A 49900-nucleotide genomic window follows, 5' to 3' on the forward strand; every position below is an offset into this window, starting at 1 on the left:
TTTTTTTGGTTTAAACCTAATTATAATTCTTTGAGAATATATTCTTTTAACTTTTATATTGATTTTATCTAACCTCTTATCTAAAGACTAATTAATAAGCTTTATTATTAGGCAGGATTTACTTGACGCCTTTCAGTAACTAATAATTGGAGTTCATTTAACATTTCATTAGCTCTATTATAATCACCAGTAGGGAACTCAATAAAATCAATATTATAAGCTTCTCTATATGCCTCTTTTATAGACTTGTTTATACCTTCAGAAACAAGAGCATAATGAGGGTGTGAATTTTCATAAGCAATATTAGAGTTTTCCAACAATAATTGAATATCTGGATCAGAAAGACTATAACCAACAAAAAATAATGTATTTGTTAAAAATAGAGCATCAAGTACTTTATAGAAATTTGGATGATTTTGACGTTCTTTAAAATACTGAGATCTTGTAAGTACCATTTTTGACGGATCGCTAATACAACCATGCGCTTTTACAATTTGTCTAACAGGTGACCTTAAGTCTGAAACTAAATGACTTTCATAGTATTTACAGACATTATATAAGCCACTTTCTTGCCCACTTCTACAATAATTGTCATATATATCATCATAATTTGTTGTAACGACAATTTTGGGATCAATAGTTAAGATGCTTTCATGTATAGAAGATTGTTGATATCTGGGTACCGCCATAATATCTCTTATATAGGCAGAAAAGTCAGCGCGATTAGTGCTTCCAAATAAAATTTCTGCAGCATCAAGGTATTTTTCTTTAGCGATTAAATCATCAACTATTTCTAAAGAATCTTTATCTCTCGCAATACTTTTCAAGCCTTCTAATAATTGTATCCAATTTGGAGGACTCTTGGGATCTGTACCGACAGTTTTACAACCAGCGGATGCCCCTGCACCTAAAAATATTACACAACGTCTTGCTGCAAGTTCTTCAATCAAAGCTTTAGGCCACATATTCATCGTCCCAGAGTAATATTTTCAATAAGGTTAGCGCATATACCGCCAATAATTACTTCATATTGCTCTTTTTGCTTTCCCTGACTCCCGACAATTCCATCACTACTTTTTAATTCGAAAAGAGGTGCTGAAACAGATTGTGCTAGTGGAATTAGACTATATAAATGAGGAACATCACCTAATTGAAGGTTAGTGTGATTCATACCCAATGATAAGTATTCTGATAATGAGTTCTCTACCTCTGTTGGAACGTTCTTAATTATTTCCTCATATGCACGAGTAGGTCTTCTAACACCACCTTTAGACTTAGTTATATATTGTTGGATTGTATAACCGACATATCCTTTCGTTATTGGAAGGCTATCGTTACTATCAATATTAAAACGACTTAAGCTTCCCGGCGAATTTCTTTCAGATAGTTCTAGCCCAACTTGATACCGGTCAACCCATGATTTCAACCATGTTGAGATATTACGAATCCCTAATATACTAAAAATATCTGTTCCCATAGGAGTCATAAACTTATCGCAACCGATAAGTACGCTTCTATTAATAGAGCCCAAACTAGGTCCTAAATCATAAAGAACATAGTCATAGTTATTCTTAATTTCCTTTTTGAGAAAAGTATTCCAGTTAGTCTTTCTTATTCCACCAATGTCCCCACCTGTCAAATCATGCCAAGCAGCTCCAAGTCGATCTTCAATTATTGAAAAGGATGGGTGACCTGGAATTAAATCTACCCCAAAGCGATTATCTGAACTTTTAATAGGAATGATACTGTCGGAGATAGTCGAGTCACCATCTTCAATAGGTCTTAAAATATCACTAATTGTCGTTGTCACACCTGCAGCTGAATCAGCAAAGTACAATTCAGCTGCATAACTTTCACCCATAATCAACTGAGTCGCATTACATTGAGGATCGCAATCAATTACTAAGACTCTTTTACCTCCTCTTTTTGCTAGATAAGAAGCAATATTGCACGTAAGTGTGGTTTTACCAACGCCACCTTTATTATTGAACATAGCTATAGCTATCATATTTTTCCTTTATATATAAAGAGTGATTATTAATATATTTATATCGTAGCTGTTTATTTATTAGGGTTTGAACTTCACAAAACATTAAACCCAAACTTACCCAGCGCTTCTCTCAGCATCGCAATATTATAATAAGCGTGTGCATTGACGGTGTTTTGAAAGAAAATATAGAGCGTATCAAAATGCTGACGCTGATTAGCAATCGCTTGTGCCCAGTACTGCATCTCAGCTTCGCTATAGAGATAATCATGGCGATCAGCTGCGCTCATCGCATCCCACCAGTTTAGGTTATTGCCATGCATGCGCAGATAGCCAGTGCGTTCGGTAAATATCAATCGTGACGGTGGTAATCCGCTGACCTTTGGGTAATCAATGCTACACCAAATGAGACTTTGCTGTACAAAACTATCGACCACTTGCGGCGTGTGCCAAGCGTTATGACGAAACTCAATGGTGAGTGGGTAGTCTTGAAACCAACTGACAAGCTCTGCTAGATATAGTCGATGCTCGCGAGTACGATCAAAGCCATGTGGGAACTGAAGTAGTAAAGGCGCTAAAGCATTTGCTTCGATAAGTGGAGATAAGGCGTTTAGAAATGCTTGTGCGTGCTCGGCAGTGCCTTTGCGAGCGTGGGTAAAGTCTTGATGCAGTTTGACAGCGAACTTCAACTCGCTTTCAGCTTGTACATAAGCTTTATCAACCATACCAGCAAAGGCTTTTTGCCCGATGGGCGCATAGAATGTGCTGTTGATTTCGACTGCGCCATATTGCTTGGCATATTCACGTAAGAAATCGGTTTTTCTGGTGCCGGTGGGATACAGCGTACCGAGCAAGTCGGTGTCGCTATAGCCGCCAGTGCCGAGGTAAACGCGCGGGGTAGGGGAACTGTCCATGTTGACCACTCACTGCCGTTTTGAATAATAAAATTTACTAAGATATCTACTTTCGACTGCTATTTGACAAGCTACTTTTTACGCGACCAGAGCCATTCAATCAGTGCCAGTAGTGCATCATTATCTGTGCCAACGGTATCTTCATTGTCGCTAAGCTCACGACTATGTAGTTCATGAGAAATGGCTGCACGCCCGTCATTAAACAATGATTGCGCATAGCTGGTCGCGTCATCGACACCCATTAGTTTTACATAGGTAGATTTGTCTAGTTTTTCATCACTACCCGCAGGCTTACCAAGTGTATCTGTCGTCATGGTGACGTCTAGCACATCGTCTTGGACTTGAAAGGCGAGACCGATATATTGCGCGCATTCTTGCAATGCCATGCGCTGTGGGGCCGTTGCACCAGCACAGACGCCGCCCATGAGCATCGCCGCTTCAATCAATGCCCCTGTCTTATCACGGTGAATGGCTTCTAAATCATCCTGTGCAATATTGGCACTGGCTTCGGCATTGAGGTCTAGCATTTGACCTGACACCATGCGTCTGGCGCGCGGCGCAAATATTGCCATAAGCTGACTTGCGATATTTGCATCGAATGGCGCAAAGGTTGGCATCTCCGCGGTTAGTACTTCAAAGGCTAGTGTCTGCAATACATCTCCTGCCAGCAGAGCCGTCGCTTCATCAAAGGCGATATGAGCCGTCGGCTGACCACGGCGCAGCTCATCATCATCCATACAGGGCAAATCATCATGCACTAACGAATAAGTATGCAATAGCTCTACCGCCAATGCAGCACGGCGCGACATATCATAGTCTGAGTCGTTTTCTAGTAGCGTGTCCAGATCAGCATCGAGAGTATCGATATCATCATTAGGTTCGTCTGTACGTTCATTATTACTGTTATTAATACTGGCAAAAGCGCTGGCAACCATCAGTGGGCGTACCAGTTTGCCTTGACCCGTCATGACATAGTGGCAAGCATCTACTAGCGGGCTAGGGAGCTTGGCATAAGCAAACAAGACCTCGATATCTTGCGCCAATTGCTCGCGCACAGCACCATGAAACTGCTCAGTGCTTTGAAAAGAGACAAAGTCAAAAGGAATAACACCAGTAGAGGTAGTGCTAGAAGTAAGGGAAACAGTCATAATCCAACCATTTATCAGGGATACAGTAAAACTTATTAAGGATAAGGAAAAAACGCTATTAGTGTAGCATGATAGGTCATATTGCTTATGTGACACACAGTATCAATTGATTGTTTTTTGCATTTTTTTACCAAAGTCTATTCAAAAACAGTGCAATCTTATCTGCAATATAACGACAAGATTTCGTTACCGATGGATGATGTCACTCTCTTGTTGAATATGTTCTGATAAAAGAGCAAGCTAGGCTGGCACGTTAATCTTATTACCGTAGAAAAGTGGTACTGAATGTTTACACTGAATAGCTAGCACTGACCAAGTAGCATTTATTAAGTAGCGCTAACGGACTGTCGTTCCAAAGACGGCATGCATGAAGTCAACAACACGAAATAAATCTAAATTAACAATTCAGTATACATTTATTCACTAAAACACTTTTAGCGTAAGGTAAATGCCTGCAAGTGATTTAAGAGTGACTTGCGAGTATGGTATTAGCTTGTGACAGTTAGGGGCATAATCCCCTACACTAATTGACGTGAAAATGGTCTGATGGTGGCCCTACTGGGTTTTTTCTCAGGATGTTCAATCGTCGATACCGAGTGTTAGACCAAGTCTCAGTCAATATTTTGAACATCAGTACCTGCAACAGCAGTATATAAATGAAGCGTCATATGATGTCATGCAAGAGACGCAAAATGCGTGCATCATGATGAACGCTGGATAATAAAGACATCTTCACTTGTGAGCTGGTTATATGTTTGTCTTTATAACATGACAAGCGCACAGTGCTATTACCCATTTTACTAACAGTAACTGGCTATTTATTTTAATTCAAAACGTAGCTTTCGTTATATAGAAAGGAGTTTCAAATGGTATACCAAGGAAATCGCATCACGGTGACAATGCTAGAGGATGGCATCGCCAACATGCAGTACAACGCCGAAAATGAGAGCGTGAACAAATTTGATGCCGAAACTAACAAACAGTTTGGTGAAGCAGTTAGTGCGTTAGAAAAAGCCGACAACGTAAAAGGTCTTATCGTTACTTCAGCCAAAGGCGTGTTTATCGCTGGTGCTGATATCACAGAATTCGTCGGTTCTTTCAAAAAATCAGAAAGCGAGATCAAAGATTGGGTCGTTCATGTTAATGACGCTTTCAATCGTTTTGAAGACCTACCATTCCCTAAAGTTGCGGCTATCAATGGCGCGGCAATGGGCGGCGGTTGTGAAATGACTTTGGTTTGTGAATACCGTGTCATGAGTGACAAAGCGATCATCGGTTTGCCAGAAACTCAGCTAGGTATCTTCCCAGGTTTTGGCGGTACAGTTCGTAGTACGCGTATCATCGGTATCGATAACGCACTTGAGCTGATCGCGACTGGTAGCCCAAAGAAAGCATTGGCAGCATTGAAGCTAGGCTTGGTTGATGCGACTGTACCTGCTGATGATTTGCAAGATGCAGCAATTGACCTAGTCAAAAAATGTATCTCAGGTGAGCTTGATTGGAAAGCAAAACGTGAAGAGAAACTGGCTCCAGTTAAGCTAAACCAACTTGAGCAAGCAATGGCGTTCAACAGTGCCAAAGGTGCTATTTTTGCTAAAGCCAATCCTAAGCAATACCCAGCACCAGCGCTAGCAATCGAAGCTATTGAAAAACACGTTAACCTACCACGTGACAAAGCAATCGAAGTAGAAGCGGCTGGTTTTGCGAAAGCGGCTAAAACCCCACAAGCAGAAAGCTTAGTTGGTTTGTTCTTAAACGATCAATTAGTTAAAAAGTTAGCAAAACAGCATAGCAAACAAGCACATGACATCAACGAAGCCGCTGTACTAGGCGCTGGTATCATGGGTGGCGGTATTGCTTATCAAGCAGCCAGCAAAGGCTTGCCAATCATCATGAAAGATATCAAGTCTGAGCAATTAGACCTTGGTATGGGCGAAGCGAGCAAACTGCTTGGCAAAATGGTAGAACGCGGCAAGATGACCCCAGCAAAAATGGGTGAAACGTTAAGCCGTATCCGTCCTACTTTGAACTACGGTGATTTTGCTGAGACTGATATCGTTATCGAAGCCGTCGTAGAAAATCCAAACGTGAAGCGTGCGGTACTAAAAGAAGTAGAAGGTCTAGTAAAAGACGACTGTATCCTAGCGTCAAATACCTCGACTATCTCTATTACGTTCCTAGCAGAAGCGCTTGAGCGTCCAGAAAACTTCGTCGGTATGCATTTCTTCAACCCAGTACACCGTATGCCATTGGTAGAAGTTATCCGCGGTGAGAAATCATCTGAAGAAGCTATCGCGACTACCGTTGCACTTGCTTCTAAAATGGGTAAAGTGCCAGTAGTTGTGAATGACTGCCCAGGTTTCTTGGTAAACCGTGTATTGTTCCCATACTTTGGTGCGTTTGACTTGCTACTGAAGCAAGGTGCTGACTTTGCTCATGTCGATAAAGTTATGGAAAAATTCGGCTGGCCAATGGGCCCTGCATACCTAATCGACGTGGTCGGTCTAGATACAGGTGTACATGGCGCAGCAGTGATGGCTGATGGTTTCCCTGATCGTATGAAGCCTGATTATAAAGGTGCTATCCAGCATCTATATGACAATGAGCGTCTAGGTCAGAAAAACGGTATCGGTTTCTATAAGTACGAAATGGACAAGCGCGGCAAGCCAAAGAAAGTTGCTGATGAAGCCACTTACGAGCTGCTAAAAGCCACGACTGACAGCGAAAAGCAAACGTTTGACGATCAAGCGATCATCGACCGCACTATGTTAGCCTTCTGTAATGAAACAGTACGCTGCTTAGAAGATAACATCGTGAGTACGCCATCTGAAGCTGATATGGCTATGATTATGGGCGTTGGTTTCCCTCCATTCCGTGGTGGTCCTTGCCGTTATATTGATCAAATGGGTCTTGATAACTATTTGGCACTGTGTGAAAAATACGCACATCTTGGCAAAGCTTATGAAGCGCCACAAAAGATTCGCGACATGGCAGCTGCAGGCGAGACTTTTTACGCAACAGCGTAATAGTCAGTCATTACTAGGATGAAGTGCAGTACGTTTGCTATTTTGCATGAAAGCAATTGAGACATGAATCGTCTCCAATAGCGAACGTACGATTATAGTTGGTTCAGTTTAATGCTAGTACGAGTAAATCAAGCGCAAATGTACCTATTGTACTTTGAGCGGGGTTAACAAGGTAATAGTCGTAAATTGGGTTGACTACACTGACAATAAAAATTGAAAAGGAATATGGTATGACAACTTTAAGTCCAAAAGATGTGGTCATCGTAGATGGCGTACGCTCGGCAATGGGCAAAACCAAAAACGGTATGTTCCGTCATGTACGTGCTGACAGCATGTCAGCGGAACTAGTACGTGCGCTAGTAGAACGTAATGACTTTGATACCAATGATATCGAAGACATTATCTGGGGTTGTGTCAACCAGACGCTAGAGCAAGGATTGAACATCGGTCGTAACATCGGTTTGCTAGCTGGTATCCCAAAGACTGCTGGTGGCCAAACGGTTAACCGTCTATGTGGTTCTTCTATGCAGGCGCTACATACTGCTGCTGCACAAATCATGACCAACCAAGGTGATGTATTCATCATCGGTGGTGTTGAGCACATGGGTCACGTAGGCATGATGCACGGTGTTGATTTGAACCCTGCTGCTTCTAAGCATTATGCAAAAGCGTCAAACATGATGGGCTTGACTGCTGAAATGCTAGGCCGTATGAACAACATCACGCGCGAAGAGCAAGACGCGTTTGGTCTTGAGTCACATCGCCGTGCATGGGCTGCAACTACTGAAGGTCGTTTTGACAATGAAATCATCGGTATCGAAGGTCATGATGCTGCTGGTCGTCTGCAACTATGTACGGTTGATGAAGTCATTCGTCCAGATGCAACGATGGAGCAAATGCAAAAGCTACGTCCAGCGTTTGATCCAAAAGGCGGTACAGTAACAGCGGCAACCTCATCTGCATTATCTGACGGTGCGTCAGCGATGCTAGTAATGAGCGCACAAAAAGCCAAAGATCTAGGTCTAAAGCCACGTGCCCGTATCCGTAGTATGGCTGTGGCTGGTTGTGATGCAGCTATCATGGGTTATGGTCCTGTACCTGCTACCCAAAAAGCATTGAAGCGTGCTGGCATGAGCATTGATGACATGCAAACCATCGAGCTAAACGAAGCATTTGCTGCTCAAGGTCTATCAGTATTGAAAGGTCTGAACCTATCTGACAAGCAAGACATCGTTAACATCAACGGTGGTGCCATTGCTCTAGGTCATCCACTAGGATGTTCAGGCGCTCGTATCACAGTGACATTGCTAAACGCAATGGAGCAGTCAGATACTGAAATCGGTCTAGCGACAATGTGTATTGGTCTTGGCCAAGGTATCGCTACTATTATTGAGCGTGTTTAATCTTATTTATATAAACAAGATTATTTGAACACTCAATAAGTAGCTACTCGCTAACGAAAAACCTCTAGTCATAACGGCTGGAGGTTTTTTTATGGGTAAAACTGATGTTTGGTAAGCTAGTAAATCACAGAGTCGAAAAGCACAGTATTACGGCGATTAAAAATTATCTCCATTGACGCATTCATGAAACTATGACTAAATAAGAGGAAGATGAACCATGGCACTGTTTATGATAATTCTAAAATAGTTTTTAGTTGCAACTGTCAGCCGTACAAGGAGTGTACTATGTCTACTATGATTAATGATCGCACCTATCGAATCGCTCGTGAGAATACCCAAGCAATGATTGTTGATGTGCAAGAGCGCTTAACGCCGCATATCTATGATCACGAAAACATTGTCAAAAAAACCGTTACCTTGATTAAAGGGCTGCAAGCGCTCAATATTCCAATCATGCTCAATGAACAATATAAAAAAGGCTTGGGCGATACCTTGCCAGAGCTGCGCAACATACTCGAAGGAGACAATGCCAAGAGCTTTGAAAAGGTCACGTTTAGTGCCTGTGATAACAACGATTCATGGCACCATCTAGCCCAACAGAATCGTAGTACCGTGTTGCTTTTTGGTGCTGAAGCTCATGTTTGTATTATGCAGACGGCACTGGATTTATTGGATAATGGTATGCAGCCTGTCATTATTGGTGACGCGGTGGGTTCTCGTTTTCCTTATGACAAAAAGCAAGCAATTCGTCGTATTCGCCGTGCAGGTGGGGTGATTAGTACTGTCGAATCAATCTTATTTGAGCTGTGCCGTAGCAGCGAAGATCCTGCGTTTAAAACCATCATTAATTTGATTAAGTAGGTGGTTTAAGCCTTAGGTGCTTAAAAACTTGGATAAATAGGGATTTAATTTAACCATTTATTTTCTAACTTAGAATAGATAGCGCTTGGTAAGATAAGCGCTATTTTTTTGATAGCGATAATAGTCTTTTAATCATTACTAGATATCAAACTAATTATAATACCTTTAGCAATGAAACTTAAAATCGCTAGAACTTATAACCGTTAAAACCAATAATTAGAGAAAACCAGAGAAAAAATAATGTCGCAAGTCAGTTCTATATCACTCACTCATTCCGAAGCTACTTCACATATCCAAATCGATGATGTCACTCATTTCTTATTAGAGTTAGATGCGCTCAAACGAGTGAATCGCCGCAGCTATGTGACACAGACTACTCGCAAAGAAAACTCTGCCGAACACTCTTGGCATCTAGCGATGGCATGTTGGTCGATTGCTGAATTATTTGCGCTAGACGTCAATCATGAAAAGTTGCTGAAGATGGCGTTGGTTCATGATTTGGGTGAGATTGATGCGGGGGATACTTTTTTATATGCTGATACGCGTACTGATGCACACGTCGAAGAGCGTGCAGGCATTGCCAGATTGCAACGTGAGCGAGGCAATGGCATTAGTGATTTGAGTGAGGTTTGGGAAGCGCAGGAAACAGGAAGTGGCAAAGAAAGTCAGTTGCTCAGAGTGGTTGATCGCTTATTGCCGTTTTTACTCAATCTAAATACCGATGGTAAAACGTGGATTGAGCTTGGTGTTACGCGCTCGCAAGTGGTGGGTGCGCATGCATTTATCAAAGACAGTTTCCCTCCTATCCATGACTGGCTATCACATAATATTGCATACGCAACTCAGCAAGGTTGGCTGATTGACGCATAAATCTGCATAAGTAACAGACATAAAAAAAGACCAATAAAGCATTATGATTTACGCTTAACTGGGCTGATATTTTCAGTACTCTTATACAGGCGTGTTATTGAGCATTTGCCATTCCTAGCAATTGACCCATTTGCACGACGCTATTGGCTTGCATACTATCTAGCCAGTCAGCCTTTGCCGCTTTTGGTAATACCACGATAGCCGTTGAGCCTAAATAGAAGCGTCCAAGCTCTTCGCCTGCTGCAAACTGCATATCGTGATCCGCTTCCTGTATATCATCCGTGCGGGTAATCTTGCCTGTCGCGACGGTTTCGATACCAGCGACAATCATAGCACCAACCATCACAACAGCTGCTTTGCCATACTTTGTATCAAACATACAGACCAGACGCTCATTACGCGCAAACAAGTCTGGCACGTTAGCCGCCGTAGTATTGTTGACCGAAAACAGGGTGCCAGGCACATAGCGAGTCTTAGTCAATGTGCCAGTAAACGGCATATGCACACGGTGATAATTGCTAGGTGCTAAGTAGATAGTTGCAAAACTACCATCAGCGAAATAACTGCCATCTTCACTATCAGCAAGTAGTTGGCCGACATCATAGTGACGACCTTTTGCCTGTAGTAGTTTATGGTCTTCGATTTGTCCTAGCTGAGAGATAATACCGTCCGCAGGACTTACGATACCGTTTGCCGTGGCGTCGATAGTACGAGCATCTTCTTTTAACTCACGGGTAAAAAAGTCATTAAAACTTTCATAAGCGTTGAGGCTTTGGCGTTCGTACTCGTCTAAGCTGATATTATAAGCTTTGGCAAAGCTACGGATAAAGGTGCGTTTGACATAAGGGTGGCGACTGGCGGCCAAACGTCCAGCGACTTTACTGAGCTTTTGCTGCGGCACAAGCTGTTGTAAGGTGGTAAATACATTCATAATAAGGCTACCAAAATAAGGTGTAATGTAATAGGGGCGCGTTGGAAATTCGACCATGGCACTGACAGCGGCTAAAATTGCGCCATACTACGTTGTAAATCTAGATAAGGCGCGAGCATTATCGTCGTTTTACGTCTTGTCTGGAACAGTTTTAGCGATCTGCAGTACCTATTTCTGAATATCAAACACGCCCTAATAATAGTTAAGTTAATGACGGTATTTTATCATGGACAGCATATTATTGTATGGCCATAATCTGTTAAGGAATTAGTAAATGAAAGCACTCATACAACGGGTGAAGCACGCTAGTGTGGTCGTCGATCAACAGTGTATCGGTGAGATTGGGCATGGGGTATTGGCATATATTGGCTTAGGGCATGAAGATGATTTTGCCGCTGCCCAGCGTATGATTGACAAAATATTGACCTATCGCATTTTTGAAAATGACGAAGATCCTGCCAAATTTGGTAAACTGGATAAAAACGTTCAGCAGGTCGGTGGTGGGCTATTATTAGTTTCACAATTCACCTTGATGGCAAAAACAGACAAAGGTCGCCGACCAGACTTTGGTGGTGCGATGGCACCTGCTGCGGCGCAAGCGTTATTTGAACAACTGGTCGATTATGCCAAAACTAAGCATCCAAATGTGGCAACTGGTCAGTTTGGTGCGGATATGCAAGTGTCGAGCGTCAATGATGGGCCGCTTAATTTTTTACTAGAAATCTGATTTTAGAGTGTCATCAAGCTGTCATAATTAATCCGTTTAATAGGTAGAGACTGGTGAGTATATATCGCCTTTTTACATGCTAGATTTTGTCCGCTAACACCGAGAATGTCCTATGTATAATGAGCAAATTTTGATTGTTGAAGATGAGCCTGCGATTCGTGAAATGGTTGTCATGACGCTAGAGATGGCTGGGTTTGATAGCTTGCAAGCAGCTGACGTGTCAGAGGCGCATCAGCAAGTGGTCGATCATAGACCGTCACTGATACTGTTAGATTGGATGTTGCCGGGTGACAAGAGCGGTGTGGATTTTTGTCGCATGCTCAAAAACGACGAGCTACTCTCTGAAATACCAGTCATTATGCTAACGGCAAAAAGCGAAGAAGATAGTAAGGTGCACGGTCTTGATGCAGGCGCAGATGATTATATGACCAAACCTTTTTCGACTCGTGAGCTGATTTCTAGAATCAAAGCCGTACTACGCCGCAGTAGCGCGATGAGCAGCGATAAACCTATCGAAATTGGACAGTTAAGTTTAGATACCAAGAGTCAGCGCGTGACAGCTGCAGGTAAAATCGTTGATGTTGGGCCTACAGAGTATCGCCTATTAGCATTTTTTATGAGTCACCCTGAGCGCGCCTATACACGAACGCAGCTGCTCGATCAGGTATGGGGCGGCAATGTATATATCGAAGACCGAACCATTGATGTGCATATCAAACGTCTACGTAAATTACTACGACCTTATGACTGTGATACATTGATACAGACGGTACGTGGAACAGGCTACCGATTTTCTAGCCTGATTGAGCCAAGTTAATCTTGTACAAATAATGCCGCAGCAATATAAAGGCCGCGGATAGTGGTAAGGATAAAAAATGGACAAGATAGCGCCAGCACAGAGTGAGCAATCAGCTCTATTAGAGCAAATATCTACTCAAAGTACAGCTGAGCAACTCAAAAAAATCGGCAGTGCACTACGAGCCTTGCGCGATGCAGTGATTTTGCTCAACAATCATGATGGACTAGAATGGTGGAATCAGGCGGCACAAGACTTATTGCTGCTACAGCCAGAAGATAAAGGTCAAAATATTTTTGACTTTATTACTGTACCTGAGTTCCGCCAGTATTATGAAGGTACAACGATACCTAACGACGGCGTCCATATAGAATCATGGCGAGATCCTAGTCGCTACTTAAAGTGCGAACTAACGCCTTTCGGTGATGAAAAATTGCTGTTTGTATATGACGTGACCCGCCTGCGGCACTTAGAGCAAATGCGTCAGGATTTTGTGGCGAATGTCTCGCATGAGCTTAGGACACCATTGACGGTAATGATGGGCTACCTAGAAAATTTCTCCGATCAGCCAGATATGCCGCCGCAATGGCGGCGCGGTTTTGAGCTGATGACACAGCAAACAGCCCGTATGAATAGAATCGTGAACGACTTGCTGCTACTGTCTAAGATTGAAATCGAAGAATCACACGAGCTGCATTACATAGATATGACTAAGCTACTAACCAATATCTACGACGATGCACAAGCGTACAACCAAGCGTACAAACACATCATTCATTTGCATATAGATACGTACGATGGGCTGTACGGATCAGAGATGTACTTGAATAGTGCGCTATCCAATCTAGTAATCAATGCCATCAAATATACACCAAAAGGTGGCAATATCACTATCAGCTGGACAAGGACGTCTGATGGCTGCCGTTTCGCGGTCGAAGATGATGGGATCGGTATTGCGTCAGAGCATATCGCCCGTTTGACAGAACGTTTCTATCGTATCGACAAAGGTCGCAGTCGTGCGACAGGTGGTACGGGGTTGGGATTAGCGATTGTAAAGCACGTATTACACCAGCACGAAGCACAATTGCAAATCGATTCAGTAGAAGGGGAAGGATCGACATTTAGTGTGGTATTTCCTTCAAACTACGTCAGATCCGTCACAGCCAATTAATATAATTTCTGGCTTATATTAGCGTTGGTTTTTCGGCTTCGATCTTTTGGTTAATACAAACTTAGCACTACTTCAAATTAGGTTAACGACATACCTTTCTGTATTCGCTAATCCTTTTGCAAAAGTGGATAAGGGTTGACCGCACTGCCATTAATATAGATACCATAGTGTACATGTGTCGGTGTTCCTTTTGCATTACCGCTATCACCCACATAACCTATCACGTCGCCCTGATTGACCCAGTCATTGGGGGAGATGTCAGCATAGTCCTCTAGATGAGCGTAGTAATGTCCTGCGCCACCAGGCCCTACCACCACGACTACGCGCCCACCTAATGTGTTCTCACCAACTTTGCTTACTACGCCTTGTGTGGTCGACTGCACAGGAGTGTTGCGCGGCGCAAAGATATCAATGCCTTCGTGGGAGCGGCCTTGGCTACGTGCCGCGCCCCAAGTGTCTGTCAGGTTTCGTTCTGGTAGTGGACTGGGCAAGCTGTTTTCTGTCGGCAGCTCTTGTTGCAATAGACTCAATTGTTGCCATTTGGCAACCACAAATGATTGCGTTTGTTGACTGATACTGGGTAGCAGTTTATCAAAGACAAATAACAGTGCTAGTAATACGATAGCCTTAATCAGTAGGCTTATTAAACGACTAAAAAAAGAAGGTCTGGGAGGCTGGTTGTTTCCATCTGCTAGCATTGATGTCTCATATATATTTTATGTCATTTGAGATTTTATTATAAAAGCTTCGTCTGATAACGTATGTATCGCATTGTTATCTATCGTTTTTACCCCCATAGATATTCTTATGGTTAAGGATATAGACAGCAAATACAGTTCTATCTACTTAACATTTCTGCTGAGCATGACAGTTGCTACTGATGGTTAATACTTTATGAATGATGCTTTTAAGCCTGCTGACATTTCTGCCACGCGCGAAACAGCGCTGGTTATCGATACTGAAACAGATCAGGGTAGTGATCCCAGACCTATCCAAGTTGCTACTATCAATGTAGCAACTGGCTTTGAGTGGATGAAATACTTTAACAGTGGTCGATCTATTTCGCCTGTTGTCATAAAGGTGCATGGTATTACCGATGATGATGTGGCTGGACTAGAACGTTTTGAGCTAGAACAGTTTGAATTACCAGAGTACTTGATTGGTCACAACGTACGTTTTGATTGGCGAGTGATTGGCAGTCCTTCTGCTAAGCTTATTTGTACGGTGAGGCTTGCGCGGGCAGCCTTTCCAGAATGGCGTGCTTACAGTCAGTCTAAGTGTATCGAGCAGCTATTGGGCAAGGGTGAGGCTAGTGCAATGACGATTGCCGCTCATGATGCGCTTGGCGATGCTCGAATGTGCTATTTGCTGTATCAAGCATGCTGCGAGCGTCTAGAGATTGCGCCGACAGATTTTGCAGCGGCACATGCTATCTCTAATAAAGCGACCCCTGTGAGCAAGATGCCGTTTGGTAAGCATAAAGGCAAACCTATCAAAGATGTGCCTATCAACTATGTTAAATGGATGATAGGCAATATTCATAATATGCAGCCATCGCTGTATTCGGCACTGACTAAACGCTTAAAACTGGAAGAAGCAGAAAACGCGAAAAAGTAATCTAAATTATCATGGGTCTGCTATGTAAGGTGCGACATGGTGCTAAGCTTATGGTTGGTCGTGCAACCATGTCACCGCCATCTGCCATAGCTGCGGCGCTTTGATATTGGTCTTACTGCTAAAATAGCGCATATGACCGATATGATTTAGTCCAAAATCCTCAGGGTTTAAGAATCGCTTTTCTACGGGCATTTTTGTAAACACCCTTATCATATCGTCCATGTTTTCACTATTGGCGATATCATCATCGCTAAAGCCAAGCCATAGTGCTGGCATGCTGAGCTCATCGTAGAAATGCGTGTGTATGCTTTTGCCAAATGCGGTTTTGATATAGCCTGCGCCATTGCACCATTCACGCCATTGACGAGCCACGCCGCGTGGTAGCGGCTCACCCATACCAATTTTGTCTGACGGTGTATAGCCCAGTGCTAAATTAGTAAATGGAATAAATGCATCCATAAAGCCCATGGCTTTGAGCTTATAGGGCATGCCCATATTTTTGATACGTCCTGAAGAGCAAGCGACATTGAACACTGAGCCAATCGCCTGATAGTTAGGCATCAAGCCAATGAGCTGACCACCCGCACTATGACCGATGAGATGATAAGAAGCCTCAGGAAACTCATCTTGTAAGGCATCAAGTACAGCTGGCATGTCATGGCGACCCCAACTGATCAAGGAAGCGCTACATTTTGCTAGATCGGTCGATAGGGACTCACCGATTCCTTCGTTATCAAAGGTCAGCACCCCAAAGCCGCTTTCTGCTAGATAGGTCGCAAAATTATGATAAAAGTGACGCTTAATACCTGTGGCTGGTGCCATCATGATTGCTTTTTTTGTCGCATCTTTAGGGCGATAGACAGTGGCTGCCAATGCTTGGTTGCGATCGGTCATGATGCTTAATGAGTAAATATCAATATTGCTCGCATCATGCACATTACTTTTACTAGTGAGATTGCTATTAACCACAGAGCTTGATAGCTCGGCAGTAGGAAAGGCGTTATGATTATCCATGGGTATACCTTAGTATTTTTATTAGTAGATAATGAATATCGAACTATGATGAACAATAAATGCGCATCTTGAAAGTGTAGTCGTTGCGTAGTGATAAATCGTTGTGACTATGTGGTAGCATTGCTTATGTTAAGATAAATGCTGGCAAGACAGTTGCTCAAATATGACTTCCAAGTTTTATATAGCTTGGTTGAGTTTGTCTTATGAATCATGTGCATGACAATATAAATGACAGGTGTCGGTATGCAGCCATCACTAATAACAAGCACTCAATAAAAACTGACAGGTAATTAAGGAAGCTATATGCAAATGAAAATCAACGATGATACTTATGACGTAATCACGAGTAAAGACATTACCAATATCGAAAAAGCAGTCGACAAGTCTGCCTTATCAATGCCGCTCGTGGCTGTGTATTGCGGTTCGCGCTTGGGCAATGGTGACGTATATGAACAGGCAGCACGTGAGCTTGGCAGTGCATTAGCAAATAATGGCATGGGGCTAGTATATGGTGGTGCTAGTATCGGTCTGATGGGCGCAGTTGCGGATGAAGTAATTAATGGCGGCGCGCAAGCAGTGGGCGTGATTCCAACCTTTATGCTCAAGCACGAAATCGCTCACGAGCAGCTGACTCGGTTGCATTTGACTGACACTATGCATACGCGTAAGACCGTCATGGCAGAGTATGCCGATGCCTTTATCACGCTACCGGGCGGGCTAGGAACATTAGAAGAAATCATGGAAATTGCTACGTGGCGTCAATTGTACCAACACGAAAAACCAATGATTATTCTAAATATCAATGGTTTTTATGACCGTATGATTGAGCATTTGAAATATACCACTGAGCAAGGCTTTATGAAGCAGGAAGATTTAGATCGTCTAGTAGTGTGCAATACCATCAGCGAAGCGATCGATATGCTACAAACAGTAGTGACCATAGATGATGCTGTGGATACGGAGAAAATGGCTGGTAGTAATAGTTAAGCCGTATCGCTATTAATACACAGCAAATGCTTAAATATTAAAAGCTATTGCAAAAAAGGAGCAGATAACCAAATCTCGGTTATCTGCTCCTTTATTATATGTATTAACAACCTATCAGCGAATCATGTCTATTAGGCATCAACAGGCGTGAGATCATCCAATGCTACTTCACGAATACTATGATTGACATGAGCCATCGCAATTGGAAATCCACGCTGTTCAGCGAGCTCACGTGCAACCTCATCCACGGCCACACTATCGTTATGGACAAGGTACGACCATTCATGAGCATAGCGACTACGATTCAGAGGTGTATCGTTCTCTATCAAGCCTAGATCTGTCAGCTCATTAACTATTTGGTCAGCGGCAATCAAGGTCGAAGATGCTTTGACGTTTTCTGCACGGGCATAGCGTATATTAGAATATAAACTCACATCAGCGACTCGCAGAGTATCATCCTGTCCGGGAATCTGCTGCCCACCGTATAGCGCGTTACCAACAGTACGCGCGCTGTTAAATGTCGGTACAAACTCCGCCACATACTCAATCGCTTGCTGACTACGTGCCTGTAAGGGTGCTTTATCCCAACCATCTTCAATATAATGCACGTATTGCTGTGGCAGTTTGGGCTGCGCACTGTCTTCACTTGATGCGACAAGACCATCATCAAACAAGGTAATGGCTTTACTCATACCATGAATCTGAAAGTATCCGCCAGGGTAGGGAGTAAGCTGCGCCATGCCTTCTGGTGTACCTCGTTGACCGTAGACGATAATCTCTGGTATCTGTCCACCAGCATCGCCCCAATGGGTCACATAAGACGATTTGAACTCAACCATACACGTAACTTCGACACCAACCATATCATCGATGACACCAGTGCGGAATCCGCAAGCATTGATTAGATAATCAACTTCGATAGACTCAGGCTGAGAGGCGTGTTCTTGACTATGGATTTGTTGATAGTCAATACGCCATTTGGTGACATGATGGTCAGCGTTGGTACAGTTCTCACAATCTACCGGCACGACTTTTTGCACAGCGGTTTCGGTAAATACGTGCGCATTGTCGTACTCTTCGAGCGCAAGCTTGGCAGAAGCTGCTAAACGAAAAATGTTCCAACCATATTCTTGAACAACAATTAAAGGAAATTTAACTTTGTTCAAATCCAAATATCTAGCGACTGGAATCATCCATTCATCAACTGTACTTGGTACAGCGACTTGCTCACGTTCAGACAGCTCAATCAATTGCTCATGGCTATAAAGTTGATAGTAATCTTTAGGCTCACCCAATACTTTATTATTAACATCTTGCTCGATCAGTTCTTGATAAGCATCGGTCAAAATATCCAAACGCGGTAGTAAATCTTCAGGCAGTCCTTCGTCACGTGTCGGTACAGCAAACACCGTAGGACGGACGTCAATAGTGTGCGGATACAAACGCAAAATATCGATACATTGCTTAAGCAGCGCTACGCAATCTTCGTCCGGTATTTCACGGTACAAGTTACCACCTGCATGCAAATGACACATAGGTGGTCCATCAATGAGAGATTTTTTCTTTTCAAACAAATAGGTCTCTAATCCTAACGCAGCAAGTCGAATCGCAATCGTCGATCCCGCAGTACCGCCGCCCAAAATGCCAACGCGCTTTTTAGGTTGAGTGTTTTGTGCCCCATAAGATAACACCCCAGAATGAGCGTCACGATTAAAGGATTGAGCGTATTTTTTATCAAAAGACTGAGTCATTGTCGTCGTTGTATCCTTAATAGCATCTGTATTAGGCCGTGCTCGGTATATGTATCAAATGTTCTATATTTCTTGATATGCGTGCGAAGGTAATTAAGTTCAACACACAAATCTGAACTTCAATAGTCATCTTTTCTATTGTTTAGCCATTCTTCATCTCTATAGGTTTATTTTACGAAGAACTACAGACAATATGATGGGAAATACGTAAGAAGATGCATGAGTTTTGTCAACGAGTCGCTATATGTGTGAAGTTTTTCAGAGAAACAAGTCTGTCTAAAAATAGAGTAAACGAGAGAGGTGGCAAACTTGTGAAATCAAAAACAAGGTCGTTTTATTGTTTTGTAAAATTCGACCACTTTTGTAAGCGTGTATATTGATTATCAAGATAATATAAAACCATATGCTATATTTATTTTGCTTAACAAGAAGTGTCGGTTCTGTTTTGATGACTGTTCAAAATTACAAATGTCAAAATTAACAAAAGGGACAGTCGATAAAGTAAACGACAACAAGCTTATCGCTATAAAAAATACGACTAAAATTACAAGGAAGTTATGATGAAAAATATAATGATGTTATCGGCACTAACAGGTGTATTAACACTAACTGGCTGTACTACTTTAAAAAACGTAGTCGGTAACGATATGTCAGGTACGCATGAAGTACAGGCAACCAGCAACAATACAGCACCAGTCACTAGCAAGAATGGGGTGTTGGTAGATGCTACCAACCATATGACGTTGTATACGTTTGATAAAGACTCTATGAATAAGTCAGATTGCGGTGCAGCTTGCCAAGTTGTGTGGCCAATTTTCAAAGCGCCTAGCGATGCTAAAGCCTCAGGTCAGTTCGCTGCATTTAAGCGTGAAGATGGCAAATATCAGTGGGCAATGAACGGTAAGCCTTTATACTTCTATGCTAATGACACAAAAGTTGGTGACAAAGACGGTGATGATAAACTTGGCGTTTGGCACGTTATCCCAAGTAAATAACAGGTGTTAGATATAAACTAACTCGGAAACGTTAAGATAGAAAAGCAGCCTATCCTCAATTATAGAGGCAGGCTGCTGTTTGTTTGGTTCTATTTTCCACTATCGAGAATACTACCGTGCGTATATTCTCTAATAATAGATGTGACCTGTACTATGTCACATTTGCTAAAGGCTCAACCTGAATGGTCTCTAGCACTTCTTCTTTGCTAGGCTCTTTTCTATATAAAGGAAAAAAGTCTGAAAGCAGATCATTTTCCTTGAACCAGATATCAGCTACTAACTCTGTATATTTTGCTACGTTAACGACGAGTCTATAAGTCTTAAATAGTAACTCTTGCGAGCTAAAGCCTTTTTTATACTCATATAAAGAATCTAAATTGGAGCCAACGCCGCCACCAAGATGTAGTACTTCATAACGGTTCTCTCGTCCCCAATTACGAGCGACATGAGTGATAAGTTTAGAAGGTTGTAGATGTGTATAAGCGTTCAGCGTGCCGCCAAGGTGGAACTGCATAATGCCAGACTCTTGGCAGAGCGTATATATAGAGGACCCGATTGGTTTATCGTCTTGATAGGCGGTTATCAACAGTATTTTTTCTTGAAGGTTTTCAAGCAAATTAAAAAAATAATCATCATCAAAGAAGTAATAATCACTGGCCTTGACGTTTCGCATTGTCTCTTTATAAATGTCTGAAAACACCATCGCGTTTTGCCTAGTCAAGAATTCTGTTTTTGTCACGACATCCATTTTTATGGCTTTTTTGATACCGCGGCGATGTCGATTTTGTGTTTCGCTCCAATGCTCTTCTTCTGACTTACTTAAATCAGACATCAAGGTCAGCCCGTGAGTCAGTGCTTTGCCAACTGTAGGTATCCATTCTTTATTAATAATCGGGTGCAACCGCATAAACAAGGACACGCAGCCTCTCTCGCAAAGAAAAGCTCTTATCTCATCCAGTATGATGTCTAACTCGGCATCAGTGAGGGTTTTGTCCATCAACGGCCCCCCGTAACCATAAGTGGAAGTAGCATCCCAGTGCTCTGAGTCAATTTGTCTAATTATGATGGGTAACAATACTTCCTTGTTTTTATAGTGAGCGATGATGCCTTGAGGTTTGCCCTTATCGATGACAGCTGAGGCCGCAATCCAACCAGATAAGTGGTATATATCAAAATGATGATTTGATACCTTCTTATCCCACTCAGCATCTATCGCTATGTAATCAACTTGTACTGTATCCACGTTGCTGCTCCCTCAGTGTTGCGTTATATATTCGTAAATCCGTATATATGAATATAACAACAAAGTATGAAGCCTTCAAGTATATAAAAACCTTTTATGTAAAATAGTGAATATATATGATTAGAGCGTAGAAGAATCTATAGGAAATAAAAAAGCAGCCTGCCTCTATAAATGAGGGTAGGCTGCTTTTCTCGTTTTTGTCGAAAGCTATTAGAGAGCTATAAACTTACTGTTATTTTTTTTCTACTAGCTCGCCATCGATTTGGATAGGAACGTTGGTCGTGATACCGTCAGCGTAAGCGGTCATACCATAAGCGGCGCGATCAAGTGTACCAGTGGCACGGAAACCAACGACTGGCTCTTTAGTCAGTGGGCTATTAGCGATTTTGTTCAACGTGACATCTAAGGTTAGTGGTTTGGTTTGACCAAGCAAAGTGAAGTCACCCGTTACTTTGGCCTGTTGTGGATTGATGAATTTGACCTGAGTAGATTTGAAAGTCATGGTTGGGTACTTTTCGACATTGAAAAATTCATCAGTTTTTAGATGTTTATCACGAGCATCCCAATTGGTATCGATGCTGTCGGTGGCTATAGTAAATTCCATGCTGGTTTGGTTTGGTGCTTTCATATCATAATTCACCACGCCCTCAACATCACTAAAATGACCCATGGTGGTTGAGAATCCCATATGGCTCACAGAAAATCCGACGCGAGTATGTGAATCATCTAACTCCCACTGAGTTGGTAGTGCCGCACTTGCCATAGTAGTGATAGCAAGTGCTGAGCTGATGAATAGCGCTTTAGCAGTGGTCTTCATTGTCATGTTTATCATTGAATAGTCCTTATTGAGTATTGGTTTTCCATGCTTGATTATAAATCTATGTTTGTCTATAAATAAGTAAAGCGATACTTCCTGTAAAACTGATCAATATCGCGTAGCTGTACCGTTTAATATACTAAATATAAATGATTCATACGCAGTATATTTGTTTAGGTTAACTACAGTAATTTATACCATAGATTAATTTTACTAACCAAATTATTGTACTGAATTACATCGCTTATCTCAATACCATTACTTTATTATTGACAACTTATCACATATCTCTATCACAACTGCTCCTTGCGTCTTACGTTAAAAACCGTTAAAATCGCGGTTTAATTTTCCCGCTGGGGAAAGGCTAAGCGAACAGAAGGGTGGTGTTGGGTGCTGGAATAAGCCAGTGACGCAGTTGCCATACTTGTAATGTCCTTAGTGCCTCAGTTACGTATGTCATTATTTGTTTGATACATCATCGATGGTGTTGTATTTAGACGTTGTACATACATCGGACCTAGAGAGTATATTATGCGTAAAGATATCCATCCTAATTACCAAGAAGTTTTGTTCCACGACACTAACGCTGACGTGTTCTTTTTGACTCGCTCAACTGCTAAGACTAAAGCGACTCGTGAATACGAAGGTAAAGAATACCCATACTACCCACTTGATATCTCAAGTGCGTCGCATCCATTCTATACTGGTGAGCAACGTAAAACTTCTACTGAAGGTCGTGTTGCAAGCTTCAACAAACGCTTTGGCGCATTTGGTGGCCGTAGCAAGAAAGCTGCAGACGCTGCTGAATAATTTGCACTTATGGTGTAAATATATTTCGTTAAGCAATAAAAAAACCGCTGATTATTCAGCGGTTTTTTATTGCTTAATTTTTTATGATCTAAAAATAAAGCTAACAGTCTATTTAGCGCTCAAACTCAGTAGTAGATGAGTCCAATATCTGAATAGAGTCTAGTAACTGAATAATGGTTTCTACGATTTGCTGCGCCCAATAGCCGTACATCAGACTGCTAGGATGAAATCCATCACTGGCAAACATCACATTGATATCGATAGCCGAGCCATTTGCATGCTCTTCTAGCATCCGTGTAAAGTCGGTTGCCATATAGGTGACACCAGCATGAGCCACACAAATCTGCTGTAATATCCCATCCAGTATCGATGCTTTTGCACCTACAAAGTTATTGAGCGGGGCAGGGATTGCAGGCATTTGCGCCATCGGTGGCAAACTTAAAAAAACCAATTCTCGTACGCCAAATTTGCGCTGTACAATATTGATAATGTCTTCAATTTGTTGTTGCCATTTATGCACAGAGACATTGGACGTTGTATCATTGACCCCTACGCTTAGCAACATCACATCAATAGGCTGTTCAGGAGCAGGTAAGACATATAACCTGCGTAGAATATCAAAGCTGGTATGACCTGTTGTCGCTTGCAATGACCAATTGAGTCGAGCAAAGTTTGCTTGGATAGCTTCGTTTTGTTCCAGTATCGGTATGAGCTTACCGACCAACGCTTCCTGCTGCGTTTGGCTACCTACACCTGCTGCTGCTGAATCGCCAACGACCATAAGGTTAAATGTCTTAGCCTCTTGCGTTGATATCTCATTATTTGCTTGAGGCAGGTCAATCACACCGTGCCTTTCGCCATGTGGTTCAGGCAAGCGAACCGTATCACGCTTGATTTTGCGACCTTGATAGAGATAGACGGGGGCAAGTAAAACGTCCTTTGCGACCGATGTCAGCTTATTAGTGTCTACCACCCTGCACGTTCCCTAATAGTCGTAAGACTATCTTCAATTAACAATTTACCATCGACGTAGACATCACGTAATAGATTGTCAGTTGGGTCACTCATCTCATTTTCTTTGACGGTTGTTAGCTGGCCGCTGTCGTCTTTTACCAGTGCCAATCGACCTTTTTTCGAGCGTTTTGAGCGGCTGGTGACAGGATCTTTATAAATATCCTTCCATGCACCATCGATAGAGATAGCGCTAGATTTCATTGCCCAACTCATGGTGTCGCGGTTGACTTGCTGCAATAGACCACCGCCCATACCAAACGTCACGTTTTCTATGCTAAAGCCTGCTTTGATTACTACGTCAATAATTTTGCTTAAGCTTTGCGAGCTGATGCCATCACCTTGGATGATGCGTACGTAGTCGGGCAGCACTTTATAGCCCTTGCTGTTTACAGTCGTGCCGAACTTCACCGCCAAGCGCTCCAACGCTTCGCGGACGACTTTGGTAGGTTCGCCGCTGTCTGGTCGAATAACCAAAGTGCCGCCCATATTTTTGACTTCATCTTTTAAGGCGTCACCCCAGATATTGTCGATGGCATTCCATAAATCATAACTATCTGAGACGACCGAAAAGGCTTTATCCTTACCGCCAAACTGCTCAATCATATTGTGAAAAGCAGCAGTCTCGCCATCACGTCCCCAAGCTGTCATCGTACTGTGTTCGGCTGCTGGGATAGAGAATGCAGGCATATCGTCGCCCATTTGATACCAGCGACTAGCAGCAATAAGCGCTGTCATCGAGTCCGTACCAGCAAAGTTGACCAAATGCGCTAAGCTACCAAGTGCAACCGTTTCTTGGCTCGATGCACCGCGCGCGCCAAAGTTATGCAAGCGAAAAGGCAGGGATTCTATATTGTCCGCTGATTTCTCTAACGCTTGGCGGATAATGTCTTTGCAATAGTGAGAAACGCTAGCGACCGTGGATGGATACCAAATCGCACGCAATAGCGCTGTTTCGATATAGCTGGGTAGCCAGTAAAATTCAGGATCGGTATTAATCACTTGGCAGACTACATTGGACACGGGCACGATACTGCCTTCTGGTACGGCTTGGATACGCAGTGGCAAGTAGCCGTCGTGTTTTTCGATCAAATGCTCCCAACCAGCACGATTGAAGGTTAGACCATGTGCTTGAATGACCTTTTCGGCTTCATCGATATCTTGATGAGTAATAGGCGTACTTAAGTACTCTTTGATAAAGGCTTGTAGACCAAAGAACACCACATCATAGTCGCCCTTGCGCGCCTCAATGTAGCTTGACAGATACTCACTACCGCTCGGGTATTGCACCCAATGTGAGGTCTTATAGCTGTCGCTGTTTAAGATTAAATTGTTTAGATTACTGGTATACATCACAGAACTCCTCTGCTTTGAAATGCCGCCCCTGCTTTAATAAAAAAACAGTGGCGGTGGTTGATTGCCGTCTATCGGCATTGGTATCAAATTGTTAATACGATATTTAGTGATAGCTGTTATTGATAATAATTTGCTCAAGTAGCTATTAAAAAAAGCTGCTAAAAAAACGAATAGAAATGAACTACAAGCCAACCATTTTAGTAATAATCGCATAGTGATCTTCAAACATCATCTTCGCATCGAGCTCAGCCAAGGGTAACCAAAATGCTTTGGTCGCATCGTCGCCACCTTTTACTTTTGGCAGACCTTTTGGATCGTTTTTGAGCTGAAAATAAAACGCTTGAGTAATGGTGCGACCACGCGCTGAGCGATACGGGTCATCAAAGGTATGCTGGCTATGGCAGGAGCCGCGCAATACTGGCTCAGGCACCTTGAGGCGAGTCTCTTCGCGTAGTTCACGGATACAAGCATCAAACAGCGTCTCTTTTGGATTTAAAAATCCACCTGGCAGCGCCCAGAGTCCACGCCCTGGCATACTACGTCGCTCAACCAGTAGGATATGTCCCGACTGTACAATCAAGGCATCGGCAGTCATAAAAGTAGGCGGGTAAGGTGCTGATTCCCACTGTCTTTTATATTTATCGATGAAGTCTGCTTCTTCATGCAACTGATGGTAGTCTTCAGTTTGTTTGAATGCATCAAGGACGTTGCGCGTCGACTCAGGCGTACGTTCGGGCGTAGGCGTGGCCCCCATCAGGTAGCTGTCGCGAATCGGTGTGGCTGATAAGTTATGATAATTAGGCACTGACACAGAGTCCCAGTTGGGGAACAGTGACAGATAGTACGATGAGCTGTCTTTTGAATGACCAATCAAACCAATATCCGTCTGCAAGTCACCAGTGACAGATTTTACACCTGCTTGCACATACTGTAGCCAGCGGGTGTCATTGTAGAGTGCATCATCTAAGCCAACACAGTGAATGCGTGCGGCTTCTTCTTCAGAGTAGGCGCCTTTGATCATTGCGGCACGCTCAGCGACGCTAAATGGATTGCGTAAGCTACGTGGCAAGTTGGCTGAGCCAATGAGCATAATTACTTCATCTGAGCGTTTTAGTGCCTCATCGATGACGGCTTTGTGGCCAGCATGAAACGGCTGAAAGCGACCGATAAAGACCAGATAACGATAGTGTTTACTGCCTTTTTGATCTAGGTTTTGCTTATCTGACTGTTGCTCTGATAATTCACTCATAGACGCCAACTTCCTACGACTTATTTTTATTGATTAAAAATTAATGACGCTAATACTGACACAGCCTATGACTTTCTGACAAGTATAAAGATGTTTAGGGGTGTGTCATTATCGAAATCATCCAAACGAAATCTCTACTTTAACTGGCATACTTCTCTATCCATGCCGTCACCGTTGGCCAAATCTCTGTGGCAGCATTGCGACTGATCATGATGCGACTGTGCGTATAGTCATCTAAATCGCCGTTACTGAGCGAGTACTCTCGAAAGATATTGGACGAGTTATTAAAGCCTTCAAAAAACAAACGACAGCCACGAGTAGGGGATATGAAGTTATCGCCTTTTGCGCTAATAGAATAAACAGGAATGGTAATCTGTGGCATATGATGACGATAGTCGATAAAGTCATCGCCAGTACTTTTCTGCTGATTAATGCTTTCGTTCATTTCTTCTGTATTTGTCCTGCCTTTATCGAAATTAGCCTTATTCAAAAAGCTGCTTTTAAAGTTTTTACGCAAATTCCAATCGTACCACTGAGTCATCGTATAGTAACTTTCGTTAAAAGGGCCTACCTTTAATTGCTTAGCGGGTATAAAGCCGACCAACCGAGTGACTATCTTGGCCGTAAGGATTTTCGCGTAGCTGGTCGAGTCCTTTACTGCGCCAAAAGCTTGGCAGGCAAACATACTGATGCTATTGACCTTATCGATATAGCTTGGGTTTTGGACAAGAAACATGGTCAAACCAACACCGCCACCACTATGAGTAACGCAGTGCAGGTTATTGAGCTTTAATTCTTCAAAGAAATAACGAAAAGTCGCTTCATAGTCGTAAGTGGCGACAGTCTCAAAGTTGAATTTTTCTTTCGGTAGCGAGCTATTACCATGCCCGCGCCATTCCATGATGTAGCAATGATGACCAAGCCCTGCAAAATATTCGGCGATTTTGAGGCAAGTTTGCTTGTCAGAAAACGTACCATGCGTCAAAAATATGTTTTGCGGTGTGATGTCAGGCAGGCTGTTCTCTGACGTATTGGCTATCGTATCTTTGTCTGAATTATCAACTACTTTCCAAACGGCAATTTTCTCAACATCCTTGGTAGTTACTAGGTGCAACGTCCGTGTCATCATAAAATGATCCTATCCAAAAAATACTTAATCTTTATACAAGTTGATACTTATAATACAAGGCGATTAGAAGCTACCATGCTCATAACACTAATGCATAAAATTATTCAAATTATCAATACTACGTCAAAACCAGATGACTTGCTCGGACTAGATGTGAACGGTATGGCATATCGAAAACGCTGAGTGCGCTTGATAAATGGTACCGCTGTCTTTATATATAGAATAACTTGGCAGCCAACATAGTCATTCAGCATGTTTATCTGTCATGGTTTAAATATTGAATTACTTTGCCACCTGTTAGCATCATTAAAAAAACCAATGACGACCATTTGCAACAGCCACGGTTCAATTCACAGTAGCGTGGTCGGAATTGATGTGTGATTCAGGTATAATGACTGCTATAGACGGATTAAACTTTATACTCATGTCGGCCAATGTCATACAATAATAAATCGAAAATATTGCCAGTCTGCAAGCCTTATATAAATCGTAAATATTTTAAAAATCCAAATTCACGACACAGTAGCCATAATAGATATAGCGTTTGTGTCATAACGCATAGGAAACATTATGAGTGAGCAAAACCAAGCTGATAACCAACTAGACCAAACTGCTGGCTATGAATCAGCCCTAGATACCGAGCAAGTCGAAGCGAAAAGCAACATCACTATCACTGAGTCAGCTCAAGGCTACTTGGCAGATTTGTTATCTAAGCAAGATACCGATGGTATCGGTGTGCGTATCTTCGTTGAGCATCCAGGTACGCCGCGTGCAGAGTGCTGCATGGCTTATAACCAGCCGGGCGAAGAAGACAGCGCTGATTTGCGTTTTACGTATGAAAATTTCTCTGCCTTTATTGAGGCGGCGTCAGTACCTTATCTAGAAGACGCGGTCATTGATTATAATAAAGACCGTTTCGGTGGTCAGCTGACTTTTCGCGCACCAAACTCTAAAGTACCTAAAGTAGGCGCTGATGCCAGTGTCGAAGAGCGTATCAACTATGTATTGCAGTCAGAGATTAACCCTGGCTTGGCAGCGCATGGCGGTGACGTACAGTTGCTTGAGCTGATTGATGAAGAAGGCATTGGTCTAACCGCTGTATTGAAATTTGGTGGTGGTTGCCAAGGGTGTTCAGCGGTTGATATGACTTTACGCCAAGGTGTTGAAGTGCAGCTGAAACAGCAAATTCCAGAATTGACCCAAGTGGTTGACGAGACTGACCATACTCGAACAGAGAATGCTTACTATAAATAAAATAAAAAACAGTTAAAAGCAAAGTGGCTGCTATAAAGGTGGCCATTATCTCTAGTATAGATATGCCTGTTTGGTTTGCTGCTTATGAATATTTGTCATGAAGAGATGAGTATTTTGCTATTCTTTTAATAAAGAAGCTGAGTTATGATGAACTCAGCTTTTTTTATTGCTATGATTTAGCAGACAGTTTTTTAAGATGACTTTTGAGCGATACGTCGTCAATAAATCATCTTTTATCAAAATAAAGGAATGTACTATGAGTGATGGATCAGCAGACCAGCAAACAGCCCAACAATTAGAAACCCCTCAACGTCTTGAGACCTTAGCGATTCATGCCGGCTATAGTGTAGAGCCAACGACCAAAGCAGTCGCCGTGCCTATTTATCATACCAGTTCATATGCGTTTGATAATACTCAGCATGGTGCAGATCTGTTTGATTTAAAGGTCGCAGGCAATATCTATACTCGTATCATGAATCCAACCAACGCAGTGCTAGAGGAGCGTGTGGCTGCGTTAGAAGGCGGTATTGGTGCGCTTGCCGTAGCCTCTGGTATGGCTGCCATCACCTATGCAATTCAGACCATTTGTGAAGCAGGCGACAATATCGTCGCTGTATCAACGCTATATGGCGGTACTTATAATTTATTTGCCCATGCATTGCCGCGTCAAGGTATCGAAGTGCGCTTCTTCGATCATAAAGACCCTGAAGCCATTCGTGATCTAATCGATGACAAGACCAAAATGGTGTTTGCAGAGAGTATCGGTAACCCACTCGGTAATATCGTGGATATTCAAGCGCTCAGTGATGTCGCCCATGAATACGGTGTACCTGTCGTGATTGATAATACCGTGGCGACGCCTGCGATATGCCGTCCGTTTGAGTTCGGTGCAGATATCGTGATTCATTCATTGACCAAATATATGAGCGGAACTGGCACATCAATCGGTGGTGCGATTGTCGATAGCGGTAAGTTTGCTTGGGGTGATTACCCTGAGCGTTTCTCACTGTTGAACACGCCAGATCATAGCTATCATGGGGTAAATTTCGTCAAAGACGTAGGCGCGCCAGCCTTTATCGCTCGTGCCCGCGTTGCGCCACTACGTAACACTGGGGCAGCACTTAGCCCGCTAAATGCTTTTGGTATCTTGCAAGGTATGGAGACGCTAAGTCTGCGTATGGAGCGCCACGTGCAAAACGCACAAGCCGTTGCAGAATATCTGCGTGATCATGATAAAGTTGCTTGGGTTAAATATGCAGGTCTGTCTGACCATTCTGAGCACGAGCTTGCCAAAAAATACATGAAAGGCACGCCTTCTGCCATTTTGACCTTTGGTGTTAAAGGTGGACTAGAAGCTGGTGCGCGCTTTATCGATGCGCTGCAACTGATTACACGTCTAGTCAATATCGGTGATGCCAAATCACTAGCCTGTCATCCAGCGACGACCACGCATCGTCAGTTAAATGAGCAAGAGCTAGCAAATGCAGGCGTGAGTACAGATATGGTGCGACTCTCGATTGGTATCGAACATATTGAAGACATCAAAGCCGATCTCGCCCAAGCACTAGCCACTGCTTAACAACAAGCGCTTATTAAATTGAGCAAACTGTTTGAACAAGTCTGAATGATATAAAAAAAGCCCATATCGATTTGATATGGGCTTTTTGTTTTGCGTCCAACAGATGTGTTTAACAATTAAGCAGACAGTACACGCTGCGCGATATCTCGATAATCCTGCGAGGCAAGACGCGGTCCAAACTGCTGAATAACTTGTGCTGATATTTCGCTGGCAAGACGACCGCATTCTGGCAGACTATACTGCTGCGATAGTGCATATAAGAAAGCACCAGCGTAGTTATCGCCTGCACCGTTGGTATCGATGACGTTGGCCACTGCTGGTGTTGCAACGTCATGGACTTCAATTTCTGCTTCGTCAGTAGGCTGGTGAGCGATTACCGCACCGTTGGCACCATCAGTGACAACTGCTGTTTGGCAGTATTCAAGCAGGGCACGCGCCGCTGCTTTGACTTGTTTTTTATCCGTAAAAAGCTTGGCTTCTTCACTATTACAAAATATCACCGCCACTTTATTGCCGAGCATATTAAGTAGGCCGTCTTTGGCAAACTTCACTACAGCAGGATCCGCAAAACTCACGGCGATTTTTGCATTATGAATACCAGCTTGTTGGCGCAGTTGCGTCATTGCTGGTTGGATGCTTTCAGACATGGCCAAATAGCCTTCTAAATATAGCCAGTCTGCTTGCGTCAACGCATCAAAATCAACATTGTCAGCTGCGATTTCGCTTGAGGTGCCAAGATAGGTCTGCATGGTACGCTCGCCATCTTCGGTGACAGCCACCACGCAGGAGCCGGTCACGCCGCCTTCATGGATAGATTTGTCTGAGGTTGCGACGCCTGCTTCGTGCAAGTCTCTGAGGTAAAACGCCCCTTGATCGTCATCACCGACGCGGCAAGCATAAAACGGCTTACCGCCGAGGCTAGCGAAGGTAAACATCGTATTGGCTGCTGAGCCACCGCCGGCTTGTTTTGATGGCTCAATCTCAGCCAACTTAAAGTAAGCAAGTAGTTGCTGCTGCTCCTCAAACTCTGCTAGTGTCATATTACCTTTGGTCAGCTCGGTCTCTTCTAGCGCAGCATCTGACAGCACATACTCGTGATCAACCAACGCATTACCTATCGCCATTACATCGTACATTGCTTACCTCTCTTCAATTAATTTATAAACAGTTATCTTTCTTATAGTTAAAAACTAGTCAGCTTGTAACTCTAGTAAACGCTGATAAAGTGCATTCTTTTTTACACCAGTGATATCAGAGGCCAGCGCGGCTGCTTTTTTGACCGATAGATCCTCTAGCAAACGCTGTAGCAATTTATCATGGGTACTGATGTCGTCAGTATCCTTTGCGACACCGACGCCAGCGACGACCACGACGATCTCACCGCGTTGCTGATTGTCGTCTGCTTTGACAAACTCGACCAACTCGCCAAGGGTGCTTTTATGTACGGTTTCAAAGGTTTTGGTCAATTCCCGGCAAAAAGTCACTGCACGGTCTGCACCAAATATCGTCGCCATGTCTTCTAGACTAGATACGATGCGATGCGGTGCTTCATAAAATATCAGAGTTTCGGTACGTGCGATCAAATCATTCAGTTGTTTTTGACGACCGTGAGTTTTGGCTGGCAAAAACCCAATAAAGCTAAATCGATCTGATGGCAACCCTGCCACTGACAATGCGCCAATGGCAGCAGAAGCCCCAACGATAGGTGATACGGTCACGCCTGCCTCATGCGCGGCCTGTACCAATTGATAACCTGGGTCACTGACCAGTGGCGTACCAGCGTCACTAATCAAGGCAACCGAATGACCTTGTTCAATCATTTCAATGATTTTAGGCGTTTGAATGGCGCTATTGTGTTCGTGATAAGCCCATAGCTTATTATGGCCTTTTTGCTTCGTTGTGTCATCATTTTCGATACTGCTTTTGGCAGGACGAGTCTCTGAGTCTTTTGTCTCGTCAGCCTTACTGCCTTTGGTATCGATACCAAAATGTGACAGTAGTTTACCTGAGGTACGGGTGTCTTCGCAGGCAATAATGGCGACCTGCTTTAAGACATCAATTGCGTGCGAAGTCATGTCGGACATATTGCCAATTGGCGTGGCAACGATATAGAGACAAGCTGGCATCGCAGTAGGGGTAGACATGAAAACCTCGGGTCGTTAAAAAGACGTGAAAAAATAATAGTGCGCTAGTATGTACAGTCGTTATCTATGGTTTTTCAGTCAAATAATGAGTGAAGAAGTCGATAGATTTTGAGAGTAGAGCGCGCAGAAGTGGCTAGTTTAGCATGTTGTGCTATGATAATTCTCAAATGTTAATCAGACCAATTAACCTTATGCCGAACCATAAGCCTTTAATCTTAACCTCACCAAAACAACGCCAAGGTAGTCGGTTTGAGCAGCAGGCATGTGAGTATTTACAAGCGCAAGGGTTGAGGTTGGTCGTACAAAATTGGCAACAGCCAAAAGTAGGTGAGTTGGATCTGGTCATGATTGAGACAGGTTTAGCATGGTCAACATTAGTATTTATTGAAGTTCGCCAGCGCAAGTCCTCGAATTATGGCGATGCAGCACTCAGTGTGACAGCCAGCAAACAGCGCAAAGTTATTAAGACAGCGCAGTCCTTTTTGCAGCAGTATCCTGAGTATGCTCATTATGACTGCCGGTTTGATGTTATTGCTTACAATACGATGAGTAAGTTAAATTCAAGAAATGAGGAGTTAGACCATCAACCAGAATGGATTCAAAATGCTTTTATAGCCAGTGCATGGTAATAGAGTAAATAAGATAGATGCTGCCAAGTGAAGCATTTAACCACATCTGACAAGTAAGGTTCGTTACTAAAAAGCTAACCGCTGATGGCCAAAATTAAGTAAAGTAGCGGTTATAGTCAAGTTCCTATAAATTAGATACAGTATTAGCTTACAGCTACGTTTAGCTCGTCACTACTAGAGCGTGTTTTTTCCAAAATAAAAACACGGCCTAGATTAAGATTTGTTCAATTTATAAAATTGTCACAACCATGTTCTAAGAGGTAAATAATGACACGGATGCATTTGCGCACTGCTATTTTTGGTTCATCACGCCGTATTACGACTGGCATTATGATTGCTGCCTGTGTTGTCAGTACAGGTTGTGCCACCAATTATCTGACCAACAGTACAGAAGGGACTTATGGTGTACCAATGACTGAGCGCACGATTCCGCAGCGTCTGCTCGATCGTAGTATTGAACATACTGCCAAAATCAATGTGTACGGGCTAAAAGAAGACTTGCAGCAAACCAGTCGTATGGGTATCGATAGTTTCAATAGCGAAGTACTGCTCACAGGTGAAGTGCCAACTGAAACGCTCAAAGCAGAAGTAGAAAAAGTCGTTAGCTCTATGCCGGATGTACGCCGTGTCTACAATGAGATGGAGGTGAGTGCGTCAAAAGGGTATAGCTCAACGGTTCATGATGGTTATATCACCTCAAAGCTACTGGCGAAAATAGCCGCCAGCGATGGTGTGAGTGCGTCACAAATTAAAGCCGTTACCAATAATGGTGTGGTCTATATTATGGGCCGTATGACACCTACTCAGCAGAGTCATCTGATTGATATCGCCAATAGTACTGTTGGGGTCACTGAGTTGGTATTGCTGACAACTGTCGTTGACGATAGAGGTGTTAAAATAAATAATGATGACATCATGTATGAGAATAATTTGGCCAATCCTGCAGTAGCGCCAGCTGCCCAAGATACTACTATCAGCACGGCAACGCCTATTGTCATAACAGAAGAAGAGGCCACTACTGCTCAGCCGTCTTCAAGCCCTTATATTGACCTTTATCAGAATCAGTAAGCATCCTTAGTTCGCCAAGCGATAAAGGACGTTAATCACAATAAGCCTAAATAGTGATAACAGTAAAGGCACGAGAAATCCTCAGCCAGTGAGTACTATATCAATAGTAAAACGTAACAGAGTCAGCGCATTAGCCAACGGTACTAATATCAAAAACGTCATTGGTTAATGGATGAACCATTATCGCCGTTAGCCTGTTACTACTGATTGATAAATAAATATAACAGGATACTGGTCATGAAGGATTCACAGGCAAATATACAACCAAATGAAGAAACAAGCGTCATTAGTAATGTAGGACTACATAACAAGCCTGCTCATAAGAAAACACGAACGTTAAGATTTGGTGGTGCGGCAATATTGGCATTGGGCAGTATCGCGCTAGCCACGCAAAACGCACAGGCATTATCACCGCTGGCTATCGTCAATGGCATTACTTCTAGTGGCGGCGTTGGAGTGAGTAAGGATATCTTGTATGGTGATCAGCCTTCACAAGACCTAGATATCTATTATCCAAAACCGCTAGCACAAGCAATGAAATCTCAGAGTGCTATTAATACTAGCTATCCTATGGTGGTATTTGTCCATGGTGGTTCATGGGAGAGCGGCAATAAAGAACAATATGCCTTTGTCGGTCAGAGCTTAGCCAAAGCAGGGTATGTCACCGCAGTGATTAATTACCGTAAAGCACCTGAACACGTCTATCCTGACTATGTCAAAGATGCGGCTCAAGCGATTGCTTGGAGTATTGAAAATGCGACCAGTCTCCATGCTGATCCGTCACGCCTAGCGGTGATGGGGCATTCTGCTGGCGCGTTTAATGCAGTAGCAGCCGTTGCCAACGAAGACTTTTTGGCACCTTATGGTATTAAGCCAACAGATATTGCATCCGTTATTGGGATTGCAGGTCCTTATAGCTATGATTTCCGTAAGTTCAGTAGTGCAACAGCGTTTGGCTCTAACGCCACGCCTGATCAGGTGATGCCAGATCGTCAGATTAAAGGCGCGCAGCCGCCATATTTATTATTAACGGCGGAAAAAGACAAAATTGTACATGTGACTAATACAATCAAAATGACAGAAGCGTTTAAAAAAGCAGGCGTAACCGTTGAAACGGGCGAAATCGAAGGGGCCAGTCACGCAACCAGTATAGGCGCTATGGCACCGCCGCTACGCTGGGTAAATGATGTGCGTGCGCAAGTGTTGACGTACTTGGATAAAACGCTCAAATAGCTTATCACTATGCATGTCTATCACTTTTGACCGTTTAATTGATAGCACTGTCTCAATGCTCAAACATACTTGAGTAAGACAGTACTGTAAGATATGCAAACTCTTGTTATAATGTCATCACTTTAAATCTATACCCTATTCTAAACTTTAAGGCAGACTATTCTATGAGCATGAACGCTGACGATTTGATCGCATTTTTACAGACTCACTTCCCAGACGCTTTTATTCAAGCTGCCAACCAAGGTAATAAGTTTGACGTACGCGTGGTCGATGCCAGCTTTGAAGGCAAGCGCGCGGTTCAACGTCAGCAAGCAGTATATGCGTTAGTCAATGATAAGATTGCGAGTGGCGATATTCACGCACTCAATATCCAAGCGCTGACGCCTGCTGAGTGGAACGCTCAATCAAAAGGCTAATCAAATAGCTGTCTATATGACTAGATATTACTGAATCGGCCATATGCATGGTTGAGCGCTGTAGTTCTGGTTTTCATAATTTTTTATACTCATCGCTAGGTTGTCACCTTTATGGATCAATTTTTAATCACTGGTAGTAGTCGTATCGCAGGGGAAGTCACCATCTCAGGCGCCAAAAATGCCGCTTTGCCGTTACTCGCAGCTATGATATTGGCTGAGACTCCAACGACACTGCATAACGTGCCGTCACTACAAGACGTGCGAACGTTGATTGAATTGATCGGTGGCATGGGTATCAAAATCCAAAAGCAAGATGATACGGTCACTTGCGATACCAAGAGTATCGATAACTTTTATGCCCCGTATGATTTGGTAAAAACCATGCGCGCGTCAATCTTGGTGCTAGGGCCGTTACTTGCACGTTTTGGCGAAGCCGAAGTCTCATTGCCAGGTGGCTGTGCTATTGGTTCACGCCCTGTTGATCAGCATCTAAAAGCGTTTGAAGCGATGGGTGCCGAAATCAGTGTAGAGAATGGCTATGTAAAAGCCCAAGCGCCAAAAGGTGGCAAGCTATTAGGCTGTAATTTCTCATTTGATATGATTACCGTCGGCGGTACTGAAAACGTCATCATGGCAGCAGCATTGGCCAAAGGTACAACCGTCTTAGGCAATTGTGCGTTAGAGCCAGAAGTGGTTGATTTGGCCAATATGTTGGTTGCAATGGGTGCCAAAATAAGCGGTATCGGTACATCAACGATGACCATCGAAGGGGTAGAGCGTCTACACGGCTGTGAATACTCAGTGGTTCCTGACCGTATCGAAACAGGCTCATACCTTGCTGGTGCCTTGATGACACGTGGTGACGTATTGACCAAAAAAACATCCGCTCTATTATTGACGCCAGTGCTAGAGAAGTTCGAAGACATGGGTGCAACTATCACGAGTGGTGATGACTGGATTCGCGCACAAATGAAAGGTCGTCCAAAGGCAGTTGATATCCGTACACAGCCACATCCTGGTTTCCCAACGGATATGCAAGCTCAGCTAATGGCGATTGCTTGCTTAGCTGACGGTACAAGTACTTTTATTGAAAATATCTTCGAAAACCGCTATATGCATGTACCAGAGCTCAATCGTTTGGGCGCGTCTATTCAGGTTGACGGTCACACTGCCGTAGTACGAGGTGTGGAAAACTTTACTGCAGCACCAGTTATGGCAACGGATTTACGTGCTTCTATGTCATTGGTAATGGCGGCTGCAACTGCAGAAGGCGAGAGCTTAATCGACCGTATTTATCATATTGATCGCGGTTATGAGCATGTCGAAGAAAAGCTGCGTAACCTTGGTGTCAATATTCAGCGTGTGAATACCAACGATTAGCATCATCAGATTGATGCTAACTTTTGGGCAAATTACACCATAAATTAAAATCTCCTTACCTTTTTATCATTTTTAATTAGGGGGAGGTATCAACTGTACATGGACATGATGTCATTATGACTGAGACAAGCAAACCTTTACCAGCCAGTGGTTTATTAAACGAAGTAAACGATGCGTTTTCAGGTCTAACCTTAGCGTTGTCAAAAGGCCGTATTCTAGAAGAAACCATGCCACTTTTACGTGCAGCTGGCGTTGACTTACTAGAAGACCCTGAAGCCTCTCGCAAGCTCATTTTTCCGACATCAAACCCAAATGTACGCGTATTAATTTTGCGTGCCAGTGACGTGCCGACCTATGTCGAGCATGGGGCAGCTGATTTTGGGGTGGCAGGTAAAGATGTGCTACTTGAGCATGGTGCCAATCATGTATATGAGCTGCTCGATTTAAAAATTGCTCAGTGCAAGCTAATGACCGCTGGTGTGAAAGATGCGCCGCTACCCAATCGTCGCCTACGCATCGCGACCAAATACGTCAACGTGGCGCGCGCTTATTTTGCCAGTCAAGGTCAGCAAGTCGATGTCATCAAGCTGTATGGCTCGATGGAGCTTGCGCCACTGGTGGGTCTGGGTGATTTGATTGTTGATGTGGTCGATACTGGTAATACGCTACGTGCGAATGGGCTCGAAGCCCGCGACCATATCTGTGATGTCTCATCACGTCTTATCGTTAATCAGGTCAGCTACAAGCGCAAATTCGCCCTGCTAGAACCAATTTTAGACAGCTTTAAAGACAGTATTGCCAATGCCTAATATACCAGTGTTAATCATTGGTAATATAAAGCACGGTTATACAAATTTTTAAACCAGTTTGGCGCTCTATGATAGATACAGCGTGCTAAACTGGTTTTGTTGTCTTGGTTTGTCAAAAAATAAAATATAAGTAAACTCTACAGTAGAAGACAGCGAATAAGCCGTAATTTTATAAAAATTAAGCATACGTTAGTTATGTTTACCTCATTTATTTTTAGCAGTATTTTATGCTCAGATATAGGATTAGGTCATGCGCCAGTTAAGTACCCAAGATACCGATTTTGATAGCCAGTTGACACAATTGCTTGCCTTTGAAACAGTCAATGATGCTGAACTATTACATACCGTCGATAATATCATCGCCCAAGTACGTGCTGATGGTGATAGCGTCGTATTGGCATTGACTCAGCAGTTTGACCAGCATCCAGCAACGTCGATGCAAGAGTTAGAGTTGTCTAAAGAAGCGCTTGCTGAAGCGTTTGCCAATCTTGATGAAAAAGTGAAGACAGCGTTGACCACAGCAGCGACTCGGGTACAGACATTCCATGAGCGCCAAGTACAAGAAACATGGCAGTATGAAGACGAGCTAGGCAACCGATTGGGTCAAAAAGTCACGCCACTTGATCGCGTTGGGATTTATGTGCCTGGTGGTTTAGCTTCTTATCCTTCTTCAGTATTGATGAACGCCATTCCTGCTAAGGTAGCTGGCGTCACTGAAGTTATCATGGTCGTACCAGCGCCTAAAGGCGTGCTCAATCCGTTAGTATTGGCAGCGGCCCATTTGGCCCAAGTCGATCGCGTCTTCACTATTGGTGGCGCTCAAGCAGTAGCAGCTTTAGCTTACGGTACTGAAACGATTCCAGCCGTGGACAAAATTACAGGACCAGGCAATAAATATGTCGCCGCAGCCAAACGAGCGGTATTTGGTCAAGTTGGTATTGATATGATTGCTGGACCTTCAGAAGTATTGGTATATGCAGAAGGCGAAGCACAAGATAGAGCGGACTGGCTAGCGATGGATCTATTGTCTCAAGCTGAGCATGATCGTATTGCACAAGCTATCTTTGTGACGACTAGTGAAGAACAGCTCAACGAAGTAGCACTTGAGATAGAAAAAGCGCTGGCTGAGCTGCCAAAAGCGGACATCGCGCGTGACTCATTGCAGAACCGCGGTGCACTGATTTTGGTAAAAGATCGTAGCGAAGGTATGGCACTTATCAATCGTATCGCCCCTGAGCATTTAGAGTTATCTGTTGATAACCCTGACGCACTGTTAAACGATATTCGTCACGCGGGCGCTATCTTTATGGGTCGTCATACGCCTGAAGCTATTGGAGATTACTGTGCAGGACCAAATCATGTACTGCCAACATCAGGCACTGCTCGCTTTTCTTCGCCGTTAGGTGTTTATGATTTTCAAAAGAAATCCTCCATCATTTATTGCAGTGAATCCGGTAGTAAGCCTTTGGCTGAGACAGCTGATATTTTAGCGCAACGTGAGGACTTAGAAGCCCATGCGCGTTCAGCTCGTTATCGTTATCAGTAATTGATTTTGAATTTTTAGCTTTTACTTTTGATATTTATTTTTAATAGTCTTTGTGGCTAATAGTAGGATAATTTATGAGTGAGTCAAAGATAGATACCAGACTTTGGTCATCTAAAGCACGCAACTTGTCACCTTATGTGCCGGGTGAGCAGCCACAGCACGACAATTTATGCAAACTGAACACCAATGAAAACCCGTTTCCGCCCTCACCAAAAGTAGGGGAGGCAATCGCTAAGATACTCACTCAGCAAGCGCAAGAGCTGCGTTTATATCCGGCACCTGAATCCAACGACCTACGTGCTGCACTGGCACAAGCATATGACCTTGATGTCAGCCAAGTGTTTGTTGGTAATGGCTCAGATGAAGTCTTGGCGCTTATATTTGCCAGTTTTTTCCTAAAAGAGCGTCCGCTTTTATCACCTGATATTGGTTATAGCTTCTATCCTGTATATGCGCAGACGTTTGGTGTAGAGCTTGTACAGATTCCTCTAGAAGAAGACTTTAGCATTGACCCTGATGCTTATCGTCAGCCTTGTAGCGGTATCATCATTGCCAATCCGAATGCGCCAACAGGTTTGCTATTATCACTTGCTGATATTCGTAAACTTGCAAGTGAGCATTCTAATGCGGTCATTGTTATTGATGAAGCGTATATCGATTTTGCTCAGATAGACGAGAGCAATGCAGATGCTCCAGTCTCAGCAGTTAGCCTAATCAATGAATGTGATAACGTCATCGTGACCCAAACCTTTTCAAAATCACGCTCGCTTGCTGGATTGCGCGTTGGTATGGCTTTTGGTAATGCATCGTTGATTGAAGCACTAACACGTATGAAAAATAGCTTTAACAGCTATCCATTGGATAAGTTGGCTCAAGCTGGGGCGACTGCGAGTGTGTTAGACACTGATTACTTTGAGCAAACGCGCCAACAGGTCATCGATTTGCGTACGTCATTGACATCAGAGTTGGCGGCGCTAGGCTATAAAGTATTGCCCTCGCATGCCAACTTTATCTTTGCGCGTCCAAAAGATGGTAATGCAAGTACTGTGGCGAGTACCTTGCGTGATCAAGGGATTATCGTTCGCCATTTTGATAAGCCGCGCATTAACGAGTATTTGCGTATTACTGTTGGTACCTCAGATCAGCATGAGCGTTTGATTAATGCGCTAAAAGAGCTGCATACAGAGACTAGCATGACGGCTGATTAATGGTTTACCTGCTTGTGTAGTAGATGCTATCGATAAGTACTAACAAAGCCTGCTAACGCAATGTTAAGCAGGCTTTTTTTCTTTAGAGACCAGCGCAAAATAGTATTTCAGTCATTTATACTTTTTTCGCCAACACCGCCAGTAGATTACCTACTTTATCTAAGCATTCTTGGTATTCAGCATCACAATCGGATGCGACCGTAATACCGCCACCTGCCCACAGGTTAACGTGTCTTTCTTTATTACAGTCATCATTCGACAAAGCGTTGGCTTGCAAAGTACGAATGAGCACATTCCATTGACCACTACCATCAAAGTTCATATAACCCATAGTGCCACAGTAGGCACCGCGTGGCGTAGACTCCAACTCAGCGATGATCTCAACAGCGCGTTTTTTCGGTGTGCCAGTAATAGAGCCAGCAGGCAGACTACCAAACAATACAGCCAACGGATGAGTATCAGCTTTTAGCTCAGCAGTAATGGTACTCACCATATGATGCACGTTACTAAAGCTCTCAATTGCAAATAACTGTGGTACTTTCACAGTGCCAATTTTGGCGTATTTGCCCAAATCATTACGCAGTAAATCGACAATCATGACATTTTCGGCACGGTCTTTTTCGCTATTGACCAATTGCTGTTTATAGCGCTCATCTTGCTCGTTAGACGTACCTCGCGGCATGGTTCCCTTGATAGGCTTGGTGCGAATAGAGTGTTTGCCAGTATCAACTTCTCTAGTGAATGTAAAAAATAACTCAGGTGAGCAGCTTAACAATTCAAAATGATTGCTATCTGTGTTAAAGCTGCTGCTTCTATTTAGGTAATCACCATCATTGCTATCAACGCTCATATATCCTGCAAAAGGCACTTTTGTATTGCGATATAGCGCAGGCAAATAGTCAATAAGCGAAAAGGCTGATTGAACATCGTTATTTTTATACGCTAAACTGCCAGACCATTTCTGTGTCAGGTTTATCTGATAGCAGTCACCTTGTTCTAGATAGTCTTGTGTACGATTAAATGCTTGTTGATAATTAAGCTTACTCCATCGCGGACTTAAAACTAGGGGAGTGATGTTTGATACATCTTTAAACTGTGGTTGATTGAGATGTTTATCAGACAGTTTTTGATCCAGTTCACCTAGGTAAGAGGTAAGAGTATTTATAAGAATATCGTTTGTCTCATGATCGGTATTCTCAGAAGCATCGTCGTTAGTTAGATGATTCTTTAACGTCCAACCTGTATCAGCATGTGCCGTAGGTGTTAGATAAATATCATAATGCCCTAATGAAGCACACGGCTGTATTGCCAATTCAATTCTATCGGCAGGGCTTAGCTCATAGGCCGCAATATCATAACCAATAAAACCAATCAGACCATGATGATAACAGGGTTTTGTGCTTTTCGGGTTTACGTTATTTGAGCTATTATTATCGGTATCATAAGCTTTGCTGTAAGCAATAAGCTCATTTTGCCATTCTAGATAACTCATATAGGCTGTCATGGTATTTTCGCTATGAGTAAAGCAGTTATCACGGCAGTTTTTAACCACTCTATAAGTATTGACTGAATCTTTAGAAGGTTTTTGATCAGTTGGATAAACCGACCAGCTGACTTTAGGCAGCAAGCCAATTACTGGTCGTCCATCGTTATTTAACCAAGCCAATTGCCAATTTGCTGCATCATCTTGGTTAAGTAAATGGCGTCTTAGCTGTGGCATTAATTCAGCCGCTGACAAATCACCAAAACGCCAGCTAGGTTTGCTAGCTGGCGATGGCGCAGAATCTGTCTGCTCAGTTGTATTGTGATTTGATACAAGCATGGGTTAAGCGTCAAACTTTTTGATAATTAGCGTAGCGTTAGTACCACCAAAGCCAAAGCTATTACTCATCAAGGTTTCAAGATTTGCTTCACGCATTTCGGTGACAATATCGAAACCTTCAGCAGCAGGGTCCAAGTTATCAACATTGATACTTGGAGCGATAAAGCCGTCCTGTAGCATCAGTAGACAATAAATCAGCTCTTGTGCACCAACAGCACCCAAGCTATGACCTGTCATTGATTTGGTTGAGCTGATAGCAGGTACTTTACTGATGTCATTATCAAATACTTTAGCAATCGCTTTAAGCTCAGTAATATCGCCTAACGGTGTACTAGTACCATGGCTGTTGATGTAATCGACACTTTCTAGACCCGCTTCGGCCAAGGCTTGTTGCATACAGCGAACTGCACCTTCACCGCTTGGCGCAACCATTTCTGCACCATCAGAGCTGGCACCATAGCCAACGATTTCAGCCAAAATATTAGCGCCGCGTGCTTGAGCATGCTCCAGACTCTCTACAACCACCATCGCGCCACCAGCAGCAATCACAAAACCGTCACGGTCTTTGTCATAGGCTCTTGAGGCAAGTTTTGGTGTGTCGTTATACTGAGTACTAACTGCGCCCATGGCATCAAACATACAAGACTGTGTCCAATGCTCAGCTTCACTACCACCAGCCAATATCACATCGGCTTTACCCAATTGGATAAGCTCAGCAGCATGACCGATACAGTGTGTCGAAGTCGCACAAGCAGAGGCGAGCGAGTAGGAGACGCCTTGGATTTTGAGGCCGGTTGCTAAAGCAGCTGATACCGAGCTGCCCATTGTCTTTGGTACTGCCATTGCGCCGACACCGCGTAGACCTTTTTCGCGCATAGCGTCGATAGCATTGACGATGTTTTCTGTTGATGCGCCGCCCGAACTTGCCACCACACCCACTCGTGGGTTGTTATTGATGGTATCAAGCGATAGTCCTGAGTGCTCAATCGCATTTAGCGCACTAACATAAGCATAGAGACTGGCGTCACTAAAGAACCGTTTCAGCTTACGATCGATACCACTGGTATCAAGTTCTGATTGATTGATGCTACCGCTCACGTGTGATTTAAACTCGTGCTCAGCATAAGAATCATTAAATGTGATGCCAGATTGACCTTCTTTGAGGGCAGTGGTGACAGTGTCTAAATCATGTCCGATACAAGAGACAATCCCTGCTCCAGTAATAACTACGCGACGCATATTCTATTCCTTATGAGTAACAATCCTTGAGAATTGCTTTCAATAATCGTTTTTAAATATTGGTACTATTAACCAAATATTGGTTATATCAATCAATGTTAAGTGCCGTCGTACTTTATCGCCATTATATAAACCATAGAAAAATCGATGATCTATAAATGGTAATCTGTAAATAAAGTACAAGTGTACTGTGAATTATGGCACATGATAACGTATCAAGCTTTCGAAATCTTTGCGCAAGTGCAAAATAACGACAAAATAACGCTTATGATTCAATACTGAATGAAAAAATGAGAAGTAAGCCTAGCTACTGGCTATGGACAGAATTATACTTTAGATACAAAATTTGTGATTCTAATAACATTGTTCGCACTGACACCAGTTACGATAACTGGCTAAAATAATAGACTCATTATTACTAATAATTAAATATCATATTAAAATACAATTATATTAAAAAACCAACTCATCATATTAAGGACATCACGATGGCAAAGCGTAGTACTCTTTCTAAAAGCATCAATACCATTGGCTCTTTTACTCGAAACAATCTAGAGCGTGTAGGGGCTATGATTGATAGCGTAAACGCTAAAACGGGCAAACCGCGTCAATATAAAGCTGTAGACCTAGGCGATGAAGACTACCAACAAGACTTGTTTCGTGAGCAAACGTTGAAGGCGACGCAGCAACTTTTAGGACCACGTTTTGCTACTTATGGTAAATATGCCAAGAAAGTCGTGCCGAATAGCTTTTTTCAATCGACAGTTGATGGTGCATTTGCCCAAGTGGCCAACCTCGCTGCCAACTGGAGTCAACTAGACTTACCTAATGAACATCGCTTTGCCAATATTGCTACTTTAGATGACGAAGAGCGTTATGCGTTAGCTACTGATATCGCTAATCAAAACCGCGCGCTTGCAATGATGGGTGGTTTGACAGGTTTGGCAGGTCTACCAGGTTTGCTCGCTGATACATTATGGCTATTACTGGTTTCATTACGTACGGTTTATCAGATTGCTGCTGTATATAATAAGCCGCTGACAGGTAAGCAAGGCGTCAAGATGGCGTACGAACTACTATCAAACGCTGACTTGAGCAAAATGCAAGAAAAACAAGCGCTACTAGCTGGTCTAGGTATTGGCAAAGGTTTGCTTGATAATGCTCAGAGCAACGGACTACATAGTGAACTTAAAAATCTCGGTCTGAAAAATAAAAATGTAAATTTCTATGCTGAGCAAATAGACAAAGTCGCCAGTCAAGTAGGTATTGATTTAGATCAGATTAATTTATCATGGGTTCGTCGTTTTATTCCTGTCACCGCAGTAGCGATCGGCATGCACTATAACAGTCAATTGATTGACGAAGTTATTGGCGTTGCTCAAGCGACCTTTGCACCAGAAGCAAAATTGGCTAATCGTGCTATTACTGATGACAGCAGTAGTGAGGCTAAAGTAGAAAAGGCTAGTACTGATGAGGCGAAACAAGACACAGAGCGCAAAGAAGAAAGCACTGATTCAGAAAAAGTCATTGATAAAGAAAAAACTAGTAAAGAAGAAACTAGCAGTAAAAAAGAGTCAGACAAGCAAACGTCTGATAAAAAAGCCAAGTAATAAACATATTATTTGCTAGTTAGGTTACAGCTTTATAAGCGCAATGGTATTTATCTTAGTTTGATTGAGCAACACGACTTGAAAATTAGGATAAATACCACCACTTAGTTACTATCAAGTACCATTTCAATGTTAAACATCTTTTCTTAATGATGCTTGAGCTCGCTTTGTTTACTTTATTTCTTACGCTATTTTTCGGCGAAAAAACGATAAAGTGATACAATGAGAGGCTGAATGCATATCTATCAAATGTTGTAAAGCGAAACCATTCATAAGTGGTTGAAATAGCAGCAACAACTCTTTATAATACACTGTCCTAAAAATGGGTGCTCCGAAATCTGCAATTATTGTCAGATAGATGGTGCATTGGCCCATTTTTTTGTTTTATACCAAACGGGAGAAGGATGCCTTATGGCAACAACTAACCAATTGATTCGTAAAGGTCGCAAAACCATCAAGGAAAAGTCAAAAGTTCCTGCGTTGGAAGCGTGCCCACAGCGTCGCGGTGTATGTACTCGTGTATATACTACCACGCCAAAAAAACCTAACTCTGCCATGCGTAAAGTATGTCGTGTACGTTTGACTTCAGGCTATGAAGTATCAAGCTACATCGGCGGCGAAGGTCATAACCTACAAGAGCACAGTGTTGTTCTAATCCGTGGTGGTCGTGTAAAAGATCTACCGGGTGTACGTTATCACACTGTTCGCGGTGCATTAGATTGCGCAGGCGTTAAAGACCGTAAGCAAGGTCGCTCTAAGTACGGTGCTAAGAAGCCTAAAGTTTAATAACTAAACGTTATTAGATAAGCTTTTTGCACTACCCAATAACTGTGCATGGGTTTGGTGTCAGTAGTAATATCGCTTTTATATAAATATATATCTGTGATTTGCTATTAAAACATACCACCATGCAGTAAGGCTAACTGATAACTCACTGCTATATCCTAATGATAAGTAGTCGATGTTGTGAATGTTAGACACTCCTGAAGATAAGGAAATTTATTATGCCAAGACGTCGCGTCGTTGCTGCCCGTGAGATCCTACCGGATCCTAAGTTTGGTAGCCAAACTGTTGCAAAATTCATCAACCATGTAATGAGTGATGGTAAAAAATCTACTGCTGAGCGTATCGTTTACGGTGCACTTGAGACAGTAAGTGAGAAGCGTAAAGTTGAAGATCCAGTATCTTTCTTCGAAGAAGTGCTAGAAAATGTACGCCCAATGGTAGAAGTAAAAGCTCGCCGCGTTGGCGGTGCAACCTATCAAGTACCAATGGAAGTACGCCCCTCCCGTCGTACTGCATTGGCTATGCGTTGGTTAGCTGAAGCTGCTGCTAAGCGTTCTGAAAAATCAATGGCTTTGCGTTTAGCTGGCGAATTGAATGATGCTGCTGATGGCAAAGGCGCTGCTATGAAAAAGCGTGACGAAGTTCACCGCATGGCAGATGCTAACAAAGCATTCTCTCATTACCGTTTCTAAGCTACTTTTTAATAGTAGCTTGAGATTAGAGGCTCATGCCATCTAATCTTACATTGTTGTTTATTCTATTGATTGCCGCCATCATCATTCGGTCATATATAAATGTTATTTATTGATGACTGAGGTGGCGGACATCTATCCAGATGTCTCTCTTAACAAATACAGTTTTTGCTGGAGAGCATCCCAAATTTGATGCCGCACTATTCTTAGTATTTGCTCTTTTTTTGTCCGTATTAGGCTCAATAATCAGTAAGTAATATTACGAAGCTGAACGCTTTGTCATAGAGTATGAGGTAGAGACACAATACATTATTATATACACGACTTTTCCTAGGAAAACACTATGGCTCGTAAAACTCCCCTAAAACGCTATCGCAATATTGGTATCTCAGCGCACATCGATGCTGGTAAGACAACCACTACAGAGCGTGTTTTATTCTATACCGGTGTTAGCCACAAAATTGGCGAAGTACATGATGGCGCAGCCACTATGGACTGGATGGAGCAAGAACAAGAGCGTGGTATTACTATTACCTCAGCGGCAACAACTTGTTTTTGGTCAGGTATGGCTAAACAGTTTGACGAACACCGTATCAACATCATCGATACCCCAGGTCACGTTGACTTCACGATCGAAGTTGAACGTTCTATGCGTGTACTTGATGGCGCTTGCATGGTTTACTGTGCAGTAGGCGGCGTTCAGCCACAGTCTGAGACCGTATGGCGTCAGGCGAACAAATATAAAGTACCACGTCTTGCATTTGTAAACAAAATGGATCGTGTTGGTGCTGATTTCTATCGTGTTATCGAACAGATCAAAACTCGCTTAGGCGGTAACCCTGTACCATTGGTTATCCCAATTGGTAAAGAAGATGACTTCGAAGGCGTTGTTGATCTAGTGACCATGAAAGCTATCTATTGGGACGAAGCGTCTCAAGGTATGCAGTATGATGAGCGCGAAATCCCAACTGAACTACAAGAAAAAGCAGCAGAATACCGCGAGCATCTTGTAGAAAACGCTGCTGAAGCAAACGAAGAGTTGATGAACGAATACCTAGAAAACGGTGAATTGACTGTAGAACAAATTCACGGTGCTATTCGTCAGTTAACCATCGATAACGAAATCATCCCGCTTCTTTGTGGTACTGCCTTTAAGAACAAAGGTGTACAGAAGATGCTAGATGCCGTTATTCAGTATCTACCTGCACCAATCGACGTACCTGCTATTAAAGGTATTCTTGATGACAAAGACGAAAGCGAAGGCAGCCGTGAAGCATCAGATGAAGCACCTTTCTCAGCACTAGCGTTCAAAATCATGAATGACAAATTCGTTGGTAACTTAACCTTCGTACGTGTTTATTCTGGTGTAATGAAGCAGGGTAGCAGTGTTTATAACCCAGTTAAGATGAAGCGTGAGCGTGTTGGCCGTATCGTACAGATGATGGCAAACTCTCAAGAAGAGCTTGCAGAGATTCGTACTGGTGATATCGCAGCTCTAGTCGGCATGAAAGATGTGACTACTGGTGATACGCTATGTGATGAAGACAACGTGATCACTCTTGAGCGTATGGAATTCCCAGATCCAGTTATCTCTCTAGCTGTTGAGCCAAAGACCAAAGCTGACCAAGAAAAAATGTCAATCGCTCTTGGCCGTTTGGCAAAAGAAGATCCATCGTTCCGTGTACACACTGACGAAGAATCTGGTCAGACAATCATCAGTGGTATGGGTGAGCTACATCTAGAGATTCTTGTTGACCGTATGAAGCGTGAATTCAACGTTGAAGCAAACATCGGTGCACCTCAGGTTGCTTATCGTGAGACGATTCGTAACACTGTTGAACAAGAAGGCAAATTCGTACGTCAAACAGGTGGTCGTGGTAAGTTTGGTCACGTTTGGTTACGTCTTGAGCCACTTGATCCAGCTGGCGACACTGAATATGAATTCGCTGAAGAAGTTGTTGGTGGTACTGTACCAAAAGAATTCCACGGTGCTGTTGATAAAGGTATCCAAGAGCGCATGAAAAACGGCGTACTTGCAGGCTACCCAGTAGTTGGCGTAAAAGCGACCTTGTATGATGGCTCTTATCATGACGTTGACTCTGATGAATTGTCATTTAAGATGGCTGGTTCTATGGCCTTCAGAAAAGGTTTCTTAGCAGCTGATCCAGCGCTACTTGAGCCAGTAATGAAAGTAGAAGTTGAAACACCTGAAGACTACATGGGCGACATCATGGGCGATCTTAACCGTCGTCGTGGTTTGGTACAGGGTATGGAAGATCTACCTGGCGGTACTAAACAGATTCGTGCTGAAGTACCATTAGCGGAAATGTTTGGTTATGCCACTCAAATGCGCTCTATGTCACAAGGCCGTGCAACTTACTCAATGGAATTCCAAAAGTACGCTGAAATTCCAAAATCAGTTGCTGCTGAAATCATCTCTAAGTTCAACTCTAAAGATGATGACGAGTAAATAAAACTTACTGAAAGTGACAATATAGAGTAAGTCTGTGTATTGTCACTAAAGAATACGCCAATAACTTGTTAAAAGACTTGTTATTGGCCGCGATTTTCTTATAATATCTGCACATTAGTATGTGCAACCTTTTAACAATTATCTTAATGTGGTCAAAATCGTCTTAATAATCATATTTATATGAGTTAAGTCTTGAACC

Annotated in this window: 43 protein-coding genes; 25 read left to right on the forward strand and 18 right to left on the reverse strand. The window is 43.0% G+C overall.

What is annotated here, in order from left to right; translation table 11 throughout:
• Positions 1–107: 107 nt before the first annotated feature.
• From CXF62_RS08685 to CXF62_RS08700, 4 genes are all read right to left on the reverse strand, one after another.
• Entirely contained in the window at positions 108–965 is an 858-nt protein-coding gene (locus tag CXF62_RS08685; protein ID WP_185156626.1) for an SIR2 family NAD-dependent protein deacylase, read from the reverse strand.
• Between the two features lie 2 nt (positions 966–967).
• Positions 968–2008 carry a ParA family protein gene (locus CXF62_RS08690; RefSeq protein WP_102093938.1) on the reverse strand — a complete coding sequence of 347 codons (1041 nt, stop codon included), beginning with the start codon at positions 2006–2008 and terminating at the stop codon, positions 968–970.
• Positions 2009–2082: 74 nt separating this feature from the next.
• Positions 2083–2901, reverse strand: coding sequence for a DUF72 domain-containing protein (locus CXF62_RS08695; protein WP_102093939.1), 819 nt, complete (start codon positions 2899–2901; stop codon positions 2083–2085).
• 71 nt (positions 2902–2972) lie between these two features.
• Positions 2973–4049 carry a polyprenyl synthetase family protein gene (locus CXF62_RS08700; RefSeq protein WP_102093941.1) on the reverse strand — a complete coding sequence of 359 codons (1077 nt, stop codon included), beginning with the start codon at positions 4047–4049 and terminating at the stop codon, positions 2973–2975.
• Between the two features lie 866 nt (positions 4050–4915).
• On the opposite strand from CXF62_RS08700, the gene fadB reads away from it, so the two are divergent.
• The 4 genes from fadB to CXF62_RS08720 all read left to right on the forward strand — a co-directional run bounded on the left by fadB (position 4916) and on the right by CXF62_RS08720 (position 10209).
• A complete protein-coding gene (gene fadB, locus CXF62_RS08705; protein WP_102093942.1) occupies positions 4916–7075 on the forward strand; it encodes a fatty acid oxidation complex subunit alpha FadB in 2160 nt (719 codons plus the stop codon).
• Positions 7076–7305: 230 nt separating this feature from the next.
• Positions 7306–8478: an acetyl-CoA C-acyltransferase FadA gene (gene fadA / locus CXF62_RS08710; protein WP_057761795.1), complete on the forward strand. Its 1173-nt coding sequence runs from the start codon at positions 7306–7308 to the stop codon at positions 8476–8478.
• Between the two features lie 285 nt (positions 8479–8763).
• A complete protein-coding gene (locus tag CXF62_RS08715) occupies positions 8764–9339 on the forward strand; it encodes an isochorismatase family protein (protein WP_102093943.1) in 576 nt (191 codons plus the stop codon).
• A 240-nt stretch (positions 9340–9579) separates the two neighbouring features.
• Entirely contained in the window at positions 9580–10209 is a 630-nt protein-coding gene (locus CXF62_RS08720) for an HD domain-containing protein (protein WP_102093945.1), read from the forward strand.
• A 94-nt stretch (positions 10210–10303) separates the two neighbouring features.
• Here CXF62_RS08720 and asd read toward each other — a convergent pair whose 3' ends face one another.
• Positions 10304–11140, reverse strand: coding sequence for an archaetidylserine decarboxylase (asd, locus tag CXF62_RS08725; RefSeq protein WP_102093946.1), 837 nt, complete (start codon positions 11138–11140; stop codon positions 10304–10306).
• A 274-nt stretch (positions 11141–11414) separates the two neighbouring features.
• On the opposite strand from asd, the gene dtd reads away from it, so the two are divergent.
• The 3 genes from dtd (at position 11415) to phoR (ending at position 13834) form a co-directional block, all read left to right on the forward strand.
• A complete protein-coding gene (gene dtd / locus CXF62_RS08730; RefSeq protein ID WP_102093948.1) occupies positions 11415–11867 on the forward strand; it encodes a D-aminoacyl-tRNA deacylase in 453 nt (150 codons plus the stop codon).
• A 112-nt stretch (positions 11868–11979) separates the two neighbouring features.
• A complete protein-coding gene (gene phoB / locus CXF62_RS08735; RefSeq protein ID WP_057761786.1) occupies positions 11980–12684 on the forward strand; it encodes a phosphate regulon transcriptional regulator PhoB in 705 nt (234 codons plus the stop codon).
• A 58-nt stretch (positions 12685–12742) separates the two neighbouring features.
• Entirely contained in the window at positions 12743–13834 is a 1092-nt protein-coding gene (gene phoR, locus CXF62_RS08740; RefSeq protein ID WP_102093949.1) for a phosphate regulon sensor histidine kinase PhoR, read from the forward strand.
• Positions 13835–13941: 107 nt separating this feature from the next.
• Here the strand turns inward: phoR and CXF62_RS08745 are convergent, their stop codons facing one another.
• On the reverse strand, positions 13942–14532 hold the full coding sequence (locus CXF62_RS08745) for a M23 family metallopeptidase (protein WP_101205360.1): 591 nt from the start codon (positions 14530–14532) through the stop codon (positions 13942–13944).
• A gap of 196 nt (positions 14533–14728) precedes the next feature.
• Here CXF62_RS08745 and CXF62_RS08750 point away from each other — a divergent pair, with 196 nt between their 5' ends.
• Entirely contained in the window at positions 14729–15451 is a 723-nt protein-coding gene (locus tag CXF62_RS08750) for a putative quorum-sensing-regulated virulence factor (protein WP_102093951.1), read from the forward strand.
• 48 nt (positions 15452–15499) lie between these two features.
• Here CXF62_RS08750 and CXF62_RS08755 read toward each other — a convergent pair whose 3' ends face one another.
• Positions 15500–16345 (reverse strand): alpha/beta hydrolase family protein, encoded by an 846-nt coding sequence (locus CXF62_RS08755; protein WP_322868754.1) that lies wholly within the window; start codon positions 16343–16345, stop codon positions 15500–15502.
• 423 nt (positions 16346–16768) lie between these two features.
• Here CXF62_RS08755 and CXF62_RS08760 point away from each other — a divergent pair, with 423 nt between their 5' ends.
• Positions 16769–17452 (forward strand): LOG family protein, encoded by a 684-nt coding sequence (locus CXF62_RS08760; RefSeq protein ID WP_057761780.1) that lies wholly within the window; start codon positions 16769–16771, stop codon positions 17450–17452.
• Positions 17453–17583: 131 nt separating this feature from the next.
• Here CXF62_RS08760 and CXF62_RS08765 read toward each other — a convergent pair whose 3' ends face one another.
• The gene (locus CXF62_RS08765) at positions 17584–19203 is read right to left on the reverse strand and encodes an FAD-dependent oxidoreductase (RefSeq protein WP_102093954.1); all 1620 of its coding nucleotides are present in this window, start codon (positions 19201–19203) and stop codon (positions 17584–17586) included.
• A gap of 560 nt (positions 19204–19763) precedes the next feature.
• Here CXF62_RS08765 and CXF62_RS08770 point away from each other — a divergent pair.
• Positions 19764–20198: a COG4315 family predicted lipoprotein gene (locus tag CXF62_RS08770; protein WP_102093956.1), complete on the forward strand. Its 435-nt coding sequence runs from the start codon at positions 19764–19766 to the stop codon at positions 20196–20198.
• Positions 20199–20349: 151 nt separating this feature from the next.
• On the opposite strand, the gene CXF62_RS08775 is transcribed toward CXF62_RS08770, so the two are convergent.
• Positions 20350–21441 (reverse strand): GNAT family N-acetyltransferase, encoded by a 1092-nt coding sequence (locus CXF62_RS08775; RefSeq protein ID WP_102093957.1) that lies wholly within the window; start codon positions 21439–21441, stop codon positions 20350–20352.
• Positions 21442–21673: 232 nt separating this feature from the next.
• A complete protein-coding gene (locus CXF62_RS08780; RefSeq protein WP_102093959.1) occupies positions 21674–22273 on the reverse strand; it encodes a YceI family protein in 600 nt (199 codons plus the stop codon).
• Between the two features lie 516 nt (positions 22274–22789).
• Here CXF62_RS08780 and CXF62_RS08785 point away from each other — a divergent pair.
• A complete protein-coding gene (locus CXF62_RS08785) occupies positions 22790–23068 on the forward strand; it encodes a type B 50S ribosomal protein L31 (protein ID WP_057761772.1) in 279 nt (92 codons plus the stop codon).
• A gap of 112 nt (positions 23069–23180) precedes the next feature.
• Here CXF62_RS08785 and CXF62_RS08790 read toward each other — a convergent pair whose 3' ends face one another.
• The 4 genes from CXF62_RS08790 to CXF62_RS08805 form a co-directional block, all read right to left on the reverse strand.
• Positions 23181–24041, reverse strand: a complete 861-nt coding sequence (locus CXF62_RS08790; RefSeq protein WP_102093960.1) for an SGNH/GDSL hydrolase family protein — start codon at positions 24039–24041, stop codon at positions 23181–23183.
• A complete protein-coding gene (locus tag CXF62_RS08795; RefSeq protein ID WP_102093962.1) occupies positions 24035–25432 on the reverse strand; it encodes a nicotinate phosphoribosyltransferase in 1398 nt (465 codons plus the stop codon). Before CXF62_RS08795 ends, CXF62_RS08790 begins: the two co-directional genes overlap by 7 nt.
• Positions 25433–25616: 184 nt before the next feature.
• Positions 25617–26684, reverse strand: a complete 1068-nt coding sequence (locus CXF62_RS08800) for a bifunctional nicotinamide-nucleotide adenylyltransferase/Nudix hydroxylase (RefSeq protein WP_102093963.1) — start codon at positions 26682–26684, stop codon at positions 25617–25619.
• A gap of 139 nt (positions 26685–26823) precedes the next feature.
• Positions 26824–27813 (reverse strand): alpha/beta fold hydrolase, encoded by a 990-nt coding sequence (locus tag CXF62_RS08805; RefSeq protein WP_102093965.1) that lies wholly within the window; start codon positions 27811–27813, stop codon positions 26824–26826.
• 570 nt (positions 27814–28383) lie between these two features.
• Between CXF62_RS08805 and nfuA the strand changes: the two genes are divergently transcribed.
• Positions 28384–29067, forward strand: coding sequence for a Fe-S biogenesis protein NfuA (nfuA, locus tag CXF62_RS08815; RefSeq protein ID WP_057761762.1), 684 nt, complete (start codon positions 28384–28386; stop codon positions 29065–29067).
• A 256-nt stretch (positions 29068–29323) separates the two neighbouring features.
• Positions 29324–30646: an O-acetylhomoserine aminocarboxypropyltransferase/cysteine synthase family protein gene (locus tag CXF62_RS08820; RefSeq protein ID WP_102093968.1), complete on the forward strand. Its 1323-nt coding sequence runs from the start codon at positions 29324–29326 to the stop codon at positions 30644–30646.
• A gap of 116 nt (positions 30647–30762) precedes the next feature.
• On the opposite strand, the gene CXF62_RS08825 is transcribed toward CXF62_RS08820, so the two are convergent.
• Both CXF62_RS08825 and rsmI read right to left on the reverse strand, forming a co-directional pair.
• Positions 30763–31782, reverse strand: coding sequence for an adenosine kinase (locus CXF62_RS08825; protein ID WP_102093969.1), 1020 nt, complete (start codon positions 31780–31782; stop codon positions 30763–30765).
• 54 nt (positions 31783–31836) lie between these two features.
• Positions 31837–32790 (reverse strand): 16S rRNA (cytidine(1402)-2'-O)-methyltransferase, encoded by a 954-nt coding sequence (rsmI, locus tag CXF62_RS08830; RefSeq protein ID WP_102093971.1) that lies wholly within the window; start codon positions 32788–32790, stop codon positions 31837–31839.
• Between the two features lie 143 nt (positions 32791–32933).
• Between rsmI and CXF62_RS08835 the strand changes: the two genes are divergently transcribed.
• The 8 genes from CXF62_RS08835 to hisC all read left to right on the forward strand — a co-directional run bounded on the left by CXF62_RS08835 (position 32934) and on the right by hisC (position 41079).
• The gene (locus CXF62_RS08835) at positions 32934–33419 is read left to right on the forward strand and encodes a YraN family protein (protein WP_102093972.1); all 486 of its coding nucleotides are present in this window, start codon (positions 32934–32936) and stop codon (positions 33417–33419) included.
• 267 nt (positions 33420–33686) lie between these two features.
• Positions 33687–34487: a BON domain-containing protein gene (locus CXF62_RS08840; RefSeq protein ID WP_102093974.1), complete on the forward strand. Its 801-nt coding sequence runs from the start codon at positions 33687–33689 to the stop codon at positions 34485–34487.
• 237 nt (positions 34488–34724) lie between these two features.
• On the forward strand, positions 34725–35720 hold the full coding sequence (locus CXF62_RS08845) for an alpha/beta hydrolase (protein WP_102093975.1): 996 nt from the start codon (positions 34725–34727) through the stop codon (positions 35718–35720).
• 164 nt (positions 35721–35884) lie between these two features.
• Positions 35885–36136 (forward strand): BolA family protein, encoded by a 252-nt coding sequence (locus CXF62_RS08850; protein WP_102093977.1) that lies wholly within the window; start codon positions 35885–35887, stop codon positions 36134–36136.
• Between the two features lie 111 nt (positions 36137–36247).
• Positions 36248–37516: a UDP-N-acetylglucosamine 1-carboxyvinyltransferase gene (gene murA, locus CXF62_RS08855; RefSeq protein WP_102091609.1), complete on the forward strand. Its 1269-nt coding sequence runs from the start codon at positions 36248–36250 to the stop codon at positions 37514–37516.
• 116 nt (positions 37517–37632) lie between these two features.
• Positions 37633–38325, forward strand: coding sequence for an ATP phosphoribosyltransferase (hisG, locus tag CXF62_RS08860; protein WP_102093978.1), 693 nt, complete (start codon positions 37633–37635; stop codon positions 38323–38325).
• Between the two features lie 250 nt (positions 38326–38575).
• Complete coding sequence (gene hisD / locus CXF62_RS08865; RefSeq protein WP_102093980.1) at positions 38576–39871, forward strand: histidinol dehydrogenase; 1296 nt, start codon at positions 38576–38578, stop codon at positions 39869–39871.
• A gap of 74 nt (positions 39872–39945) precedes the next feature.
• Positions 39946–41079 (forward strand): histidinol-phosphate transaminase, encoded by a 1134-nt coding sequence (gene hisC, locus CXF62_RS08870; protein WP_102093981.1) that lies wholly within the window; start codon positions 39946–39948, stop codon positions 41077–41079.
• Positions 41080–41194: 115 nt separating this feature from the next.
• Here the strand turns inward: hisC and CXF62_RS08875 are convergent, their stop codons facing one another.
• Together CXF62_RS08875 and CXF62_RS08880 are read right to left on the reverse strand one after the other, a co-directional pair.
• Entirely contained in the window at positions 41195–42901 is a 1707-nt protein-coding gene (locus CXF62_RS08875) for an anthranilate synthase component I family protein (protein ID WP_102093983.1), read from the reverse strand.
• Positions 42902–42904: 3 nt separating this feature from the next.
• Complete coding sequence (locus CXF62_RS08880) at positions 42905–44140, reverse strand: beta-ketoacyl-ACP synthase II (protein ID WP_102093985.1); 1236 nt, start codon at positions 44138–44140, stop codon at positions 42905–42907.
• Positions 44141–44628: 488 nt separating this feature from the next.
• On the opposite strand from CXF62_RS08880, the gene CXF62_RS08885 reads away from it, so the two are divergent.
• The 4 genes from CXF62_RS08885 (at position 44629) to fusA (ending at position 49698) form a co-directional block, all read left to right on the forward strand.
• The gene (locus tag CXF62_RS08885; RefSeq protein ID WP_102093986.1) at positions 44629–45750 is read left to right on the forward strand and encodes an EcsC family protein; all 1122 of its coding nucleotides are present in this window, start codon (positions 44629–44631) and stop codon (positions 45748–45750) included.
• A 411-nt stretch (positions 45751–46161) separates the two neighbouring features.
• The gene (gene rpsL / locus CXF62_RS08890; protein WP_011281154.1) at positions 46162–46536 is read left to right on the forward strand and encodes a 30S ribosomal protein S12; all 375 of its coding nucleotides are present in this window, start codon (positions 46162–46164) and stop codon (positions 46534–46536) included.
• A 218-nt stretch (positions 46537–46754) separates the two neighbouring features.
• A complete protein-coding gene (gene rpsG / locus CXF62_RS08895) occupies positions 46755–47228 on the forward strand; it encodes a 30S ribosomal protein S7 (protein ID WP_057761735.1) in 474 nt (157 codons plus the stop codon).
• 343 nt (positions 47229–47571) lie between these two features.
• Positions 47572–49698: an elongation factor G gene (gene fusA, locus CXF62_RS08900; protein WP_101205359.1), complete on the forward strand. Its 2127-nt coding sequence runs from the start codon at positions 47572–47574 to the stop codon at positions 49696–49698.
• Positions 49699–49900 lie beyond the last annotated feature (202 nt).

Source organism: Psychrobacter sp. MES7-P7E (assembly GCF_002863645.1).
In the GTDB taxonomy this organism is placed as follows: Bacteria; Pseudomonadota; Gammaproteobacteria; order Pseudomonadales; family Moraxellaceae; genus Psychrobacter.

What these genes read in the sequence shown, in the direction of transcription:
- murA (WP_102091609.1), top strand. Translation starts at nt 36,248, where the DNA reads ATGGATCAATTTTTAATCACTGGTAGTAGTCGTATCGCAGGGGAAGTC.
- CXF62_RS08690 (WP_102093938.1), bottom strand. Translation starts at nt 2,008, where the DNA reads ATGATAGCTATAGCTATGTTCAATAATAAAGGTGGCGTTGGTAAAACC.
- CXF62_RS08750 (WP_102093951.1), top strand. Translation starts at nt 14,729, where the DNA reads ATGAATGATGCTTTTAAGCCTGCTGACATTTCTGCCACGCGCGAAACA.
- rpsL (WP_011281154.1), top strand. Translation starts at nt 46,162, where the DNA reads ATGGCAACAACTAACCAATTGATTCGTAAAGGTCGCAAAACCATCAAG.
- CXF62_RS08805 (WP_102093965.1), bottom strand. Translation starts at nt 27,813, where the DNA reads ATGATGACACGGACGTTGCACCTAGTAACTACCAAGGATGTTGAGAAA.
- CXF62_RS08745 (WP_101205360.1), bottom strand. Translation starts at nt 14,532, where the DNA reads ATGCTAGCAGATGGAAACAACCAGCCTCCCAGACCTTCTTTTTTTAGT.
- rsmI (WP_102093971.1), bottom strand. Translation starts at nt 32,790, where the DNA reads ATGTCTACCCCTACTGCGATGCCAGCTTGTCTCTATATCGTTGCCACG.
- CXF62_RS08770 (WP_102093956.1), top strand. Translation starts at nt 19,764, where the DNA reads ATGAAAAATATAATGATGTTATCGGCACTAACAGGTGTATTAACACTA.
- CXF62_RS08720 (WP_102093945.1), top strand. Translation starts at nt 9,580, where the DNA reads ATGTCGCAAGTCAGTTCTATATCACTCACTCATTCCGAAGCTACTTCA.
- CXF62_RS08800 (WP_102093963.1), bottom strand. Translation starts at nt 26,684, where the DNA reads ATGAGTGAATTATCAGAGCAACAGTCAGATAAGCAAAACCTAGATCAA.
- fadB (WP_102093942.1), top strand. Translation starts at nt 4,916, where the DNA reads ATGGTATACCAAGGAAATCGCATCACGGTGACAATGCTAGAGGATGGC.
- CXF62_RS08825 (WP_102093969.1), bottom strand. Translation starts at nt 31,782, where the DNA reads ATGTACGATGTAATGGCGATAGGTAATGCGTTGGTTGATCACGAGTAT.
- CXF62_RS08715 (WP_102093943.1), top strand. Translation starts at nt 8,764, where the DNA reads ATGTCTACTATGATTAATGATCGCACCTATCGAATCGCTCGTGAGAAT.
- CXF62_RS08765 (WP_102093954.1), bottom strand. Translation starts at nt 19,203, where the DNA reads ATGACTCAGTCTTTTGATAAAAAATACGCTCAATCCTTTAATCGTGAC.
- hisG (WP_102093978.1), top strand. Translation starts at nt 37,633, where the DNA reads ATGACTGAGACAAGCAAACCTTTACCAGCCAGTGGTTTATTAAACGAA.
- rpsG (WP_057761735.1), top strand. Translation starts at nt 46,755, where the DNA reads ATGCCAAGACGTCGCGTCGTTGCTGCCCGTGAGATCCTACCGGATCCT.
- CXF62_RS08685 (WP_185156626.1), bottom strand. Translation starts at nt 965, where the DNA reads ATGTGGCCTAAAGCTTTGATTGAAGAACTTGCAGCAAGACGTTGTGTA.
- CXF62_RS08755 (WP_322868754.1), bottom strand. Translation starts at nt 16,345, where the DNA reads ATGACCGATCGCAACCAAGCATTGGCAGCCACTGTCTATCGCCCTAAA.
- CXF62_RS08845 (WP_102093975.1), top strand. Translation starts at nt 34,725, where the DNA reads ATGAAGGATTCACAGGCAAATATACAACCAAATGAAGAAACAAGCGTC.
- fadA (WP_057761795.1), top strand. Translation starts at nt 7,306, where the DNA reads ATGACAACTTTAAGTCCAAAAGATGTGGTCATCGTAGATGGCGTACGC.
- CXF62_RS08820 (WP_102093968.1), top strand. Translation starts at nt 29,324, where the DNA reads ATGAGTGATGGATCAGCAGACCAGCAAACAGCCCAACAATTAGAAACC.
- asd (WP_102093946.1), bottom strand. Translation starts at nt 11,140, where the DNA reads ATGAATGTATTTACCACCTTACAACAGCTTGTGCCGCAGCAAAAGCTC.
- CXF62_RS08885 (WP_102093986.1), top strand. Translation starts at nt 44,629, where the DNA reads ATGGCAAAGCGTAGTACTCTTTCTAAAAGCATCAATACCATTGGCTCT.
- CXF62_RS08880 (WP_102093985.1), bottom strand. Translation starts at nt 44,140, where the DNA reads ATGCGTCGCGTAGTTATTACTGGAGCAGGGATTGTCTCTTGTATCGGA.
- dtd (WP_102093948.1), top strand. Translation starts at nt 11,415, where the DNA reads ATGAAAGCACTCATACAACGGGTGAAGCACGCTAGTGTGGTCGTCGAT.
- phoR (WP_102093949.1), top strand. Translation starts at nt 12,743, where the DNA reads ATGGACAAGATAGCGCCAGCACAGAGTGAGCAATCAGCTCTATTAGAG.
- CXF62_RS08840 (WP_102093974.1), top strand. Translation starts at nt 33,687, where the DNA reads ATGACACGGATGCATTTGCGCACTGCTATTTTTGGTTCATCACGCCGT.
- CXF62_RS08835 (WP_102093972.1), top strand. Translation starts at nt 32,934, where the DNA reads ATGTTGTGCTATGATAATTCTCAAATGTTAATCAGACCAATTAACCTT.
- CXF62_RS08760 (WP_057761780.1), top strand. Translation starts at nt 16,769, where the DNA reads ATGCAAATGAAAATCAACGATGATACTTATGACGTAATCACGAGTAAA.
- CXF62_RS08875 (WP_102093983.1), bottom strand. Translation starts at nt 42,901, where the DNA reads ATGCTTGTATCAAATCACAATACAACTGAGCAGACAGATTCTGCGCCA.
- phoB (WP_057761786.1), top strand. Translation starts at nt 11,980, where the DNA reads ATGTATAATGAGCAAATTTTGATTGTTGAAGATGAGCCTGCGATTCGT.
- CXF62_RS08695 (WP_102093939.1), bottom strand. Translation starts at nt 2,901, where the DNA reads ATGGACAGTTCCCCTACCCCGCGCGTTTACCTCGGCACTGGCGGCTAT.
- CXF62_RS08700 (WP_102093941.1), bottom strand. Translation starts at nt 4,049, where the DNA reads ATGACTGTTTCCCTTACTTCTAGCACTACCTCTACTGGTGTTATTCCT.
- fusA (WP_101205359.1), top strand. Translation starts at nt 47,572, where the DNA reads ATGGCTCGTAAAACTCCCCTAAAACGCTATCGCAATATTGGTATCTCA.
- CXF62_RS08850 (WP_102093977.1), top strand. Translation starts at nt 35,885, where the DNA reads ATGAGCATGAACGCTGACGATTTGATCGCATTTTTACAGACTCACTTC.
- hisC (WP_102093981.1), top strand. Translation starts at nt 39,946, where the DNA reads ATGAGTGAGTCAAAGATAGATACCAGACTTTGGTCATCTAAAGCACGC.
- hisD (WP_102093980.1), top strand. Translation starts at nt 38,576, where the DNA reads ATGCGCCAGTTAAGTACCCAAGATACCGATTTTGATAGCCAGTTGACA.
- nfuA (WP_057761762.1), top strand. Translation starts at nt 28,384, where the DNA reads ATGAGTGAGCAAAACCAAGCTGATAACCAACTAGACCAAACTGCTGGC.
- CXF62_RS08780 (WP_102093959.1), bottom strand. Translation starts at nt 22,273, where the DNA reads ATGATAAACATGACAATGAAGACCACTGCTAAAGCGCTATTCATCAGC.
- CXF62_RS08785 (WP_057761772.1), top strand. Translation starts at nt 22,790, where the DNA reads ATGCGTAAAGATATCCATCCTAATTACCAAGAAGTTTTGTTCCACGAC.
- CXF62_RS08795 (WP_102093962.1), bottom strand. Translation starts at nt 25,432, where the DNA reads ATGTATACCAGTAATCTAAACAATTTAATCTTAAACAGCGACAGCTAT.